The 57671-nt window shown below is 31.1% G+C and carries 51 protein-coding genes, 8 tRNA genes, 2 riboswitches and 1 other annotated feature (1 of these 62 running past the window's edge); of the genes, 48 read left to right on the top strand and 11 right to left on the bottom strand.

Features of this window, described 5'->3' with window-relative positions:
- Both GXK57_RS18300 and GXK57_RS18295 read left to right on the top strand, forming a co-directional pair.
- Positions 1-265 carry the end of a nitrite/sulfite reductase gene (locus GXK57_RS18300; protein WP_160679079.1) on the top strand. 1286 nt of this gene lie to the left of the window's left edge, so 265 of the gene's 1551 nt are visible here — the last part of the coding sequence; the start codon falls outside the window, past its left edge; it ends in the stop codon at positions 263-265.
- A 307-nt stretch (positions 266-572) separates the two neighbouring features.
- Positions 573-1517, top strand: a complete 945-nt coding sequence (locus GXK57_RS18295; RefSeq protein WP_160679077.1) for a DUF5700 domain-containing putative Zn-dependent protease — start codon at positions 573-575, stop codon at positions 1515-1517.
- A gap of 149 nt (positions 1518-1666) precedes the next feature.
- On the opposite strand, the gene GXK57_RS18290 is transcribed toward GXK57_RS18295, so the two are convergent.
- Positions 1667-2875: a macrolide family glycosyltransferase gene (locus tag GXK57_RS18290; protein ID WP_160679075.1), complete on the bottom strand. Its 1209-nt coding sequence runs from the start codon at positions 2873-2875 to the stop codon at positions 1667-1669.
- A gap of 449 nt (positions 2876-3324) precedes the next feature.
- On the opposite strand from GXK57_RS18290, the gene GXK57_RS18285 reads away from it, so the two are divergent.
- The 8 genes from GXK57_RS18285 to GXK57_RS18250 all read left to right on the top strand — a co-directional run bounded on the left by GXK57_RS18285 (position 3325) and on the right by GXK57_RS18250 (position 10745).
- On the top strand, positions 3325-3858 hold the full coding sequence (locus GXK57_RS18285) for a sigma-70 family RNA polymerase sigma factor (protein WP_160679073.1): 534 nt from the start codon (positions 3325-3327) through the stop codon (positions 3856-3858).
- A gap of 6 nt (positions 3859-3864) precedes the next feature.
- Positions 3865-4194: a hypothetical protein gene (locus GXK57_RS18280; protein ID WP_160679071.1), complete on the top strand. Its 330-nt coding sequence runs from the start codon at positions 3865-3867 to the stop codon at positions 4192-4194.
- A complete protein-coding gene (locus tag GXK57_RS18275; RefSeq protein ID WP_160679069.1) occupies positions 4191-4532 on the top strand; it encodes a zinc ribbon domain-containing protein in 342 nt (113 codons plus the stop codon). The genes GXK57_RS18280 and GXK57_RS18275 overlap by 4 nt, the downstream gene beginning before the upstream one ends.
- Before the next feature lie 32 nt (positions 4533-4564).
- Positions 4565-5002, top strand: coding sequence for a hypothetical protein (locus tag GXK57_RS18270; RefSeq protein WP_160679067.1), 438 nt, complete (start codon positions 4565-4567; stop codon positions 5000-5002).
- A gap of 139 nt (positions 5003-5141) precedes the next feature.
- Entirely contained in the window at positions 5142-5828 is a 687-nt protein-coding gene (locus tag GXK57_RS18265) for a response regulator transcription factor (protein WP_160679065.1), read from the top strand.
- Positions 5829-7361 carry a HAMP domain-containing sensor histidine kinase gene (locus tag GXK57_RS18260; RefSeq protein ID WP_160679063.1) on the top strand — a complete coding sequence of 511 codons (1533 nt, stop codon included), beginning with the start codon at positions 5829-5831 and terminating at the stop codon, positions 7359-7361. It begins immediately after the preceding gene.
- A 478-nt stretch (positions 7362-7839) separates the two neighbouring features.
- Complete coding sequence (locus tag GXK57_RS18255) at positions 7840-8895, top strand: FAD:protein FMN transferase (RefSeq protein WP_347709101.1); 1056 nt, start codon at positions 7840-7842, stop codon at positions 8893-8895.
- Between the two features lie 140 nt (positions 8896-9035).
- Positions 9036-10745, top strand: a complete 1710-nt coding sequence (locus GXK57_RS18250; RefSeq protein WP_160679061.1) for an FMN-binding protein — start codon at positions 9036-9038, stop codon at positions 10743-10745.
- A gap of 240 nt (positions 10746-10985) precedes the next feature.
- Here the strand turns inward: GXK57_RS18250 and GXK57_RS18245 are convergent, their stop codons facing one another.
- Positions 10986-11546, bottom strand: a complete 561-nt coding sequence (locus tag GXK57_RS18245) for a DNA-3-methyladenine glycosylase I (RefSeq protein ID WP_160679059.1) — start codon at positions 11544-11546, stop codon at positions 10986-10988.
- Positions 11547-11748: 202 nt separating this feature from the next.
- On the opposite strand from GXK57_RS18245, the gene GXK57_RS18240 reads away from it, so the two are divergent.
- Together GXK57_RS18240 and GXK57_RS18235 are read left to right on the top strand one after the other, a co-directional pair.
- Positions 11749-12576: a class I SAM-dependent methyltransferase gene (locus GXK57_RS18240; protein WP_160679057.1), complete on the top strand. Its 828-nt coding sequence runs from the start codon at positions 11749-11751 to the stop codon at positions 12574-12576.
- Between the two features lie 63 nt (positions 12577-12639).
- A complete protein-coding gene (locus tag GXK57_RS18235; protein WP_160679055.1) occupies positions 12640-13251 on the top strand; it encodes a histidine phosphatase family protein in 612 nt (203 codons plus the stop codon).
- 192 nt (positions 13252-13443) lie between these two features.
- Here GXK57_RS18235 and GXK57_RS18230 read toward each other — a convergent pair whose 3' ends face one another.
- Together GXK57_RS18230 and GXK57_RS18225 are read right to left on the bottom strand one after the other, a co-directional pair.
- Positions 13444-14640, bottom strand: a complete 1197-nt coding sequence (locus GXK57_RS18230) for a M20 family metallopeptidase (protein ID WP_160679053.1) — start codon at positions 14638-14640, stop codon at positions 13444-13446.
- Positions 14641-14793: 153 nt separating this feature from the next.
- On the bottom strand, positions 14794-15255 hold the full coding sequence (locus tag GXK57_RS18225) for a YbaK/EbsC family protein (RefSeq protein WP_160679051.1): 462 nt from the start codon (positions 15253-15255) through the stop codon (positions 14794-14796).
- Between the two features lie 214 nt (positions 15256-15469).
- Positions 15470-15582: riboswitch (SAM riboswitch) on the bottom strand.
- Positions 15583-16005: 423 nt separating this feature from the next.
- A riboswitch (SAM riboswitch) is annotated at positions 16006-16116 on the top strand.
- A gap of 104 nt (positions 16117-16220) precedes the next feature.
- Here GXK57_RS18225 and GXK57_RS18220 point away from each other — a divergent pair.
- The 14 genes from GXK57_RS18220 to GXK57_RS18155 all read left to right on the top strand — a co-directional run bounded on the left by GXK57_RS18220 (position 16221) and on the right by GXK57_RS18155 (position 30507).
- Positions 16221-17279: a methionine ABC transporter ATP-binding protein gene (locus GXK57_RS18220; protein WP_160679165.1), complete on the top strand. Its 1059-nt coding sequence runs from the start codon at positions 16221-16223 to the stop codon at positions 17277-17279.
- Positions 17248-17928, top strand: a complete 681-nt coding sequence (locus GXK57_RS18215; RefSeq protein ID WP_160679049.1) for a methionine ABC transporter permease — start codon at positions 17248-17250, stop codon at positions 17926-17928. The genes GXK57_RS18220 and GXK57_RS18215 overlap by 32 nt, the downstream gene beginning before the upstream one ends.
- A gap of 82 nt (positions 17929-18010) precedes the next feature.
- Complete coding sequence (locus tag GXK57_RS18210) at positions 18011-18838, top strand: MetQ/NlpA family ABC transporter substrate-binding protein (RefSeq protein WP_202127744.1); 828 nt, start codon at positions 18011-18013, stop codon at positions 18836-18838.
- Between the two features lie 132 nt (positions 18839-18970).
- Complete coding sequence (locus GXK57_RS18205) at positions 18971-20152, top strand: pyridoxal phosphate-dependent aminotransferase (protein ID WP_160679047.1); 1182 nt, start codon at positions 18971-18973, stop codon at positions 20150-20152.
- 295 nt (positions 20153-20447) lie between these two features.
- A complete protein-coding gene (locus GXK57_RS18200) occupies positions 20448-20993 on the top strand; it encodes a phosphatase PAP2 family protein (protein WP_160679045.1) in 546 nt (181 codons plus the stop codon).
- A 160-nt stretch (positions 20994-21153) separates the two neighbouring features.
- Positions 21154-22200, top strand: a complete 1047-nt coding sequence (locus GXK57_RS18195; protein ID WP_160679043.1) for a MerR family transcriptional regulator — start codon at positions 21154-21156, stop codon at positions 22198-22200.
- A gap of 74 nt (positions 22201-22274) precedes the next feature.
- On the top strand, positions 22275-23027 hold the full coding sequence (locus GXK57_RS18190; RefSeq protein WP_160679041.1) for an AAA family ATPase: 753 nt from the start codon (positions 22275-22277) through the stop codon (positions 23025-23027).
- 126 nt (positions 23028-23153) lie between these two features.
- Complete coding sequence (locus GXK57_RS18185) at positions 23154-23675, top strand: GNAT family protein (protein WP_160679039.1); 522 nt, start codon at positions 23154-23156, stop codon at positions 23673-23675.
- A gap of 260 nt (positions 23676-23935) precedes the next feature.
- Complete coding sequence (locus GXK57_RS18180) at positions 23936-24283, top strand: hypothetical protein (RefSeq protein WP_160679036.1); 348 nt, start codon at positions 23936-23938, stop codon at positions 24281-24283.
- 3 nt (positions 24284-24286) lie between these two features.
- The gene (locus GXK57_RS18175; protein WP_160679034.1) at positions 24287-24547 is read left to right on the top strand and encodes a GNAT family N-acetyltransferase; all 261 of its coding nucleotides are present in this window, start codon (positions 24287-24289) and stop codon (positions 24545-24547) included.
- A gap of 604 nt (positions 24548-25151) precedes the next feature.
- Positions 25152-27287: a sodium-translocating pyrophosphatase gene (locus GXK57_RS18170; protein ID WP_160679032.1), complete on the top strand. Its 2136-nt coding sequence runs from the start codon at positions 25152-25154 to the stop codon at positions 27285-27287.
- Between the two features lie 263 nt (positions 27288-27550).
- Positions 27551-28294, top strand: coding sequence for a DeoR/GlpR family DNA-binding transcription regulator (locus tag GXK57_RS18165; protein WP_160679030.1), 744 nt, complete (start codon positions 27551-27553; stop codon positions 28292-28294).
- A gap of 41 nt (positions 28295-28335) precedes the next feature.
- Positions 28336-29013 carry a ribose 5-phosphate isomerase A gene (gene rpiA, locus GXK57_RS18160; protein ID WP_160679028.1) on the top strand — a complete coding sequence of 226 codons (678 nt, stop codon included), beginning with the start codon at positions 28336-28338 and terminating at the stop codon, positions 29011-29013.
- A gap of 270 nt (positions 29014-29283) precedes the next feature.
- Positions 29284-30507: an HD domain-containing phosphohydrolase gene (locus tag GXK57_RS18155; RefSeq protein ID WP_160679027.1), complete on the top strand. Its 1224-nt coding sequence runs from the start codon at positions 29284-29286 to the stop codon at positions 30505-30507.
- Between the two features lie 44 nt (positions 30508-30551).
- Here the strand turns inward: GXK57_RS18155 and GXK57_RS18150 are convergent, their stop codons facing one another.
- A complete protein-coding gene (locus GXK57_RS18150) occupies positions 30552-31151 on the bottom strand; it encodes a tyrosine-type recombinase/integrase (RefSeq protein ID WP_160679161.1) in 600 nt (199 codons plus the stop codon).
- A 281-nt stretch (positions 31152-31432) separates the two neighbouring features.
- On the opposite strand from GXK57_RS18150, the gene GXK57_RS18145 reads away from it, so the two are divergent.
- The 5 genes from GXK57_RS18145 to GXK57_RS18125 all read left to right on the top strand — a co-directional run bounded on the left by GXK57_RS18145 (position 31433) and on the right by GXK57_RS18125 (position 36598).
- A complete protein-coding gene (locus tag GXK57_RS18145) occupies positions 31433-32731 on the top strand; it encodes a bifunctional diguanylate cyclase/phosphodiesterase (protein WP_160679025.1) in 1299 nt (432 codons plus the stop codon).
- 14 nt (positions 32732-32745) lie between these two features.
- Complete coding sequence (locus GXK57_RS18140) at positions 32746-33471, top strand: hypothetical protein (protein ID WP_160679023.1); 726 nt, start codon at positions 32746-32748, stop codon at positions 33469-33471.
- Between the two features lie 504 nt (positions 33472-33975).
- On the top strand, positions 33976-34137 hold the full coding sequence (locus GXK57_RS18135; RefSeq protein WP_160679021.1) for a hypothetical protein: 162 nt from the start codon (positions 33976-33978) through the stop codon (positions 34135-34137).
- Positions 34138-34214: 77 nt separating this feature from the next.
- Positions 34215-34778, top strand: a complete 564-nt coding sequence (locus GXK57_RS18130) for a 5-formyltetrahydrofolate cyclo-ligase (protein WP_160679019.1) — start codon at positions 34215-34217, stop codon at positions 34776-34778.
- A 125-nt stretch (positions 34779-34903) separates the two neighbouring features.
- Positions 34904-36598, top strand: a complete 1695-nt coding sequence (locus GXK57_RS18125; RefSeq protein WP_160679017.1) for a M3 family oligoendopeptidase — start codon at positions 34904-34906, stop codon at positions 36596-36598.
- Positions 36599-36708: 110 nt separating this feature from the next.
- Here the strand turns inward: GXK57_RS18125 and thrS are convergent, their stop codons facing one another.
- Entirely contained in the window at positions 36709-38646 is a 1938-nt protein-coding gene (thrS, locus tag GXK57_RS18120) for a threonine--tRNA ligase (RefSeq protein WP_160679015.1), read from the bottom strand.
- A gap of 153 nt (positions 38647-38799) precedes the next feature.
- Positions 38800-39006 (bottom strand) — a binding site (T-box leader).
- A 405-nt stretch (positions 39007-39411) separates the two neighbouring features.
- The gene (locus tag GXK57_RS18115; protein ID WP_160679013.1) at positions 39412-39675 is read right to left on the bottom strand and encodes a hypothetical protein; all 264 of its coding nucleotides are present in this window, start codon (positions 39673-39675) and stop codon (positions 39412-39414) included.
- Between the two features lie 181 nt (positions 39676-39856).
- On the opposite strand from GXK57_RS18115, the gene GXK57_RS18110 reads away from it, so the two are divergent.
- From GXK57_RS18110 to GXK57_RS18100, 3 genes are all read left to right on the top strand, one after another.
- Positions 39857-39931: transfer RNA gene (locus GXK57_RS18110), tRNA-Gly, on the top strand.
- 61 nt (positions 39932-39992) lie between these two features.
- Positions 39993-40076 (top strand) — tRNA-Leu (locus tag GXK57_RS18105).
- 5 nt (positions 40077-40081) lie between these two features.
- Positions 40082-40156 (top strand) — tRNA-Gly (locus GXK57_RS18100).
- 596 nt (positions 40157-40752) lie between these two features.
- Here GXK57_RS18100 and GXK57_RS18095 read toward each other — a convergent pair.
- On the bottom strand, positions 40753-41154 hold the full coding sequence (locus GXK57_RS18095; RefSeq protein WP_160678987.1) for an HNH endonuclease: 402 nt from the start codon (positions 41152-41154) through the stop codon (positions 40753-40755).
- 206 nt (positions 41155-41360) lie between these two features.
- Here GXK57_RS18095 and GXK57_RS18090 point away from each other — a divergent pair, with 206 nt between their 5' ends.
- The 10 genes from GXK57_RS18090 (at position 41361) to GXK57_RS18045 (ending at position 50534) form a co-directional block, all read left to right on the top strand.
- Positions 41361-42035, top strand: coding sequence for a hypothetical protein (locus GXK57_RS18090; protein WP_160678985.1), 675 nt, complete (start codon positions 41361-41363; stop codon positions 42033-42035).
- A 60-nt stretch (positions 42036-42095) separates the two neighbouring features.
- Positions 42096-42172, top strand: a tRNA-Arg gene (locus GXK57_RS18085).
- 5 nt (positions 42173-42177) lie between these two features.
- Positions 42178-42252 (top strand) — tRNA-Gln (locus GXK57_RS18080).
- A 119-nt stretch (positions 42253-42371) separates the two neighbouring features.
- Positions 42372-42446 (top strand) — tRNA-Gln (locus GXK57_RS18075).
- A gap of 56 nt (positions 42447-42502) precedes the next feature.
- Positions 42503-42576, top strand: a tRNA-Gly gene (locus GXK57_RS18070).
- Between the two features lie 5 nt (positions 42577-42581).
- Positions 42582-42657 (top strand) — tRNA-Lys (locus GXK57_RS18065).
- A gap of 633 nt (positions 42658-43290) precedes the next feature.
- Positions 43291-43644 (top strand): hypothetical protein, encoded by a 354-nt coding sequence (locus GXK57_RS18060; protein ID WP_160678983.1) that lies wholly within the window; start codon positions 43291-43293, stop codon positions 43642-43644.
- A 306-nt stretch (positions 43645-43950) separates the two neighbouring features.
- On the top strand, positions 43951-48996 hold the full coding sequence (locus tag GXK57_RS18055) for an alpha-amylase family glycosyl hydrolase (RefSeq protein WP_160678981.1): 5046 nt from the start codon (positions 43951-43953) through the stop codon (positions 48994-48996).
- A gap of 124 nt (positions 48997-49120) precedes the next feature.
- The gene (locus GXK57_RS18050) at positions 49121-50182 is read left to right on the top strand and encodes a HAMP domain-containing sensor histidine kinase (RefSeq protein WP_160678979.1); all 1062 of its coding nucleotides are present in this window, start codon (positions 49121-49123) and stop codon (positions 50180-50182) included.
- Complete coding sequence (locus GXK57_RS18045; RefSeq protein ID WP_202127743.1) at positions 50157-50534, top strand: response regulator; 378 nt, start codon at positions 50157-50159, stop codon at positions 50532-50534. The genes GXK57_RS18050 and GXK57_RS18045 overlap by 26 nt, the downstream gene beginning before the upstream one ends.
- Before the next feature lie 172 nt (positions 50535-50706).
- Here GXK57_RS18045 and ispF read toward each other — a convergent pair whose 3' ends face one another.
- The gene (gene ispF / locus GXK57_RS18040; RefSeq protein ID WP_160678977.1) at positions 50707-51174 is read right to left on the bottom strand and encodes a 2-C-methyl-D-erythritol 2,4-cyclodiphosphate synthase; all 468 of its coding nucleotides are present in this window, start codon (positions 51172-51174) and stop codon (positions 50707-50709) included.
- Between the two features lie 530 nt (positions 51175-51704).
- On the opposite strand from ispF, the gene GXK57_RS18035 reads away from it, so the two are divergent.
- Genes GXK57_RS18035 through rluF form a run of 3 tightly spaced genes read left to right on the top strand, consistent with a single transcriptional unit; the run spans position 51705 to position 54206 of the window.
- On the top strand, positions 51705-52319 hold the full coding sequence (locus tag GXK57_RS18035; RefSeq protein WP_160678975.1) for a class D sortase: 615 nt from the start codon (positions 51705-51707) through the stop codon (positions 52317-52319).
- Between the two features lie 48 nt (positions 52320-52367).
- The gene (locus GXK57_RS18030) at positions 52368-53408 is read left to right on the top strand and encodes a hypothetical protein (protein WP_160678973.1); all 1041 of its coding nucleotides are present in this window, start codon (positions 52368-52370) and stop codon (positions 53406-53408) included.
- Positions 53409-53429: 21 nt separating this feature from the next.
- Positions 53430-54206 carry a 23S rRNA pseudouridine(2604) synthase RluF gene (gene rluF / locus GXK57_RS18025; protein ID WP_160678971.1) on the top strand — a complete coding sequence of 259 codons (777 nt, stop codon included), beginning with the start codon at positions 53430-53432 and terminating at the stop codon, positions 54204-54206.
- A gap of 129 nt (positions 54207-54335) precedes the next feature.
- Here rluF and GXK57_RS18020 read toward each other — a convergent pair whose 3' ends face one another.
- Together GXK57_RS18020 and GXK57_RS18015 are read right to left on the bottom strand one after the other, a co-directional pair.
- Positions 54336-55253: a polysaccharide deacetylase family protein gene (locus GXK57_RS18020; RefSeq protein ID WP_160678969.1), complete on the bottom strand. Its 918-nt coding sequence runs from the start codon at positions 55251-55253 to the stop codon at positions 54336-54338.
- A 139-nt stretch (positions 55254-55392) separates the two neighbouring features.
- Positions 55393-56310, bottom strand: a complete 918-nt coding sequence (locus GXK57_RS18015; RefSeq protein ID WP_160678967.1) for a polysaccharide deacetylase family protein — start codon at positions 56308-56310, stop codon at positions 55393-55395.
- 314 nt (positions 56311-56624) lie between these two features.
- On the opposite strand from GXK57_RS18015, the gene GXK57_RS18010 reads away from it, so the two are divergent.
- Positions 56625-57332, top strand: a complete 708-nt coding sequence (locus tag GXK57_RS18010; protein WP_160678965.1) for a DUF3298 and DUF4163 domain-containing protein — start codon at positions 56625-56627, stop codon at positions 57330-57332.
- Positions 57333-57671 lie beyond the last annotated feature (339 nt).

The following is a 57671-nucleotide window of genomic DNA, read 5'->3' as shown; positions in this document are numbered from 1 at the left end:
TGAAGTTGGAGCTATAGGTTTCTTTGGAAAACTTAAGAGAGTAAACAATGTGTCAAGTAATGTTTTTGAGCTACATGTAAAGGGACAATTAGGTAAAGGTGTTACAAAGCTTGGGGCTTTCTATGGTGATATTCTTCAAGATCAGGTACCTCAATTTTTACTTGAACTAGCAAAAACTATAAGAACTGAAAAGGTTGAGTTTATAGATTGGCTTGAAAGCCATGAAGCAGAGTTTAAGGAACTGGTTGCTAAGTTTGCTGTTTAGAAGCTTAGTGTATATTTAAAAATATATATTATAAAAAGTCATGCATTTTATAAAGATGCATGACTTTTTACTTTTTAAGAGTTTATGATTTTTGTAGGCTGCAGCGCTATTTATAAGTAATCAATGAAAACATGGAAGGAGTTAATTAACTAATGTTGAACTTATATCATTAGCAAATTTAATGATTTTATTATGGGTCCCAACTTCAACTATTAAGTTATGAGTGCCTAAAGTTCATAGGTGTGTGATTTTAAGTCAGGTATAACTTAAGTCTTCGTAATGTGATCCTATAGATTGGAGGATATGTGTGAGTATAAGTTTTGATTATTCAGCATTAAATAGATCCATTGAGCTATTTGATAATATAGAGAAGAATACACTAACAGAAAATCAAATTAATAGATATTTAGAAGAGGAAGGAATTAAATTTCTAAATGAGCATCTTTTCCATTATGGTGGAAGTATGATTGGTAAGGAGTTATTGGTGAAGTTATTTAGTTTGGCAATAGAGAACCCTAAACTAGAAGGTGTTGATAATATAATATTAAAGAGTATTAAACAGGGTTTTTCTAGATTAAGCTGTGTCAAAAAAACTCTTTCAAAATTGGACTTAAATCAAATAATAGACAATTCTGTTAAAATGGCCAATAAGTTTTTACCAATATATATTGATGATGACCTTGATATAAAGGTTTATTTTTTGTATGGAATAAGAGGAACCTCTATAGTGCTTAAAGATAAAATAGCTGTTGATTTATGTGATGAAGTTCTATGGGAGGGAGATAAAATTAATTCAGAATTCTTAACTAGAATAATTGCTCATGAAGTTCATCATATAGGTACAGATAGGAATTTTAAAGCAGTAATAGATGGCTTAAATTCAGCTAGAGAAAAAGGTAAGGTTAGATTATTAAGTGAGCTTCTTTCGGAAGGAAGCGCAATGTATTACTTAAATAATCCAGAAGAATTATCATCTTTCAAAAGTACTCAATGGCAGAATAATGATGAAAACATGGCCTTAATATTAGAAGAGGTAGAGTTAATAATAGATAAAATAATAGCAGGGGGGCTAGAGGTAGATAAAGAAATAGAAGTTCTTTTTGGACAAGAACTTAAGGGGTATTGGGCCGGATACCATATGGTGGAGATTATTGATAGGATTTTTGGATTAAATACTGTACTTGAATGTATTTCAAATATAAATCTGTTCCTAGAATACTATAATACAGCTAAAAAGTCTACAAATACATAGAAGTAGTATTATGCCAAGTGAGAGTATAAAGTTCTATGTAAAGCCTATGGATATAAGATTATTTACTTATATCCATAGGCTTTATAATCAAGCAAAATCTAATATGAAATTCTGTTATTAATGTGAAGCAGTAAAAGCTTACAATAGGGCTATACTGCTAAGTTTTCTTTGAATTTCAGTATTTCTTCTGCTGCTTTTTTATAGCCTCCTGAATGCTCAAAGGATTGACTTATCTTTTTTATATTTTCGTAATAGCTTGGATCAATCAATACCTTATTAACAGCTTGCTTTAAATCTTCTACTGAAAGCTTGTCTGCATCAAGTTTAATTGCTGCACCTAATTCAGCTGCCCTTGATGCCATATAAGGCTGATCTGCTCCAAAGGGAATTGCAACAAAGGGAACATTATTATATATTAAATCGCTAGTGCTATTCATACCAGCGTGGGTTATAGCAACATTAGTATACTTAAGTATTGCAGATTGAGGTACATAGTTTTTTACTATAAAGTTGTCCGGAATAGAAAAACTTGAGGTATCAACATTGTAAGCAGTCATCACTACCACTGCGTCAATATTACCAAAAGCTTCAAAAAATAAATCATATACCTTTAGATCAGCAGCACTAAAAACTGTGCCTAAAGATATATATATAACCTTCTTGCCTTCCAACTTATCAAAAGGAAAATCTAAATCTTCTTTTCTATCATATATAGGAGGTCCTATGAATCTAAAACTATCATCATAGTACTCAGGATGAGCTACAAAGTATTCAGAGGTATAGGCGATATTTAGGTCACCCTTATTAAAGAATAGTTCTATTAATGAAGGAGTTGTTACACCATAGGTATTCTTAAGATTGGTTGCAAGCTTATTGTAAGTGTCCATTACAGGGTGATTTTTTAATAAGTCTTCATTAAACTTATTGCCAGATCCGTATTTAAGCTCTCTTGGGGTAGCAAATATGGCAAAGGAGGATACTGAAGGGATGCCTAGTATTTGTGCTATAATTTTACCATAAGGGAAAGAAGCTCCATACATCATGTAGTCAAAGTGCGTATCACCTATTTCAGCTAAGAAATCTTTTATAAAGTTTTCGCTAGATTGGAGAGTAATATTTATAAAGTTAAGCATTTGTTCCATGCTAGAGTGTTTATTAGTTACACCAGTTTGAGGCCGTTTAAACACATCAGCTTTTAATTCTTTATAAGTAGCTCCGGTTTTCTCTATTCTTTCTTTGAATTCATCATAAGAATAATAGATAACCTCTTCTCCTCTCTTTACTAATTCTGATACCAAACCTAAGGTAGGGTTTACGTGTCCGTGTCCACGAACATTTAAAAATAGTACTTTTGACATTTTATCACTTCCTACAAATTAATTTTAATTAATGTTATATATTTATCTTTTATGAATTTTAATAAAAGTACTTTTTTAAGAGTTCCTATATGGAAACTTAATTTATGATTGTTCCACAATCCAAACTTTTAGGGATTGTCGGGCAGGTATAAATTAATAGTTCATTTAGGAATTTTATAATTGTACCTCTTAATTTCGAAGTTATTTCTTATAGTTCCTATGGGGGTCTAAGGAAAAGCTAAAGATTTAAATTCAACAATTTAAGAGGTACGTTTATATATTTCTTAAGAATAGTTTACTACTTTTTTTATAAATGTCAATTAGTTGAAATAAATGAAACTTATAGAAGGTTGTTAAGTTAATATGAATTTTAACCTTAAAATAAAAAAATAATGAACTTATTTTTATTTCAATTGTCTTATTTGTATAGGGGTTAGGGGGGAGTAGATTTGGAGGAGTTAGAACTTATCAATAAGGCTAAAGCTGGCAATGACAGTGCCTTAAACCTTTTATTTCAGCAAAACTATAAAAAACTCTATGGATTTTTGATAAAGCTAACTGGAGATGTTTATTTATCAGAAGATCTACTTCAAGAGACTCTTATGAAGGCTATAAACAATATAAAAGACTTCAGAGGAGAAAGTAAGTTTTTAAGCTGGCTTATAAGGATTGCCTTAAACATATATAAAAATTATTTAAAAAGACAAAAAATTATAGAGTTTAGTTCTATTGAAAACTACTCAATTGTATCAGATACAAAAGAAATGGATGAGAGGGTATATGAAAAAATACAGGTTGAGAACGCACTTAAGGAACTTCAAAAGCTGAGCTATGAAAAAAGGGTTTCATTTATATTAAAGCATTATTACGGATACAGCTTAGAAGAGATAAGCAATATTATGAATTGTGCAGAAGGAACTGTAAAGTCTAGAATTCATAACACAATCAAAACTTTAAAGAGTTTATTAGGTGAAAAGGAGTGATTAGGTATGAGTGATATAGATAAAAGTTCAAGAGAAAAAAGTATTCAGAAAGTTAGTTTTTTGGAAGATGACTACTTGGAACAGATAGGACTGATAAAAGAAGTAGATACTTTGACTTTAATAACAAATGTAAAGTATAAAAAGCACTCCAGCAACTGGTGGCAGGACGTATTATATATTATTATGGTTCCTGCAATAGCTATTGCTCAAATCCTAATGGGAATTAAGTTTGGTTTGGTCAATGTAATAATTCTTAACAGTATATTATCTGCGCCTATAGCATTACTGGCTTTATTAGTACTATACAAAAATAATAGGAGGGGAGTGAGAGTATGAATTCAGTAGATATTCTTATAATGTTTGGCATATTTATATCTATAATTATATGGGCAGGTCAATCTTTGTGGATATATCTTGATGCAAGAATGAGAAGAGATAGGTTTGCAATCCTTTGGGCACTACTTGCCATGTGTAGTATGCCTATAACCCTTATAGTATATTTAATAGTTACTAGAAGCACTGAAATAAGATGTAAATCATGTGGAGCAATTGTGGAAAAAGGAACGGAAATTTGTACTAACTGTGGAAAAACTTTAGGGAAACATTGCAAGAGTTGTGGAGGTTTTATGGAGGACAATTGGAACTATTGCCCTAACTGTAAAGCTAAGTACTAAAATAAATTTTCTTGAAAGGGGAAAAAGATATTATGGAGGTTTTTAGAAAGTATAAAAAGGTTTGGATTATTTTTATTATAATAGCTATGCTTATAGCTTTGGGAGTAACTTTCCTAGTGAAGATTATCATAGGTAAGGCTGGAACGTTTGATTCCTTTAGTGAGAGAGCAGCTTTGGAATATAGTACAGGCAACAAGTGGAACGAAAGTTATAGTTATCTTAATGGAACTAAGAGTAATAAGATTAAATTAAAAAAAGACCAAACATTAAATATAGAGTATTCTTCATCGGTAAAAGAAGGGGCTTTGAAGATACTTTTACAAGATGCTGATGGTAATAATATAGCTAATCTATTAGACGACCCAAGTGGTTTATTTAAATATAAGGCAGATAAAGATGGACGATATATTATTAAAATAGTAGGAGATAAAACAAAGGGAGAATTTAATCTAAAGTGGGAAATAAAATAAACAGTAAAATCTTATATACTTCTGATTTATATTGTTTAGCATAGTTAGGTTATGTATAATAATAGCTAATAACAAAAATAAACTGCGCTTGAGACTTGTCTTAGGCGTATTTATCCTATTTGAAAGGAAGAGAAGCTAAATGTGCCCAATTACTAAGGAGCAGATAAATATTCTTGTTGTAGATGATGAAGTAAGTATTATAAATTTCATAAAGATGGGGTTGGAAGCAGAAGGCTATAAGGTATATGAGGCTTATGACGGTAACGAAGCCATAGATTTAGCACAGAAAATAAATCCACATATAGTAATACTTGATGTTATGCTACCAGGAATGGATGGTTATGAGGTATGTACTAGAATAAAAAAGATAGTAAAAACCTCTATCATAATGTTAACTGCTAAGGATGAAGTTGATGATCTTGTAAAGGGGTTAGATCTAGGGGCAGATGATTACATGTCTAAGCCTTTTAGTTTTAAAGAACTATTGGCGCGAATCAATGCTAGAGTAAGAAACAGTTTTCCAGAATTAAGTGAGGTCATAAATATAGGTGACTTTAAAGTAGACGATGGAGCCCATGAGATAACTTATAACAATAAATTATTGGATTTACCTCCAACACAATATAATTTATTAAGATTCTTGCTTGTAAACAATGGGTTAGTGCTGAGTAAGTCTCAAATATTAGAGAAGGTTTGGGGGTACGACTTTAATGGTGATGAAAATATCGTTGAAGTATATATAAGGTACCTTAGAGATAAAATCGAGGATAAAGAACATAATATAATAAAAACTGTACGTGGAGTAGGATATAAGGTGGTAGTCTAAATGAAGGTTTTTAAGAAAGCTAAAAAGACAAGAGGACTTCAGTGGCAGATATTCTCCAGGTTCTTTATTTTATTAATAGTTCTCTTATTTATAATGGGGTTGTCACAGTATTTTAGTATGAGAGAATATCTATGTAGAAGTAAAGGACAGGTATTGCAGGATAAGTTTCATAATATAGACTTTAAGGTATTAAGTCAGATTGAAAAAGTAGATGGAAGCAATGCTGAACTTCACAATATAACTAACAATTTGGTAGACAGAGCTACAAATGCGATTATCATAGATAAGTCAGGTAATGTGGTTTACAAGGTTGAAAAGAAGGAAGAGGAACCGCAGGCTTCAGATGATTCCACACTAAAGCTTGTAAAGGAGAAGGAAAAACATAAATTTACTTTTATTAATCCTAATTTATCAACAAACGAATATAAAGATTTACTCAGAAAGTCTGGAAATTTAGAAAAAGATTATAAACTTGTGAAGACTGATGAAGGTACTTTATTACTTATGGTATGGAGAAAGATTGGAGATATGAATCAGCCATCTGGGCTAATTCAATTGTGTACACCAATAAATGATGTGGGAGAAATACTAGAGAGACAGCTTTCCATATATATAGGAGGAGCTTTTTGCATACTAATACTTGGAGGAATACTTGGAAGTACTATCTTTAGACAAACTTTAGTTCCACTTCATAATATGACCAATACTGTTGAGCAAATAGATGTAAAAGAACTTCATACTAGAATTCCTGAAGATAACGGAATGCTGGAGATAGATAGACTATCACATTCTTTTAATAATATGATTGAAAGAATTGAAGTATCCTTTGAACAAGAGCAGTATATAAAGGAGAAAATGAGACAGTTTGTTTCAGATGCTTCCCATGAATTAAGAACTCCATTAACTTCTATTCATGGATTTGTAGAGATCCTCTTAAGAGGTGCGGCAAAGAATGAACAGCAGCTTAATTTGGCTTTGAATAGTATATTACTTGAAAGCGATAGACTCACTAAACTGGTCAATGATCTGTTGATGTTAAGCAAGCTAGATCAAAACATCAAGGTTGAAATGAATAACGAAGATTTAAAAGTTGTTGTAGAGGAGATTTATCCTCAGCTTCAGGTTTTAAGTGGAGATAGAAGTTTAAGTTTGGAGCTGGCTAAAGATTTAATAGTGAATATAAACAGAAATCAGATTAAGCAGGTAATATATAATCTAACTCAAAATGCAGTACTTCATACTGATAAGCATAATGGTGAAATTACCATAGCCTCCTCTATAGAAAAAGTAAATGGAGAAGACTTTGCGGTTTTAAAAATTGTTGATAATGGAACTGGTATAGAAAAGGAGCACTTAAGTAAGATTTATGATAGGTTCTTTAGAAGTGATCCCCATAGGTCTAGAGAACAAGGTGGATATGGACTAGGACTTTCTATAGTTAAAGGTATAATAGACTCTCATAATGGTAACATAGAAGTGGAAAGTGAAGTTGGTGTTGGATCAACCTTTAGTGTCTATATTAAGTTAGTATAGATGTGATTTTTTAATTAAAATATAACTATTAAATATGTACCGTTTCAATCCCAGATCTATTATTAGTAACTCTGTAATATGCCTTTAGAGAATATACAATTTATATAGCTTTAAGATAAAGAGGGAGCATCGCTGATGATTATTATTCAATCATGAGCGATGCTCCCTTTCTGTTTAAGGAAATTAACTTTTACTATAAGGCTATTCTTAAGAATAGTATTGAAATTAAATGAGTATGAGGGAGAGGCTATATGGCTGTTGATTATAATTAAAGCATGCTTAGTAATTGTTAAATTTTAAATTAGTTAACGGATTTCTCAGCAAATTCTCAGTTTATATTAATGTTATACTCAGTTTCAGTTATTATAATTCTAATATAAGCTAAGAGATCACTTAGATATTAGATTTAGCTTTTACGTTACACTGATAATACTTGAAATTGATATTTAACAAACAATACTTTAAATAAAAAGGTGAGGTGATTATTATAGGTGGACTTATAAATTTATTAGGTGTACTTACTATATTAATAGTGTTTGGATCGATAATAGTTATATTTGTAACAGGCGAAAGGAATAAAGCACCTATGATAAGAAATAGTTTTGGATTAGGTACACTCATACACCTGAGAGTTTATGGAGGGAAAAGTGAGATAGCAATAGAAGAGGCAATTAGGATAATAGGTGATATAGATAACAAGATGTCGGCTTTTAAAGCTTCCAGTGATATATGTAGGATAAACTCTAAGGCAGGGATAGAACATGAAAAGATAAGTAAAGAAACTTTTTATGTTTTAGAGGAAGCTAAAAAATACAGTAAATTAACTGAAGGTACATTTGATCCAACTATAAGACCTCTAGTTGAGCTATGGAACTTAACTGGAAAGCAAGGTGTTATACCTAGTAAGGAAGATATTGAAGAGAAATTAAAACTTGTAAATTATAACGATATAATACTTGATAAAGAAAAAGTATCAGTCAAGCTTAAAAACAATAATCAAAAGTTAGATCTTGGAGGTATAGCAAAAGGCTATGCAGCAGATATGGTTAGAGCTGTATTAAAAAAATATAAGGTTAAAAGTGGACTAATCGATTTAGGTGGTAACATTTATGTTTTGGGAAATAAAGAAAGCGGAGAAAAGTGGAATATAGGAATACAGAACCCCTTTAAGGAACGAGGCCAGTATGTTGGCATACTAAGCCTATCCAATAAATCTGTAGTTACTTCTGGTAACTATGAGAAGTACTTTATTTCTGAAGGTAAGAGATATCACCATATATTAGATGTGAAAACTGGCTTCCCATCTGAAAGCGAAATTATAAGTGCAACAATTGTTTCCGATAATTCAATAGATGGAGATGGACTATCAACAGGTATTTACATCCTAGGTGTGGAAAAGGCATTGAAAATTTTAGAAGCTGTGGATGGAATTGATGGAGTTCTTATAACCAAAGATAAAAAGGTATATGTTACTTCAGGTATGAAAAAAGCTTTAGTTTTAACAGATCAAGAGTTTGAATATGAAGAAATCTAAGGTTTGCCCAGATATTAGATTTGTGAAAATAAAAAACTATTAAACATTGGTATTGAGATTAAGTGGTTAATTATCCGATATCTTAATGTGGTTAGTCAAAGAATCAATAAGATTTTGTTAACTTAGGAGGAGTCACAAAGATGGTTAAAAAGATTCAAATTGCAAGACATATAGTACAATTGATAATGTTTATACTTTTGCCTGGTCTTTATACTTTGACCTTTAGTGAGGTCAAAAATGTATATAAGATGATAACCAGTGGAAATTTTCATTTTATTAGAGCTATTCCAGCTCTAAGTGAATTTATCATAGTAATGCTTCTTACAGTTCTTATGGGAAGATTCTTTTGTGGATGGTTTTGTGCTTTTGGAACTTATAATGACTGGATTCATTTAATATCAAAGCATGTTTTTAAGATAAAGTTTAAGGTTAATGAAAAAGTAGATTCAGTACTTAAATATGTAAAATATATTATTTTATTAATGCTGTTAATAGTTACCTGTACACTAGGAAGTAATATATTAGAAGGGACAAGTCCTTGGGATGCTTTTGCGCAGATAACTGATTTCAAAACTGTTATATCGACTTTGATTATAGGACTTATTTTACTAGTACTAATAACAATAGGAGCATTGTTTGTAGAAAGATTTTTCTGTAGATATTTATGTCCTTTGGGGGCAGTATTCTCTATAATTTCAAAAATAAGCATTTTAAAGATAAACAAACCTACTGAAAAGTGTGGAAAATGTAGAGCTTGCACTAGCGTATGTTCTATGGGGATACCTCTATACAAGAAGGAAAGTGTTAAAGGCGGGGAGTGCATAGAATGTTTAAAATGCATAGAAATATGTCCAAGAAAGAATACAGCAGTAAATATAACAGGCGAAGACTTAAATCCAGCTTTAGCTAGTTCTGTAGCTATAGCTACCTTTGCAGGAGTTTATGGTATAACCAATCTTACAAGTGCAGTTCTAACTAAGGCTGGAATATCATCAGCTAGCAATATAACAAGTGGAACAAATGTGAACTCTACAAAGTATAAGGATGGAACTTACACAGGTAGTGGTACTGGCTTTAGAGGAGGTACTACAACAATTTCTGTAACAATAAAAAATGGACAAATAAATAATATAGAAACTGTTTCATCAGAAGATACTCCTAATTTTTATAATAGAGCCTCAGGTACTGTTATAAATAACATAATAGCTTCTCAATCAACAAGTGTTGATACTGTATCAGGTGCAACCTTTTCAAGTAATGGCATAATAAGCGCTGTTCAAGATGCTTTAAATCAAGCTCAAGGAACTTCAGGTTCTTCAAATGAAAATAGCCAGAGCAGTGGTGCTGAAAATTCAGCTAATCAGAACTCAAGCAGCAAAGCTGATTCATCCAATAGTTCGTCTAATTCTAATAATCAAAGTGCTGCTGATACAAAGCAGGATTCACAAGATAAAAGTAGTGAAGATGAAAGCTCTCAGGCTACACAAAATGGTGAAGCTAATAAGGGCACAGCAAATAGTTCAAGTAGTAACCCTGGTAACTCTAACAATGGAAGTTCTTCATCAAATACAACTTCCGTGAAATATAAAGATGGAACTTATACAGGAACTGGAACAGGATTTAGAAGAGGGATTACTGAAATGTCTGTTACTATAAAAGATGGAAGGATAACTAAGGTAGAAACTGTATCCTCTCAAGATACACCTAACTACTATAATTATGCAGAAAGTACCATAACTAGTGAAATAGTTTCAGCACAATCAACAAGTGTTGATACAGTTTCAGGAGCAACTTTTAGTAGTAGAGGAATTATTGAGGCGGTTCAGAATGCATTAAGCAAGGCAAAATAATGTTAAAGTCAAACCGATAGATCGTTATAGCATCTATCCTATACCAAAAAAATTAGTATACCTTTAAAAATGAAGATGTGAAAAAAGAGTCTGCTGCACTAATTACTTAGTGCAGCAGACCCTTTAATTTTAGGCTATGTTTATAAGTGGCCATGAAGGATATGCTATGTACACAAGCTCATCAAAGCATCGAAGAACTGATCACTTGATTTCAACACAATACTTTAACAGAGCCTAATCTTATATAGAGTTTGTTCTTTTAAAACAACTATCTATGTGATCGTCGATTATTCCTACAGCTTGCAGGTAAGAGTAAACTATTGTTGTGCCTAAGAACTTAAAGCCTCTCTTTTTTAGGTCTTTACTTATCTTATCAGAAAGTTCAGTGCTGGCAGGAACTTGTGATAGCTCTTTCCAATTATTTATTAGCTGCTTATTGTCAACAAAGCTCCATATGTAGCTATCAAAGCTTCCATATTCTGATTGAAGTTTTAGAAATTCCTTAGCGTTTCCTATAGAAGCGTCAATCTTTCTTCTATTTCTTACTATACCAGCATTAGCTAATAAGTTTTTGATTTTTTCTTCATCATATTGAGAGATTTTAACTGGATCAAAATTATCATAAGCCTCTCTATAGTTTTCTCTTTTTCTAAGTATAGTAATCCAACTTAAACCAGCCTGAGCAGATTCAAGAACTAAGAATTCAAAATGTTTTCTGTCATCATGAACCGGAACACCCCATTCTTCATCATGATATTTTATGTATAGTTCATCATTTCCACACCAAGGACATCTATTCATATAAACACTTCCTGTAATTTATTAAATATCATCGATGTACCAATTTGTAATGATAGTTATATTTTCAAATTCTCATCTCAGAAACCTGAAGAGTTTCGAGAATGGATTTAGTATCGAAGTGGCACATCATAATTATTGTATCATATTTATTCTTTACATAACTAATGATATAATCTGATGTGAAAATTAAGCCTTAAGATATTTGGAGGATTTTAGATTGGAAGAGAATTTTAACATAATAGATATTGATAAAAAGGTAGTTATAGATAGCAATGAGGAAATATGGAATAAAGAAACCTATGATGCATGGGTAAATAGGTTTGGTACACCAGAAGAAGCAGCAGCTAGAATAAAAAGAAATCCAGAAGCAGTTCTTTCAATATTATACACTAAGTTTGGAGATGTAAAAGATAAGAAGATAATGAATCTAATGGGGTCAAATGGCAACAAAGCAGTAGCTTTGGCATTGCTTGGAGCAGAGGTTACAGTAGTTGATTTTTCAGAAGGCAATAAAAACTATGCCTTGGAGCTAGCAAAAGCTGCTGGTGTAAAGCTTAATTACATAGTATCAGATGTATTAAAACTACCGAAGAAAGATGTAAGTGGAGACTATGATATAGTATTTGCTGAAATGGGGATAATTCATTACTTTACAGACTTAGCTCCCTTCATGAAACTGATGTACGAAGTACTTTCTAATAAAGGTATTGCTTTAATAAGAGATTTTCATCCAGTTTCAACAAAACTTATAAGCTCTAGAGGCTCCACCGCAAAAGTGAGAAAGCATAAGGTGACAGGAGATTATTTTGATACTTCTTTAGAAGAAAAGGATGTTTCATACTTTAAGTATTCAGAAGATGATACTCCAAAGAAGGTATTCCTTAGAAGATGGACTCTGGGAGAGGTAGTTACCAGTGTTGCAAAATCAGGATTAGTTATAAAGAGCTTAGATGAAGAGCCTAACTTATCCTCTGAGGTTTTTGACAAGGGGATTCCTAAAACCTTCACAGTAGTAGCTGAAAAGTTGTAAGGGACAGGGGAACTGAGCTTCTGCGTAGTAGTCCTAAAAATAATTATGGTAGGTGTTAGGTTTATGATAGATTTAGTTATGATAAGGCATGGTCAGTCTGAGGCAGATTTAGAGAACAAACACGAAGGAAGAGCAGATTTTAAGTTAACAGCATTAGGAGTGCAGCAAGCAGAGAAAGCAGCTATATGGTTGAAAAATAAAACAACTTTTGACTATATATTTAGTAGTCCACTAAAAAGAGCTTCAGTAACTGCTGAAATAATTGCTCAGAGGTTTGATATAAAAGTGCTTTACGATGATTTGCTTATGGAATATAACAATGGGGTTTTGGCTGGGTTAGATAGAGAAGATGCTCAAAGATTATATCCTTTGCCTAAGGGTGGAAGAAAGTACTATGACAGAATAGAAATGGGAGAGTCAGCAATAGAGCTTAGAGCAAGAGCTGAAGAATTTCTAGCTAGATTAATAGATGCTTTGTCAGAAACGGAAGAAGATAAAAGAGTTCTCATAGTAGCTCATGGTGGAATAATAAATATGCTGTTCAATAGCTTTCTAAATCTTCCTATAAACAGTAACGTTATAGTCAATACTGGAGATACTGGAATACACTTTTGGAGGATAAGAGGAAATGAAAGAATAATCCTAAAATCAAATACTCAAGATCACTTGTTGTAGCTAAAGGATAATAAACTAAAGCTTTAAAATTTAAGGCTCTGTTAAAGTATCTTAAACAGAGCTAGATTTTAAAAATAATATATTATTTTAATGAAAGATGAATGACTAAATTAAAGATTTTTAAGAAATTGAGGGGTCAGCTCTAATTTTTTAATTACTCAGTAACTTTAGTCATTTCATCTTTATTTTACATTAAGCTTCTTTATTTCTATGGAAATCCTCTTTTATTGACTTCAAATTATTATCATCTGTAAATAAGGCAAGGGCAGTAATGGCTAAAGCTTTTGAACCTAGTATAAGGGCATCATCGCCGGCTTTTGAAGCAGCTGCTTCTCTAAAATCTACAGTATGTCCAACCAGATTTTCTGGACCAATCTTTACATGAGGGTGTATAGTTGGAACTACTTGGCTTATGTTACCTACATCAGTGGAACCAAAACCTTTAGGTTGTTCTGTGGATATTTCAAGTCCTAGTAAAGAAGATTTTTCAATAAATAAACTATCAAAAGTTTTATTTAATAATATATTATCAACTTTGTTTTGGAAGGCGATTACATTAACTTTAGCTCCAGTGGATAATGCTGAACCTTTGGCTATGTTTTTAATCTTTTCAGTGACTTCATCGCAGGTTTTTCTTGTGGCTGCTCTTATAAAGAATCTAGCTTTTGCATATTCAGGAATAATGTTTGGGGCGTCACCACCGTGAGTTATTATTCCGTGAATGCGGACATCTGATGTAACATGCTGTCTCAATGCGTTTATCCCATTAAAAAGAGCTATTACTGCATCTAGAGCATTTATTCCTTCATGAGGAGATGCTGCAGCATGAGCAGGTTTTCCTATAAATTCGAAGTCTAGTGGATCCACTGCCAGAGAAGGGCCTGTAGCATAGTTGTTATTACCTGGGTGTATTATTAAGCTTGCATCTACATCCACAAGCAACTTATGCTTTACAAAGCTGCCCTTAGCACTTCCATTTTCTCCACCCTCTTCAGCAGGAGTTCCCAGAACTCTAATTTCTCCACCTATTTCCTCTAAAACTTTTGATAGTGCAATAGCAGAAGCTGTGCTTAGAGTACCTATTATGTTGTGACCGCAGGCATGACCTAGGCCAGGAAGAGCATCATACTCTGCTAAAAATGCAATTGTTGGACCAGCTTTGACGCTTTTCTTTCTTGCAATAAATGCAGTCTCGTGCCCAGCAACTCCGTTTTCCACCTCAAAGCCCTCTTTAGCTAAAGTATCAGAAAGTAAGGTAGAAGCAAAGAACTCTTTGTTTCCTAGTTCTGGTTTACTGTGGATACTATGACTTATTTCTATATATTTATCTTTACTTTTATCTATTTCCTCTATAACTCTTAATTCTAAATAATTTAATTTATTACTCAATTAATTTGCCCCCTTTTTATATCTAAGTCTTACAATATTTAGAGTAACTCATATGGATATACCACTTTATAATAAAAATCTATTTTGAAGCTTTTCTAAAGAATCAGAGTAGCTTTAAAAACATTGTGTTTAAGGGTATATCTTTAATAAGTTCTATATTTGACATATGTCAACCCATTGAGCAGTAGTGAGGATCTCCATATCCTTTGGAGTTATTTTTAATGCGGTTATTTGAGAACCAGCGGCAGGGTATACATGTTCAAAATTCTTTATTGAAATATCTAAGTATACTTCTAAGTTATTTTTTAATCCAAACGGACATACGCCCCCAACTGGATGTCCTGTTACGTCTAAAACCTCATCATGGCTTAGCATTTTAGCTTTTATCCTGAAGTGTTCCTTATATTTTTTATTATCTATCTTGGCATCTCCTCTTGTAACTACAAGGATTTCCCTGTCTTTAAGCTTAAAGGCTAAAGTCTTAGCTATATATTGAGGTTCTATACCTAGAGTTTGGGATGCAAGCTCTACAGTAGCTCCACTAGTTTTTAGTTCAAATACAGGATCTTCTAAGCCTTTTTCTAAAAAATAATTCCGTACACTTTCAACACTCATTTTTTACACCTCATTTCTTATTTTTTCAGTAGTACAACCGTATCTTTGTTCCAATACATCAAAGAGTGGGATGAACAACTGCCTAATCTCAGTATTATCCAAATATAGTTTTAGCTTTAATATATATGATAAACAATAAAAAAATCTCCTTCCGTGAGTGGAAGAAGATTTAAAATGCAGCTCTATAAAAGCCTATATCTCAAAACATAATCTTCCCTCATCTATCAGAAGTACAACTTCTGTTGGAATTAGCACCGTGCATGCAAATGAAACATGTTGGTTGCTGAGGCATCTTAGGGCCATTCCCTCCGCCTCTCTTGATAAGGATCTTTATACAATATCTAATTTTACTCTTTAATAACCAATGCTAAAACTAATTTTTACTTATATAGCATAAAGATTGGTTTTCATTAAAATATCTTATTAATTTTCCAAATTTATCATGATAATCTTGATTAAATAGAATTATAAGCATAATTATTTTATATGTCAATATATTTAATTAAACATATTTGATTACTATGAAAAAAGTATGTTTTTTGGAATTGATTTTGACTTATATGCATATAAATGCTTATATACGTGTACCACTTCAATCCCAAATCTATATTTAAATATTAAGTGGTACATCTATAGATAGTGATGTTTATAAAAAAAATTCATAAAATAAAAATAAAAAATCACTGTTGACAAATAAAAAAACAGTAACTATAATGAGTTTCAAGCAGAAGTTGTAAAAAAGAATAACGATCCTTATCTAGAGAAACTGAGGGACTGGCCCGATGAAGTTTCAGCAACCGGCGTGTGTTCATTTGCTCGCAAGGTGCTAATTCCTGCAGACTAAGGTCTGGAAGATGAGGAAAGGTGATACTTGTAATTTACCCGTTTATGGGTTTTTATCGAGTCCTCTTTCCTTATTGGAAAGAGGACTTTTTTAATTTTACTGTTTAAAGGGGGCGATTAAGATTATTCATTTAAAAGGTGTTGGGAAGACCTATTATGCAAAAGATCATGAATTAGAGGCAGTAAAAGGGGTAAATCTGCATATAGAAAAAGGAAAAATAGTTGGCATAATAGGATACAGTGGTGCTGGGAAAAGTACTTTGATTAGATGTATAAACTTGCTTGAAAGACCTACTACTGGGGAGGTTGTTGTTAATGGTAAAGACTTAACCAAGTTATCAGCAAAAGAACTGAGAAAGAGTAGAGAGAAGATTGGAATGATATTTCAACATTTTAATCTTATGAGAAGTAGGACTGTATTTAAAAATGTTACGTATCCTCTTAAAGGCAATGCTTTAAATAAACAGGAAATAAAAACTAAGGTGGAAGGTTTATTAGATTTAGTAGGCTTGAGCGATAAGTTAAAGGCTTACCCATCTCAGCTAAGTGGGGGACAAAAGCAGAGAGTAGCAATAGCAAGAGCACTTGCCAATGATCCACAAGTTCTTTTATGTGATGAGGCCACTTCTGCTCTTGATCCAGAAACAACTCAATCGATTTTAGCGTTGTTAAAAGAAATAAATGAAAAGCTAGGACTTACCATAGTTATAATAACTCATCAGATGGAAGTAGTTAAAGAGATATGCCATGAAGTAGCAGTAATGGATAAAGGGGAAATAGTGGAGCAAGGAGATATAGTTCAGATATTCTCAAAGCCAAAGGCTCAAATGACCAAAAACTTTGTATCTACAATCTTTAAGTATGACAAGATTTATGAACTTTTAGATAAGAATTCATTTATTGGAAATCTTACAGAAGAGGAGATAATAGCAAAGATTTCTTTTGTGGGGCAGAACACAGGGCAAGCCTTTATTTCTAAGGTGTCAAGAAAATTTAAGGTAGATGCCAGTATACTATTTGGCAATATAGAGATTATTCAAGAAGTTCCGGTGGGCAATTTAATAGTAAAGTTTAATGGGGGAAGAGACAGTATTGTAGAAGCCTTTAAGTATTTGGAGGACAAAAATGTAGAGGTGGAGGTGATAAGAGATGCTTCAGTTCTTTCAGAATCTTATGCCTAATGTGATAGATTTATTTCCTGATATGATGAAGGCTTTAGGAGAAACCTTGCTAATGGTACTTATAGCCGGTAGCATATCAACGATTATTGGACTTCCTATAGGTGTTACCTTAGTTGTTACAAGACCAGGAAATATACTAGAAAACAAGGTGATATATAGTATTTTAGGTAAGATAGTAAATATATTTAGGTCAATACCTTTTGTAATATTGCTGGCGGCTATCATACCATTTACTCGGTTTGTAGTTGGAACTACCATAGGGCTTAGGGGCGCAATCGTTCCTTTGGTATTAGGTTCTGTACCATTTGTAGCAAGACAGATAGAATCTGCTTTGCTAGATATTGATGGAGGAGTGATTGAAGCAGCTCAAGCTATGGGATCTAGTTCTTTTGAGATAATTTATAGGGTATTTCTAAAAGAAGGACTTCCAGGCATAATTTATGCACTTACAATAACTACTGTCAGTCTTATAAGCTTTTCAGCAGTGGCAGGAACTGTTGGAGGGGGAGGGCTTGGAGACTTTGCAATAAGATATGGCTACCAGTATTTTAAAACAGATATAATGGTTGCCACTATAATAATTTTGCTTGTTTTAGTAAATGGGATACAAAGCTTGGGGGAGCTTTTATTGAGAAGACTAAAGCATTAGATATATTGTTATAAATAAAATGGAAAATTACTATTTATCATGGGGTTAAATTTAAATATATAAATAAAGTGGGGGCGTTCAAATGAATATAAAAAGAATATTAGCAGTTACATTGGTATTAACAATTGGGGCAACAGCATTAGTTGGATGTGGGGCAAAATCTTCTAGTGCAGATAATAAAAAAGAAGTAATAAAACTAGGAGTAACTGGAGATGATCATAGAGTTTGGGATAATGTTAAAGAAAGATTGGCAAAACAGAATATAGAGCTTAAAATAGTTACCTTTAGCGATTATATAAGACCAAATCAAGCTCTAAGTGATGGAGATATTGACGCAAATGCCTTTCAAACCGTAGCTTATTTTGAGCAGTTTAAAAAAGATCATAATTTAGATCTTACTTCTATAGGAAATACGGTCTTAGCCCCAATGGGAATCTATTCGAAGAAAATAAAAGATATAAAAACCTTAAAGGATGGAGCTAAGGTAGCGGTTCCCAATGATGCTACAAATGAAGGAAGAGCACTTTTGTTACTACAAGATGCAGGTTTAATTAAACTTAAAGATGGCGTAGGTATTAAACCTACAGTTAAGGATATCATTGAAAATACTAAGAAGCTTAGTATAGCAGAGCTTGTTGCAACTCAAATTCCAAGATCAATAGAAGATGTTGATATAGCGGTTATAAACAATGGAGTGGCAGTGGATGCAGGTTATGCACCACTTAAGGACTCCATATATATTGAAGACACAAAAAAGGAAAGTGCTAAAAATTACTTTAATATAATAGCTGTTAGGACAAAGGATAAGGACAAGGCTATTCTTAAAAAGCTAGTTGAGGTTTATCAAACAGATGAAACCAAAAAGGTAATAGACGAAACAACAAAAGGCTCATCAATACCAGTATTCTAAGGGACAGGGGGACGGAGCTTCTGTCCCTATTAAAGCTACTTAAAATACAAAATAGTTTTCCTATAAAATCCATTGATAGCGTAGTATAATAGATGTAATTAACTATTTTATTCTACAAAAGGGGGCTTTTATGTGTTTTCGGAAAAAATTATAACTAATTTAAGTAATTCATCTTGGATAAGATTGATGTTTGAAGAGGGAGAAAGATTATCTAAGATATACGGGGCAGATAATGTATATGACTATAGTATAGGAAATCCTTATGCGGAACCTCCTAAGGAAGTTACTGATTCACTTAAAAAACATATTTTAGGTGAGGAAAAAGGAATTCATAGATACATGAGTAATGCAGGCTATACGGATGTAAGACAAAAGGTTGCTGAAGCTTTACAAGAGGAAAGTGGAGTTGAGCTTTCATTTAATAATATAGTTATGACAGTAGGTGCTGCAGGAGGACTAAATGTTGTTTTAAAGTCATTGCTAAACCCAGGAGAAGAAGTCATAGTATTTGCTCCATATTTTGTTGAGTATAGCGCTTATGCTGATAACAATGGTGGAAAAACTGTTGTAGTGCCTCCAGATACTAGTACTTTCGAACCTAATCTTGAAGCGTTTGATAAAAGTATAACTAATAAAACTAAAGCTATTATTATAAATAATCCTAATAATCCAACAGGGGTAGTATATAGTGAGGAAACTCTAAGAAAAATAGATGAGATATTAGATAAAAAAGAAAAAGAGTATGGAACAACAGTATATGTTATTTCAGACGAACCTTATAAAGAAATCGTATATGAAAATATAAAAGTTCCTAGCTTATTAGCTATATTTAGAAATGCAATAATAGTTAATTCTTTTAGTAAATCTTTAGGGCTTGCTGGTGAAAGAATAGGATACATAGCTGCTAGCAGTAAGATAGATCAAGTTGATTTACTTATGAATGCATTAAGTTATTGCAATAGAGTTCTTGGTTTTGTAAATGCTCCTGCATTATTTCAAAAGGTTATAGCAGATTCTTTGAAGGCAAAGGTAGATATAAGCGAATATGAAAGAAGAAGGGATTTCTTATATGAGAAAATAACTTCTTTAGGTTTTGAGTGTGTAAAGCCACAAGGTGCTTTTTACTTATTCCCTAAAGCTTTAATCGAAGATGATGTTGAGTTTGTAAGAATAGCTATGAAATATAACCTTCTTTTGGTGCCAGGAAGCGGATTTGGATGTCCGGGGTACTTTAGAATGTCTTACTGTGTTAAGTTTGACATGATTGAAAGATCAATTGAGGCTTTTGAGAAATTGGTAAAAGAGTTTAAATAAATATAATGTTTCTTAAGCTATCTAGGTGTATTTATCTAGATAGCTTTTATTTTTACTGTTTAGAGAATTCCTCTGGCTTCCGAGAGGAGAGTTTTAAGATCTAAGTTTTATTGTGAAGTAATAAAGAATAAATTTATAAAAAGTTTAAAATATAAAGTAAATATATATGATAAAATGAACTTTATTACTGAAACCATTGATATCTTATATAAATATATGAAATTGATTGTCTATAAGATAGCAAGTAAATAAAACAGTTATAATAAATTACAGGCATACAAAGGAGGTTGAAAGTATGATTACAGCAATGTGTAATATAGATACTTCAATTTTAGAATTTATTCGTAATAATCTTCATACGCCTATTTTAGATAGGTTGATGATATTTTTTACTAATATAGGTGAATCAGGCTCGGTTTGGTTATTAATAGCTCTAGGTCTCATTATAAGTAAAAAGTATAGAAAAGTTGGCTTAATGATGATAGTTGCATTATTAATAGGTTATTTGCTGGGGGAAGGGATATTAAAACATATATTTAGAAGGGAAAGACCTTTCACTCATGTTCCAGGTATTGAACTGTTGGCTAAAAGACCAAAGTCTTATTCATTTCCGTCGGGACATACAACTTCGTCCTTTGCAGCTGCAGGAATACTAGCTTATTCTTTTAAGAAATATGCTCCTGGATTTTATCTGCTTGCTGGACTTATAGCTTTTTCAAGGCTTTATTTGTATATGCATTATCCTTCAGATGTTTTAGGGGGAATAATCCTAGGAACTTTAAGCTGTATAGTTACAATTTATATATTTAAGAAGTTCATTAAGAAAAAAATAAATGCTTAAATTATCAATAATAGGTATTGACCCTGCCCCTCGGGCAGGGTTTATATTTTTACTGTAAGAAGTTTATTAAGCCAATTAAAGCATCGGATAATTACTAAATTTCAACAGAATACTTTAACCGATCTTAAAATGAAAGCTGATTTAATAGAGGAGATAATTTATGAATACTAAAACTGTATCGGAAATTTTGGATATATCATTAAAGACTTTAAGGCTATATGAGCAGCATGGAATAATTAAAATAAAGAGAGATTCTAATAACTATAGAAATTATACTGAAGAGGATATTAAAAGATTAAGACAAGTTAAACTTCTTAGAGAGTTAGGCATACCACTTAAGAATATTAATGACATATTTGAAAAGTCTTTTGAAGATAACAAAGTAGTGAGAGAGCTTACCATACAGCTTAAGGCAGTGGATAATAGAATATCAGAGTTAGAAAGTATAAGAAACACTTTGGTGCAAAGTGTTAATGATGCACTTTTGACCTCAGAGGACAATTCTAACATCTATTTTGAGAACATAAGTAAATGTTTGGACGAGAATTTAGAAAATAGAAGGAAGTGGGTGGACAGATGGAATTTTGATAGCTGGTCAAAAAGTTATGATATTTCAGTAAGGAGAAATATTAATGATGATTTAAAATTGTTTGAAGGATATGACTATGTGCTAGAGAGCTTAGTAGAAAAAGTGAAAGAAAGTAATAGTACAAGAATCCTTGATATAGGTTGTGGTACTTGTAATATATATGAGAAATTAGATGAAAATGTAGAGTTTACAGGTATTGATCAGAGTATAGAAATGCTTTTAGTTGCTAAAAGAAAATATGGAGATATTTCTTTAAGATTAGGAAGCTTTTTAGATAAACCTTTTTTAGAAAATCATTATGATATTATAGTATCAACCTATGCATTTCACCATCTTAATGATTTGGAGAAGGAAACTGCTGTAAATTATATGTTGAAATACTTGAAGCCAAATGGGAAAATATTAATAGGAGATCTTATGTTTGAAAGCCAAGAAGAAAGACTGAAGAAGAGAGATGATTTCTTAAGTAATGGAAGAGTGGACTTATGGGACATTATTGAAGATGAATATTATACAAATATTAAGAAACTGAAAAGTTATAGTGAGCTTCTAGGTTGCAGTTTTAATTATAAGCATCTTGTTAATTTTACTTGGCTCATAGAGATAATAAAGCCTTAAAATTACTATCCTAAAGAGAGGAGGTTTCTAGTGACCAAATACTAGAGAGTAGATATGTTCGCTGGAGAAAAATAATGAATACATCTGAGCTTAATCAATATTTACGAAGTATTGAACTAAAAAGAGATAAGATCGAAAGCTTTTATGAATATCCGTATTGTTTAGAAGCGGTAAAAGGTATGGGAACATTAAGCTTTCATCCAAAGGTTACTTTTTTTGTTGGAGAAAATGGTTCAGGTAAGTCTACTATATTAGAGGCTATTGCAACAGCCTATGGTTTTAATCCAGAAGGTGGTACAATTAATTTTAATTTTTCCACAAATGATACTCACTCAAAGTTATATGAGAATATCAAACTTGTAAAAGGAATAAAGAAACCCAAAGATGGATTTTTTCTAAGAGCAGAAAGTTTTTATAATCTTGCTACAAATATTGAAGAGTTGAACAAGGAGGTTCCAGGACTTTTTAGTTCTTATGGCGGGAAGTCCTTACACAAACAATCACATGGTGAATCTTTCTTTTCTGTATTTATGAATCGCTTTGGAGGAAATGGAATTTATATATTAGACGAGCCTGAAGCGGCGCTTTCTCCAGCAAGACAGCTGTCTATGATAGCTAGAATGCATCAACTATTAGAACAAAATTCACAGTTTATTATAGCTACTCATTCACCAATCTTAATGGCTTATCCTAATTCATTGATATACGAAATAAAGGACGGAATTCAGTTAGTAAATTATAAAGAAACTGAACATTATAGCATAACTAAAGCCTTTTTAACTAATCCCGAGAAAATGCTTAAGATACTTATAGAAGAAAGTGATTGATGATAGTCTATAAAATAGCATGATATTATAGGCAGAAAGAAATTTAAGTATTTGTAAAGAAGTGTAACAAAGCTTCATATTAATAAATTTTGATGTTTAATTTAATATAAAAAGGGGAGATATATTATGTATTATGGGGAAAAGGTATGTTTAAGAGCTTATAAGGAAGATGATATACCTGTAGCTGTAGAGATGATAAACGATAGAGAGTTAAAGAAGCTTTTAGTTACAGATATACCATTTCCTTTTACTTCATGGGAAGAAGAGGAATGGATAAAGTCTCAAAAATCTTCAAGCACTGGAGAGTATAATTTTGCAATAGAAGATATTGAAAGCAAAAAATATATAGGTGGCTGTGGCATTCAGAAGGTCAATTGGTTAGCTCGTACAGCTACTGTTGGTATAATGATAGGTGATAAAGATTATTGGGGTAAAGGTTATGGCACTGATGCTATGAAGGTGCTTTTGGACTTTATCTTTAACAATATGAATATAAACAAAGTAAAACTAAGCGTATTTTCTTTTAATACAAGGGCGCAAAAAAGTTATGAAAAGTGTGGTTTTGTAGTAGAGGGGATTCTTAAAGAAGAACTGTTTAAGGATGGCAAGTATTATGATGAGATAGTTATGGCAGCATTTAGAAAATAAGCAACAATAATTTTGAGATAGGATTATAGTAGAATGCCATACTGCAATTATTCTATACTTTGCTTATGATAGCTGTCACATATAGTATCTTCTGCATAGATATTTAATTTAAAATTAGGATTGAACATAGCTAAAAAGAAAAGAACCTAACAATATAAGAAGTTAAGAATGAAAAAAGTTAAGAATATAAGAATTTATAAAGTTAAGAAGTTAAGAATTTATTGGAAAAATCAGCGTTACAGAATGATAGGGTGAATTTTATGATAGGTGAAAATGATATTTTGCATAAGTTAAATATAAAGGTTTATACTTGCGAGGATTATAAATTACTTACTAAAGAAGAGTTAAATGAATTTACTTCTATATACGAAGAAAGCCTCGATGGCATAGCTAAATGCGAACTTAAGCAAAAAGGAAAACACAATTATACCGATGAAGAATATAAACAGCAGCTAGAGCAGTCTAGACAGGGATTCAATAATTTCTGGTCAGAGTTTTTTACAAAAAGTGATTATGAAGAGAAGTTCGCTGTTGTAGCTATGAGTGATGATAATAAAAAATTAAGTGCTGCTAGGTTTATAAAAAATAAATTCACAGAGTGGCAGTAGCTTGTGGAAGCAGTAGAAACTCATCCAAGCTTTAGAAGGCTAGGCATAAGCAAGAAAGTTATAAAAGAAGGTATTAGTTATATAAAGCATAATTATAGAGATGCTTGTATTGTGATTTCAAATATATATAATTTAAATACAGAATCTATAAAATTACACCAGAGCATAGGATTTAGAGTATCAAGTGATAAACCTACAGATAGCTATGGAGAATTTGACGATAGAGATATAAGATACCAACTGAATATTCAAAGGAAATCCTAAGATTAAAAGAAATAACATAGATTTATATAAAGGTGTACCACTTCATAATGAATGTTATGTTTTCAAATATCATCTCAGAAACCAGAGGATATCTGAAAATATATTTGGCATTGAAGTGGTACATCTTTATTTCATATAAAAGCAAATTAAAAACTAAACAAAAATGAACCATCTACACAATAAAAGCATATTTTATTGTGTAGAGAGGTCTAGAAGGACTTTTTTTGACTAAATCAAATGAAATTAGAATTTTTTGAAAATTGCCAAAATAAGTAAGAAGATTTATAATGTGAAAGTAGATTAAAGTTTATCCACTTTCATTAGTAAAGGATAAAGTAATCATTCTTTTATCAAGGAGGCTGATAACATAAGAATATCATTTAAACGTTTTTATTGATATTTTTAACTATTAACCACATTATATATGTATTAAAGGTCACATAAGTTCAATAAAAAATCTCTTAAATCAATGTATTTATTATATGAACATATGAAATTATGTTTATTATTATGAACATATGATGAGTTGCACTTACTTTTGTGAGGGTAATGATATTTACGCTATCATAGGTTAAATAATACAATTAAGAGGGAGATGTTATTTGTGACAGCATATTTTTGCATAATTTATGGGGTTGTTTTGATTTCAGCTTTGGTAATATTTTATCTTGCAAAATACATATTTAAGCAGGATAAAGGCAATAAAAAAATGCAGGAAATCTCAGGGGCTATAAAAGAAGGCGCTATGGCTTTCTTAAAAAGACAGTATAAAACTATAACTATTATAGCTGTAGTTGTACTTGTTATAATTACCGGAGCGGATTATTTTGCTAACAGATCTAAAGAAGGTGTAGATGCAGTTAGTATAGCGTGGCATACTGGAATAGCATTTATAACTGGAGCATTTTGTTCAGCCATATCTGGATATATTGGAATGTACATGACAGTAAATTGTAATGTAAGAACTGCTGAAGGCGCTAGAAAAGGCTTAAATAAAGCTCTTCAAATAGCATTTAGAGGCGGTACTATAACTGGTCTTGCAGTCACATCTTTATCACTTTTAGGAGTATCAACATTGTTTTTAATATTTGGAGGAGCATCGGGAAATGATTCTCTAATAAAAGAAGCACCATCACTTATAGTAGGTTTTGGATTTGGTGCATCTCTAGTTGCGCTCTTTGCACAGTTAGGTGGAGGAATTTATACAAAAGCTGCTGATGTTGGAGCAGACTTAGTTGGTAAGGTTGAAGCTGGTATACCAGAAGACGATCCAAGAAATCCTGCAGTAATAGCTGATTTAGTTGGAGATAACGTTGGAGACTGTGCAGGAAGAGGCGCTGATTTATTTGAATCAACAGCTGCCGAAAATATAGGAGCTATGATACTTGGAGTAGCATTGTATCCTGTATTCGGAGTAAAGGGAATATTATTCCCACTAGTTGCTAGAGCTTTAGGAATTATAGCTTCAATTGTAGGGGTTTTCTTTGTAAACGTTAAGGATGAAAGTAAAGACCCAATGAATGAACTTAATAAAGGTTATGGAATAACCACAATTATAGCATTAATACTTCTATTATTTAATGTTAAGTACATGCTAGGAGGAAAGCTTCCAAATGGTAATGATATAAATTATTGGTTACTTTATGGCTGTGCTGTAACAGGAATAGTATTAGGATTTGCATTTGTAATTATAACTAATTACTATACTTCCTGTGATCATAGACCTGTAAAAGAAATAGCAAAGTCCTGTGAAACTGGACCAGCTACTAATATAATTACTGGGGTTTCTATAGGTATGGAATCTACAGCTTTACCAGTAATACTTATTTCTCTAGCTATATTTATATCTTATAAATTAGGTGAATCTGCTCTTGGTGGAATAGCTAATTCAGGCCTTTATGGTACTGCAATAGCTACTATGGGTATGCTTTCTACTTGTGCCTTCGTATTAGCTATGGATACTTTTGGACCAATAACTGATAATGCCGGTGGAATAGCAGAGATGTCTGGTGCACCTGAAAAGGTTAGAACTATAACTGATAGGCTTGACGCTTGTGGAAACACTACAAAGGCTCTTACAAAAGGATATGCAGTTGGATCAGCAGCTCTTGCTTCTTTCCTATTGTTCTCAGCTTATCTGGATGAAGTAAAGAAAATATTAGGTAAACCTTTAGACTCTTGGTTTAGTGTAGACATTGGAAAACCTGAAGTATTTATCGCTGGTTTTGTAGGCATTATGTTGGTTTATTTATTTAGCTCAACAGCTATAAGAGCAGTAGGAAGAGCTGCTCAATATATAATAGTAGAAGTAAGAAGACAATTTAAAGAAATACCTGGCATAATGGAAGGCAAGGCAAAGCCTGACTATGCTAGCTGTGTTGATATAGTAACTAAGGGTGCTTTGAAAGAAATGATAGTACCAGGTCTTATAGTAATTATAACTCCTATACTAGTTGGTGTTCTGCTAGGTAAAGAAGCTGCTGCAGGGTTCTTGATGATAAGTACCATTGCAGGTGTAGTAATGGCATTATTCTTGAACAATAGTGGTGGAGCTTGGGACAATGCTAAGAAGTTTATAGAACTTGGCAACCTAGGAGGAAAGAATTCAGAGGCTCACAAAGCTGGTGTTGTAGGAGATACAGTTGGAGATCCATTTAAGGATACAGCAGGACCATCTTTACATGTACTAATTAAGCTTATAAGTACAATAACCTTAGTGTTTGTAGCTCTATTTAGCTAGATTAAGATGATTTTTAACATTGGAAGCAGTAGTTTGTTATAACTGCTTCCTTTTTTAAGTCCTTGATAGTTGTGCTATTTTCATATAGAGGATTTAATATATTTATTGAGGTAAAGTTTTAAATATATAGTGCTTTAACAAGAACTAATATTATGAGATTATACAGTATTGTTTCAATTGAAAGCTAATTGATTTCATTCAAAAGTAATGGTATATTGAAAATATAGTGTAATATTACTTTTAAGATAGAAGGTGATTTAATTTTGAATGAAAGACAGATGAAGATATTCGAAATCCTTTCTAAAAGTCCCGCAGTTAGTGTAAAAGAACTTTCTATACAATTAAATGTCTCAGAGGTAACAATAAGAAAAGATTTATCTTCTTTAGAAAATGAAGGTTTGCTTAAAAGAACCCATGGCGGAGCAGTGCAGATGTCATCTGATTCTATAGAGAAAAGAATTATGTTCAAATATGAAGAAAAGCTTAAAATAGCCAAGCAAGCTGCTAAGCTAGTAAAGGAAGGAGAAACGGTACTTATTGAAGCTGGATCCACTAATGCTTTACTAGCTAAGGAACTATCAAATAAAGATAGAGTTCACATTATAACAAACTCACTTTATATTGCTAATACTCTGAAAAGTAATAGAAACGTAAAGGTTACTTTATTAGGAGGAGAATTACAAGAAGAAGCTGAAACTATGGTAGGTCCTTTAACTAAGTTGTGCTTAAGTATGTTGGCGGTAAATAAGGCTTTTATTGGAATGGACGGGTTTTCAGAAAAGTTAGGATTTACCTGTGGAGATTTCTTGAGAGCTGAAGTAGCTAAGGAAATGTGCTACAGAGCTGAAAATATTATAATTTTAGCAGAAGCATCAAAGTTTAATAATGTTGGTATGACTTCTGTAGTAGACTTATCGAAAGTGAGCATTGTTATAACCAATGATGGTATAGACGAGAGTAAAACTAATATTTTAGAAAAAAATAATATAAAAACTATCATAGTTTAGAACACTTATAATAAATACTTAATTTAAGTGAGGAAGATTTTATGAATACAGAAGATTTAAAAAAGGTATCTGCACAAGAAGCTTTAAAATTAATTTCATGTGGAAATATAGTAGGTCTTGGAGGTGGTAGGAGTATAGCCTACCTAATAGAAATGTTAAGTGAAAAACCTGACCTTAAGGTAAGAATAGTAACTCCATCAATAAAAACTAAGCTTCTATGCATAAAGCATGGGCTTGAGGTTCTACCAACTTACTCAATTGATAGGGTAGATGTTGCTTTTGATGGATGTGATCAGGTAGATAGAGCTCTAAATGCTCTTAAGAGTGGTGGTGCTATACATACTAGGGAGAAGCTTATAGCATCTATGGCTAAAGACTATATTCTTCTTGTAGACAAGGATAAGGTAGTTGAGAAGCTTGAGTTCAAGCATCCTGTGGCAATTGAAGTTTTACTGGAAGCATTAGGTTATGTGGAAAGAGTTTTAAAAGAAATCGGGTCAAATCCAATAGTAAGAGTATCTAGTAATAAGGATGGCTTTTTAATAAGTGATGATGGGAATATTATAATAGATGCTTTCTTCGAAAAAGTGGAGGATATAGCACAATTAGATAAAAAGCTTAATTCTATTTTTGGTGTAATTGGAACATCTTTATTTGTTCAAAAGGTTACTAAGGTTATAGTAGCAAGTGAAGAAGGAATTGAGATTATAAAGAGATAATTAAAAACAGCAACATTTTTAAAACAGCTACTAATTAAAACAGAATTAGTAGCTGTTTTACTTTAAATCTTACTATTTTGTCTGCTCAATTTCCTGCATATCCAGTCAGAAGGGCAGGTGCGTTAAAAATTGGCCTCAGTGAGCTTTTTAAGAATTTCATAGTAAGACTTACATGTAAGTAAAATATATACAGTGCAAAAAAAGATACAAGTGATAAAATAAAATTAATATACCTGACGTATAATTATTTGCATGGAGGGGTAAAGATAAATGCTATTTTATATGAATGAATTTTTAGAAGCTGTTTCATTTGCATTAGACTTTATCGAGATGGATATTTCTGGGGTTAGCTCAAATCATGGAAAAAGAACTGCTTACATATCATTGAGAATTGGTATGGCGATGGGACTTACCTTTGAAGAGCTTCATGATATAGTAGCCCTCGGGATTCTGCACGATAATGGAGCTGTAGAGAAAGAACTAGTTTATAAATTAGAGAAGGAAAATAACTATAGTATTAGAATTGCTGAAAATACAATGGCTCACTGTACTATTGGAGAAAGAAATATAAAGATATATCCATTTCTAACGGACGTAACTAATATAATAAAATATCATCATGAGAGATATGATGGGACAGGCTATTTTAATCTTAAGAGTGATGAAATACCCATAATGTCACAGATAATTTCTATGGCAGATCAAATTGAAATTAATTTCGATTTAATAAATAATGATTTTCTCATGAGAAAAAAGATATATGAGTTTGTGAAAAATAATGAGAAAGTTATTTTTTCTACAGAAGTAGTTAAAGGTTTTGAAAGAGTAGCTAAGCATACTAGTTTTTGGATTGATATTAAAGATAATTTTATATCAGCAGCTCTAAAAAATATAGAACCTAAATACTCAAAGGAGCTTTCTTTTAAAGAAATAAGGTCTATCACTCAAGTACTTTCTAAGATAATAGACTCAAAGTCTGAGTATACTCAAAGACATTCTAAAGAGTTATCAGAAAAGGTTGAGATAATGGCTCGATATTACAATTATACTGAAGAAGAAAAGTATAAACTAATGATAGCAGCTGATTTGCATGATTTAGGGAAATTGGCTATTTCTAATAATATACTAGACAACCCAGGTAAGCTTAATGAAGAAGAATTTGCATCGATAAAAGAACATACATATTATACACGAGTTGCATTAGAACAAATAAGTGGATTTACTGATATTACAGAGTGGGCATCTAATCACCATGAGAAACTTGATGGAAGTGGATATCCTTTTGGAAAAACAAGTGAACAGTTAGATTTCAATTCCAGGTTAATGGGATGTCTTGACATATATCAAGCTCTTACTGAGAAAAGGCCATACAGGGAATCGTTGACGCATTCGGATGCTATGGATATATTATGTGGTATGTATAAGAATGGTCTCATAGATAAAGGTATATGTAAGGATATAGATTATGTTTTTAATAATTTAGATTTTATTTAAAAATATAAAAACAAAACTCTCACTAGTTAGTGAGAGTTTTGTTTTTATACCATTTCACTTTTTTCATTTAATTTACTGTACATTCTTTCTTGTTGTCTTGTTGTAAATTGAAAGTAGATTTCTGTATTTGATACAACCTTGTGACCTAACCACCACTGAAGCTCTTTTATATCCATGTCTGATTCTGCGAGATGAACTGCGGTAGTATGCTTTATTGAATGAAAATGATGTTTGCTTTTATCTTCTATATTGGCTAAAGCACAATATTTCTTTATTAAGTAATCTAAGGTTTGTCTAGAAATAGGATTCATTTCTTGGCTTCTAAATATAAATTCTGAATCTAGAAGTATATGTTCCTGTTCGATGTACTTGTCTAATATCTCCTTAGATTTTAAATCAAGTCTAATAGTATTATTCTTACTCCCCTTTAATCTTTGACAATATATTTCACCTTTATTAGAGTTATAATCCTCTTTTTTTATCAAACCTATCTCAGATGCTCTTAATCCACAACGATACGCGACTCTAAATATTACAAGGTCTCTTAACGAATGTTTACTATGTGAATCTTCAATTGCATGGAAAATACGTTTCATCTCATTTTGAGTAAAATATTTGATTTTTGAGCTTTGATTTCTCACCAGAATCCTCCTTATGGAATAAGTTATACAAAATAAATATTTTGTCCAAAATATTATAACATAATATGACTATATAACCAATTTTTTAGGGGCAATTTTAATGATGAGATGAAATTAATTTAAAAAAATATGAAAAATATAAAGAAATTTAGTTCGAATTTGGAAAAACAGATGAAGTGATAAGAATAAACTCTAAAAATACACCGTATTTTTAGACAAAATATTTATTTTGTAATAGTAATATAAATTATTATCAACTAGAAGTCAATTAAGGAGTGAAATATGTGAATATTAGTAAAGAAAAAGAGATTTTTAGGCTTAACTTTTATAATTTAAGTTACTCTTTTAAAGAAATAAATATGATACTTGAAGATTATATTAGAAATTATAGGAATGTAAGGGTGGCAATTATTAATATTGATGACTTTAAATCTATAAATATGGTTTATGGATATGACTTTGGGGATTTATTATTAAATAGAGTTATGAGCATAATAAAAAACACATCTTCTAGTTATGATATGATTTTTAGATTTTGTGGGGATAGATTTATATACATAAGCTGCGAGAATTCATCCGAAGATGAGTTTAGCTTTGTATTAACAAGGTTGATTAATAAGCTTAGGGAGATACTAGTTATAGATGGTAAACAAATTTACATTACAGTTAGTATAGGAGCTGTTCCTAATGCGGATAAGCTTATAGATAACAATCAAATACTGAGATATTGTGAGAGTGCTTTAGAAGAGGCTAAGCTTAAAGGTGGAAACTGTTATTGTGTTTTTAATAAAACTCAATATGATGAAATGCTTTTAAGAAAGTCATTATATATTGATTTAAGGAAGGCTTTTCACATGAACAAGTTTAGATTATATTTTCAACCGCAAGTAAATGTAATCAATGATAGTATTGATTCTGCGGAAGTATTAGTGAGGTGGGAGCATGAAACTAATGGATTACTTATGCCTAACCAGTTTATAAATGCTTTAGAGAATAGTAATTTAAGTAATGAGTTTGACTACTGGATATTAAAAGAAGCTTGCAAGCAGAATAAGTTATGGCAAGAAAGTGGCTATAAGCCCATTGCACTATCAGTAAATATTTCCCATAGGCAGTTTTATGATGAGAATTTTATACCTAATTTGACTAGTATACTAGATGATACCCAGTTAGAACCTAAGTACTTGCAGATAGAAATTACTGAAAGGATATTTATGGAGCCTCATGAGAAAGCTGTAGACATAGTTAATAAGATGAGGGAATTAGGAATATTGGTTGTGTTGGATGACTTTGGAATAGGATACTCTTCGGTACTAAGTTTTATTGAGATTCCTTTTGATATCGTAAAATTAGACAAGTCTTTCGTAAATTCTATAGGCTATAGTGAAGAGAAAAGAAAGAGTATAGATAAGTTTTTTAAGTTTATACATCAATTTAATAAAAAAGTTATCATTGAAGGTGTAGAAAATAATGAACAACTAGAGTTCATAAGAAATGCTGGTTTTTATCACGTTCAAGGTTTCTTGTTTAGCCCCCCTGTAGACAAAGTTATTTTTGAAAGCATGTTCAATTTGTATAAGTAAAGAGGGGGAGGGCGATGAAAATAATAAATGAACTCATAAAAAGTATTATAGTAGATATAAATAATAATTATAAATCTGTATATGAGGATAAGATTTTAGCTAAAAAAATAGATTCCCTATATAGTTATTGCGATAATGTGAAAAAAACATCTAAGCTGTTGATAGAAAAGATAATCAAGCTAGATGATTGTTTAACTAGTCATAAGCAATACTATATAGAAGGTTATTCAAAGAATTCAATAATAGTAGAGACTATTTTGGAGTGTGATATATCAAAAGATATTTATAGTATACTACTCCAGATAAGTAAAGCCTGTTGTAAGATGAATGAATTGAAGAATAATAGCGATAAAGATACATATCATAGCATTATTGATTTTAAAATGACTAAGTTGAATAGGAAGAACTTTTATCATGTAAGAAATAAAAAATTATATGATCAACTTAATGATTTTATTAAACTAGTAAATGATAAATACATAGAGATATCTAAAAAAGCATATTATTTTAATAACTATATAAATAATTACATTAGAAATGAAAGAACTATTATAGAAGCTATGGCTGAAGTAAGCGACTTTGATATAACTGAATATTTAAATAAAGTAGATGCATGTATAATAGATATTTTGGATGATATTAATAGTTTTTTAAAACAGAATAGCAAATATATTAATTCATTTAAGACTAATTTTATTTTAAAAGATGATAAAGATGTTGCTAAAATTTATAAAAACTAATTGACATTAAAATAATATATTTGGGTTTGTGGTAATAAAAAAATATATTATTGGCGTAAAACTTAATAAAGTGAAAAAAGGTATTGACAAGTATTGATAAAGTGATTATTATATAGATATAAAGCAAAGGCGCTTTTACTATAAAGTAAAAGTGCCTTTATTTTTTTTCTCTATTTAAAACAATATTGATGATCTGTAAAAAGTTTAATACGCTATTTCTTAATAATCATAATAAAACATATATAAAACCTTACTTTTCCCTTTCATGTGTGATAGAGCAATCTATCACTTTTTTTTCTGTTAAGACCAGTTGTATAAAAAGAGTTGCTATTTAAATCTAACAATATTAAGGTATCAGAACAGCTGGTTAAGATAAAAAGCGAATATAAATATAATTCACTGTCAAAAATGCCCTTAATACTAATTTTTAAAATCGTGTATAAAAATTAGTAATTTAATGCAAAATAAATCCATAATATCCCTAATAGAATGGAGAGAGTAAAAATGGGGCTTTTTAAATATTTTTTTAATAAAAAATATAGACAGAGATATTATGATGATAGTATTCATAATATTACATATAACATTGATGAAGAAGATAAAATGTACCTTGAAATAAATACTCCGCATAAAGATATTGTTGTTACTAAAAAGCATAGTGGATAAAGGTTGAAATCCTATTGCAATATAGAATATATATATTTAATATGTTTATATAGTATCTATATTGATTGGAGATAAATATGAATAAAAAGGACTATAGGAATCTAATAAAGAATAAAAGAAGCCTTTTGGATAAAGAGGTTAAATTAAGCTCAGATAATACAATTAAAGATAGACTATTAAATATGAGTGAATATAAAAAAGCAAGAGCTTTGTTTATTTATGTATCTATGGAAGAAGAAATAGATACCCATGAAATAATAAATATATCTATTGATTTAGGTAAAAAGGTATTTGTTCCTAAAGTAGATAAGGTATCGAAGACTATGAAACCTGTTCAAATAAAGTCTATAAATGAATTAATAAAAGTTCCTCCATTTGGTATCTTGGAGCCTGAATTTAGTAGTATAGCGGATCAAGCTGATGAAATAGATTTAGCAGTAACTCCTGGTTTAGCTTTTTCTAGAACTGGAGACAGATTAGGGTATGGAGCTGGTTATTATGACAAGTTTTTTAAAGAAAATAAGAATATAGTTAAGGTTGCTCTTGCTTATGATTTTCAAATTTTAGACTTTATACCTACTGAGAACCATGATGAAAAAATTGATTATATAATATCTGAAAATGAGTTAATAATAACTTAATTAAAAAAATTTATTATTAAAAATTATTTTTATATATTATAATATTAGTAAAGTTACTAAATTTAACCTTTAAGCTTTTAGGTTCAAATTAGTGATTAATAATATAATTAAAAGGGGGCAAAAGAATGAAGTTTAAAGATTTCAAATATGAAAGACCAAACTATGAAGAGGTTAAAGAGTTGTTTATTTCCATTGTAGCTGAGCTAAAGGGCGCTAATAACTCAGAAAAACAATATCAATGTATTAAAGAAATAAATAAGATAAGAAACCATATCCAAACAATGGGAACATTAGTTGAAATAAGACATACTATTGATACTACAGATACTTATTATGACGAGGAACAAAATTACTGGGATGAGTACTCACCGCTATATAATGAATTGGATTCAATTTTCTACAAAGAAATTGTTAATTCAAAGTTTAGAGCAAGTCTTGAAGAAAAACTAGGTAAGCAGTTTTTTACTCTTGCAGAGTTTTCTTTGAAAGCATTTTCTTCAGAAATAATAGAAGACTTACAACTTGAGAATAAATTAAGTTCAGAATATACAAAACTTATTGCATCGGCAAAAATTCCTTTTGAAGGAGAAGAAAGAAATCTTTCAGGGTTAGTTCCTTTTATTCAAAACAAAGATAGAGATGTAAGGAAGAAAGCATCTGATGCAAAGTATAACTTTTTTGTGGAGAATGAAGCTGAGATAGATAGAATATATGATGATTTGGTAAAGGTAAGAACTAAGATAGCAAAAAAATTAGGATTTAACAACTTTGTAGAGTTGGGATATGTAAGAATGATGAGAAGTGATTATAATCCTGAAATGGTTGCTAACTTCAGAAAACAGGTTAAAGAATATATTGTCCCAGCTGCTTCAAAGTTATACGATAGACAAGCTGAAAGGCTAAATTTAAAAGACTTAACTTACTATGATGAAAAGTTCGAATTTATTAGTGGTAATGCAGTTCCAAAAGGAACTTCAGAATGGATATTGGACAATGGTGTAAAGATGTACTCTGAATTGTCTCCAGAAACAAAAGAATTTTTCGACTTTATGGTTGAAGGAGAGCTTTTGGACTTGGTTACAAAGAAGGGAAAAGCTGGCGGTGGATACTGTACCTACATACCTGAATATAAGTCTCCATTTATTTTCTCTAACTTCAACGGTACTTCAGGTGATGTAGATGTATTAACCCATGAAGCAGGGCATGCATTCCAAGTCTATTCTTCTAGATGGATTGAGATTCCAGAATGTAATTTCCCAACCTATGAAAGCTGCGAAATTCATTCTATGAGTATGGAATTCTTCACTTGGCCTTGGATGAATTTATTTTTCCAAGAGGATACAGATAAATATAAGTTTATCCATTTAGGAAGTGCTATAAAGTTTATTCCTTATGGTATAACTGTTGATGAATTCCAGCACTTCATATATGAAAATCCGGATGTAACTCCTGCTGAAAGAAAGAAAGCTTGGAGAGATATAGAAAAGAAGTATTTACCTCATAAGAATTATGAAGGCTGCGATTTCTTGGAAAGAGGAGGATGGTGGTTCCAACAAGGACATATATTTGAATCACCTTTCTATTATATTGATTATACCTTAGCCCAAATTTGTGCTCTTCAATTTTGGAAGAGAGCAAATGAAAACAGAGAAGAGGCTTGGAAGGACTATGTTAAATTGTGTCAGGTTGGAGGAACAAAATCTTTCTTAGATTTAGTTCAATATGCAAATTTAAAGTCTCCTTTTGAGGATGGATGTGTTGAATCAATTATAACTTCAATAGAGCAGTGGCTAGACTCAGTAGAGGATAAGAAACTGTAATATAAACTGAATATAGAATAGTATATTTAATTAAAAAAGTAGAACTGGATAAAAAATGTACCCTATATAATAGACACTCATAAAAGATAGTCTATTATATAGGGCCTTTTTTAATGTTCTTTAGTAGCTATTTCGTTAACTAATCTATCTACTAATACAGTCAAGTCTAATGAACCTTCGTCACCAGCTTTTCTGCTTCTAACAGATACTGAATTGATTTCAGCTTCTTTTTCACCAACAATTAGTATATAAGGAGTTTTATCAACAGATGCTTCTCTTATCTTGTAACCTATTTTCTCAGCTCTGTAATCACCTTCAACTCTTACACCTTTAAGTCTTAATGCCTTAACTACTGATTCTGCATAGTCATTGTACTTGTCAGATATAGGAAGTACTTTAGCTTGAACTGGAGCTAACCAAGTTGGTAGAGCACCAGCATACTTTTCAATAAGCATTGCAAGTGTTCTTTCATAGCAGCCTATAGAGCTTCTATGAATTACATATGGAAGCTTCTTTTCTCCATTCTTATCTATATAAGCCATGTTAAATCTTCCAGCTAGAGCAAAGTCTATTTGAACTGTTATTATAGTATCTTCCTTACCATGAACATTTCTTGCTTGTATATCAAGCTTAGGACCGTAGAAAGCTGCTTCGCCATCTGCTTCTACATAGTCTATATTAAGGTGGTTAAGAATTTCTCTCATTAGGTTTTGAGTATCTTCCCAAGCCTGAGGATTATCTATATACTTTTCTTTATCATTAGGATCCCATTTTGAGAATCTATATGATATATCATCTTGTATACCTAAAGTAGTCATAACATATTTAATTAAATCTACTACATCTTTGAATTCTTGTTCAACTTGTTCTGGAGTACAAACAATATGACCATCAGCCAAAGTGAACTGTCTAACTCTTGTAAGACCATGCATTTCACCAGAAGCTTCGTTTCTGAATAATGTAGAAGTTTCAGCATATCTTAAAGGTAAATCTCTATAACTATGCTGTTCTGCATTATATATTGAGAACTGGAATGGGCATGTCATTGGTCTTAAACCAAATACTTCACTATCATGTTCTTCATCGCCTAGAACGAACATTCCATCTTTATAATGTTGCCAGTGGCCTGATATCTTATATAAGTCACTTTTAGCCATAAAAGGAGTTTTAGTAAGAAGGTAACCTCTTCTTTCTTCTTCGTCTTCAATCCATCTTTGAAGTACTTGAATAACCTTAGCTCCTTTAGGCATTAGTAGTGGAAGCCCTTGACCTATAGTTTCGTTAGTAGTAAATAGGTTAAGTTCTCTTCCAAGTTTGTTATGATCTCTTTGCCTAGCTTCTTCTAATGCTGCTAAATGTTCCTCTAAATCAGATTTCTTTGTGAATGCAGTACCATATATTCTAGTAAGCATTTTGTTTTTTTCATTACCTCTCCAATATGCACCAGCACTTCTAAGCAACTTAACAGCTTTTATTACTTTTACTGACATAAGATGTGGACCGGCACATAGATCAACAAAATCACCAAGCTTGTAGAATGAAATAATTTCGTCTTCTGGTAAATCGTTTATAAGCTCAACCTTATAAGGTTCATTTTTTTCTTCCATTAGTTTTAGAGCTTCTTGTCTTGGAAGTTCAAATCTCTCTATTTCAGGTTCTTCCTTTATGATTTTTCTCATTTCGTCTTCAAGTTTTACAAGATCTGCAGCTGAGAATGAATTTTCCTTATCAAAATCATAATAGAATCCATTAGTAATAGATGGTCCTATAGCAAGTTTTGTTTCAGGGAAAAGTCTTTTTACTGCATATGCTAGTATGTGGGAAGTTGTGTGTCTAAAAGCATCTTTTCCTTCTTGCGAATCAAATGTGCAAATGCTTAAATTGCAATCTTCCTCTACTTTGAATCTTAAGTCAACAACTTTATCGTTAACTATTCCGCAGCAAGCAACCCTTGCCAAGCCTTCACTTATTCCTTTAGCGATTTCATATACTGATAAACCAGCTTCAAATTCCTTTACTGATCCATCTTTAAGAGTAATTTTTAACATATGTGAATCTCCCTTCGTAATAAAATGTTTTTTATATCTAAATTAAAGTTGCCACAATTTATGATGTATTATCCAAACTTTAACTATAAGTTTGGATTTAGAAAGTACTTTAATATAGAATTGGATAAAAATAAAAAACTCCCGTCCCTATATGTAAGGGACGGGAGAATAATATACCCGTGGTTCCACCCAAATTACTTGAAAAAACAAGTCTCTTTAGTAATCTTAACGCGATTTGACGAACTTTATTAAAGTTACTCAGAGGTGGTTTTCAGCTAATTTCATTTAAAAATACTTACACCAAATGTATTTTCTCTCTGCAAATGTACCAAAGCTTACTCTTCTCTTCATAGAATTAAACTAACTATTTTTTATAAATTATAAATTTATTTTATTTTAATGTCAAGTGGTTAGAAGTTTAATAATTAATATATGACAGTAAAATAAAATAATCACAAATATTAAGTGAATATACATAATTTCTTCTTTAAAGCTAAAAACTTAGTATTTGGGTGGAGATACGGTTATATCAATTTGTTTAGAATTAGAGTAGCATTTTTATAAATAGATTATATATTACATTTAAATAACCTTACTTACATAATATATTTTAATTATGTAAATTCATTGTTAACTTATATTTTCCGTTCCAAGATCTAGAATGGGTATTAAAAATGAAAATATAATCCTTTTGTTTATTTATGATGACAATATAATTTTTAATAACTTATAGACGAAATAGGTATAAAGTAGATAATCGATAAACTATCTAAATCTCCATACAGCTGTTTGTGAGTTGTATTCATTACCATAAGAACTTTCATAATTTAAGAATTCTAATCCTAATTCATTTTGATAGTTACTTATAAAGCTAGTTAATCCTATATTGTTGGTGCTGTAGGAAGGTGTGTATGGAGAACCAGTAATTTTCTCTATAATGCCAATGGTGGTTATTTGGGAATAATCATTGTATAGCTCTGATATAGCTTTTTTTACCTCTTCTAATAAAATTTCGTCTAAATTTTTCATTTATAAGTTCCTCCGATTTATATTTCTTATGAATTATATTAAGTAAAATTATATAATATTACTACTTATTGAAAAATAACCTATGATAGCTCAATTTAATTATTTATTAGAATATTAATAAATTAAACTTAACACATTTACATAATACGATATAAATGGTAAAATGTTACTTGAAAGTTGAGCGGCAATAACTCAACGGCAGAGTGCCACCTTCCCAAGGTGGAGGCTGCGGGTTCAAATCCCGTTTGCCGCTCCAAAATATAAAAAAAGGTGTTGACTTTATTTTTATATAGTGTATAATATTTTTTGTGAGCAATGCAGATGTGGCGGAATTGGCAGACGCACTAGACTTAGGATCTAGCGCCTACGGCGTGGGGGTTCGACTCCCTTCATCTGCACCAATCTTGCGGAAGTGACTCAATGGTAGAGTGTCACCTTGCCAAGGTGAAGGTCGCGGGTTCGAGTCCCGTCTTCCGCTCCAAAAAAGATAGTTAATAACTTAACTATCTTTTTTTGTTTTTATAAAATATCTAAACTACGGTTAATTTCAATAAGGCACATTAACAGAATATATAATTATAGAAACTTAAATTAATACGCTTTTTAATCTAATAGTATATTTAAATGTTAGGTTATGTTCAAGAATATTTTTGAAATTAAGTGGTTATGAAGGAGATGCTATATGAGCGAGCAATTAGAATTAAATGATTTTTAAAGCATCTGCCTTTTCTGAACGTATGTGAAGAAATTCTGGCAGGCGACATACCTTTTTACTCTTTACTCTTTGTAATCAAGACATTTTATGTTATTTTTATTTGAATTAAAGTAAAGAAATTATAGAAGTTATGATTATTTAAAGAGTAAAACTGTACTGTTCGAACGTAGTGAGTTTACAGTTTTAGCCATGGAATATGAGAAAATCATATTAATTCTTTGCGTAAGCTCATCTAAGCATCGGATGACTAACTGCTTAATTTCAACACATCACTTTAACAAACCCAATAATAAAATAAGCAGGATCATTTAGTAAATGATCCTGCTTATTTTATTATATATCTTAACTAGGTATAAATTATTTTAATAGTTAGATAGCATTTTCTCTAATAAGCAATCTTCTATCATCTCTGAATTATATGCTTTTTTACCCATTATATTAAAGATAATATCTTCAGTTTTATAGCCTTCTTTAAATAGCTTTATATTCCTAACAAGCTTTTTAAGACAATTAGTATTTATATTTAACACCTTAATAAGTTCATTAAAGGTGTAATAATCTTTATATAGAATAGAACATAATTTTTCTTGCATTTCGACTTTGTATTTAAGGTTAATTATATTATTTCGGTGGGGGCCATCTTTTCCTCGATGATGATTATGACATAAATATTTATAGTTTAGATTTATGTCAAGTCCACCTTCACTCTTGTAGATTATATGATGAATATCTGCTGGTTTACCACATACTTCGCAGCAATACATAGAGTTCCTCCTATATGTTTTATAATTATAAAATATCATGAACTATAATTACAATCAAGCACATAATTGTTGAAAATTTGTCTTACTATAGCATAGGTGGAAAATAAAAAAATATTAACTAATTTTTTTAAAACATTGCATTAAAAAGTGCTGTGGAATATAATAAAATTAGAAAAGGTTTACAAATAAATAGAGGGAGTGATTAAATGATTGTAACTTATAATTCAATAGATTATTGGGATAAGTTAATAAGAAGTAATAAGACTCTAAAGTCTAGAATATTTGAGGATGAACCGATAACAGAGAAAACTGTATATATGCATTATGTTATTTTTACTAGAAAGTCAGGCATCCAAAGCGTTTGGACTCCTATACCTAAAGTTAAGATGTTGTTAGGATATATACAATATTGTTTATTACCAGAAGCATTTTATAAATGGATAGAAGGAAAATATAAAAATATTTCTGAATTTTCTCAATTAAATGTTATGAAGATTATATCAGAGGGAGTAGTTAGTGGTAAGCTGACTCAAGAAGAAGCAAATGTTATGAAAAAGCAGGTAGATTTCGTAAGAAGTTTGTGGGATGTACCGAGCACTAATATAATGAAAGAACTAAAGAAGTTTGCTAGAGAATTCAATATGAGCTGGTTAGGTGATATAGATACATTTTTATATATGAAGGTATTTTCATCAGCATCCGAACTAGGAGAATTTGTTATTAATACTAATCTCCAAACTGATAGTGAAGATGACTTTGAAAAAAAGATAGGTATGAATGAGTCTAGTTGGCTTAGTCTGTGCAATGAAGTGCACAAAGATATGGAAAAAGCAGAAAGATTTAAATTGATATTAACTAGAGATTTAACAGAAATAGTTTAATTTGAATATTATATGTTGACAGTTGGCATAATATATAATATAATAGTTTTTGTTTGAAATGCGTCTTTAGCTCAGCTGGATAGAGCAACGCCCTTCTAAGGCGTGGGCCAGGGGTTCGAATCCCTTAAGACGCACCATACTTTGGGATGTCGCCAAGCGGTAAGGCAATGGACTTTGACTCCATCATGCGTAGGTTCAAATCCTGCCATCCCAGCCAAAGCACGCTATGCCGTGCTGTTTGTTTTTATTTATTAATAAGAACAATTTTAGATATAAGTAATTCAAGTAATATATTTACAAATATATAATAAAGTGATAATATGAATATGTATTTGTTGGGGTGTCGCCAAGTGGTAAGGCAGTGGACTCTGACTCCGCCAGTCGTAGGTTCGAATCCTGCCACCCCAGCCATTTAAAATTTTGTTGACAAGTTATTTGAAATTAGATATAATAATTTTAGTAAATATGCGGGTATCGTATATCGGTAATACTCCAGCCTTCCAAGCTGAAAAGGTGGGTTCGACTCCCACTACCCGCTCCATATAAGCACCATTAGCTCAGTTGGTAGAGCACCTGACTCTTAATCAGGGTGCCCTGGGTTCGAGTCCCTGATGGTGCACCAAAAATCATAATCGTAGATTATGATTTTTTTGTTTTATAGGCGTTTATATAGTTTTTTTACTGTGTAGCAATTACCTGTGCAATCTAAAGCAATGGCAAAAGCATAATGAAAAAGCTTGTTTTTTCGTAGAAAAGTATAAGATTAAATTGTAATTATATTCATATTATGGCATTGTATTGCAAAGTGATGAATTGGGGTATAAATATGTTTATATATATAAATTTAATTTTATTAATTTTATTATTTTCTTTTTTTGTATATAGAATTAAATCTAGATATAGTTCTAGAAAAAGTAAGGTTAACTTTTTTATGAGAGAATTGGTATACTTTATTATTTTGATAGTTCTACTATATGGAGAAACTCTATTTTTTACTGTAAGGTAAAGTCTGTAACTTTAAGAGAGTATCTTAACACTACCTTTAAAATAACACAAAGAATATAAATTGGCTAGCGATTCTTATTAAGGTTAAAATGAATAAACCATGAATTTATTTATAAGTATTATTGAGTAGGTTATACATAAAATATATCTAGTGAAAGGTTTCTTTATACATCTTTTTTGATATATTTGAGAAACCAATTCAATTATCAACAAGCATAGATTTTGAAAATCTTGTAAGGAGGTAATACTTATGGATGATGGAAGAAGACATGAAATAGAAAATAGAATAAATCAAATAGTTGATACAGTAGAAAAGTATACAAGAACAGAAAGGCATCTAGAACAAAATTTAGATATAATCTCTGAAGATCAATTAGAACATACAGAAAAGATACAAAATGCTAGAAAAAGAGAGATAGATACATTGAAAGATAAAATTGTTTACGGCGACAATTATAAAGAAGACGAAGAGCAAAATATAATTGATAATATGATAAATAGTGCAGGCTATATAAAGAATAATGCTGATAATATGCCTAAAAAGAATCTAGAAAACTTGCTAGAAAAGCAGGAGAATAGAAAAGATCATTTAGAAACCTTTTAAGTTTTAGTGAATAAAAAGTTAAAGGCGGTACATTTTTATGTGCCGCCTTTAATTTCTTATTAGTTGTAACATCGTGGTGAGATTAAGTTAATGTTTATAATATGCTTTAGTAGCAAACTGCGGATATAGAGAGAGGATTTAAAATGTAGCATTAAAGGAATGAATTGTAATAAGTCACAAAAGCTATGCATATAATTCAGTAAAAGCCATAAATGAATTATTTTTATTAAGCTGTATAATATAAATTGTAATGCAAACGATTTCGTTAAAAATGCAATCGGTTGCATAAATATAAGGGGGGATAGTATGAGGAAAAAGTATTACAAAGTTCTAAGCTTTTTTGCTTGTCTTACAGTATTTGTTACTATGTTTAGCAATATTTACGTAAAGCCGGCAATAGCTGAGGATAAGGTTAGTGTAACGGCTGATGCAATGGCTACAATTGTTGGTGACTTTTTCGGTGATAAATCGCCAGATAATTGGAATCCATCTAATCTTAAGGGATTAATGAAGGAGTATAAAAGTGGTATATATGAGACTTCATTAGATCTTAAGGCAGGAAGTTATGAGTACAAAGTAGCAATGAATAGAGCTTTTGATGAGAACTATGGTAAAGATGGTGCTCAGGGCGGCAGTAATGTAAAGCTACAGTTGGACAAAGATACTAAAGTGTACTTTAGACTTGATTACAAACAAAAGAAATTATACGATTCTATAAATAACGCAGATCAGTTTAAGGCTAAAGCTATACTTACAGGTAATATAGACAATCTTTTAGAAAATGGTAAGTCATGGGATCCTACTGATGACAACTTTAAGCTTGATTATATAGGTGGAGGAGTTTATAAGAAAACCTTTAATATAAAGGAATCTGCTAAGGCTAATGAATATAATCTTGAGTACAAAGTGGCTTACAATGGGGCGTGGAGCAACGGTGAAGTTAGTGACAATGTAAAGGTAACTATACCTAAAGGTACAAATCAAATAACGATTATAGCAGATTATTTACAAGGATATGTTAGTAATGATGTTCTTGTTAAAGAGTCTTCAAAAAACCCATCTATTATAGGAACAATAAGAAATGGTGGAGAAGCTGTAAACTGGAAGGTTGATGCAACAGGATGGGAGTTACAACCTTTAAGCAAAGATGGTTTATTTGTATTTTCTGGATATTTTGCTACTGCAGGAGACTATCAATACAAGATAGTCAATAATTACTCTTGGGATGATGGTGGACTACCTGCATCAGGGAATGTGTCTGTCAATATACCTAGTTCAGGAAAATACGTAGTATTTGTTGCTGATGAAAAGAATAAAACAGTTTATGACTCAATAAGCAATTATTCAAAGGTTGCTGAGTTACTAGGGCTTCAAGATGCACCTAAGCCACCAGTGAAGCTTAGTGGTCCTGTATTAAATGATAATGGTACAGTTAAGTTTCAATATCAAGGTTCTGATGCAAAAGAGGTTTACTTAGTAGGAAGTATAACTAATTGGCAAAATAATAAAATCAAGATGACTAAAGATGATGATGGTATTTGGTCAACCTCTGTAAGAGTAGGGGATCAGGCTAAAGATATAGAATATAAGTTTATTGTTGATGGAAACTTGGTTCAAGATCCTAGCAACACAGAAGTTAAAGATGATAATTCACTTTATAAGTTCCCAGGCTTTTCAGGAAGAAAAGTGGTTATAGCAGGAACTATCCAGACTGCTGCAGGTGAGTCTGCTTGGACACCAGGATCAGATAAAACAAAGATGGATTATGTAGGAAATGGTAAGTATAAGCTTACAGTAAAGGATGTGCCTTCAGGCAGCTATGAGTATAAGGTAGCTATGGGAAGCTGGACAGAAAACTATGGACAGAAGGCTGTAAAGGATGGTTCTAATATTCCTTTAACTGTATCTAAAGCAGGAGATGTTACTTTCTACTACAATGATGATAGTCATTTTGTAGTGGATTCTACTAACTATACTGTGGTAGATGCATATATAAGCGGACCAGAACTTACAGAAAAAGTTAAGCTTGAAGACAATGACTATAAGGGAATATATTCTGCGGTGATTAACCTAAAGAAAGGTGTTCATGATAAGTTAGTAGTTGAATGTTCAGGAAAGACATATAATGTTAATACAATAAATCTTGCTGAAGATAAGCTAGTAACTATTAACTTTGATCCAATAACTGAAACTGTATTTAATGATGCGGCTTCAGTAAAGATTAATGAAGATGAGGTTTCTTTTGACTCAAAGGATTCTAGCTATAAGCTTCCTTTTGGTGCAGTAAAAGAAGGGGAAGATTTGACCTTTAATTTAAAAGCTGCAAAAGATGATTTGACAGAAGCTAAACTTATATTAAAAGGTCCAGATGGAATAAATAAATATGAAATGACTAAGAAGGGTGCTTTTGATGAAAAGCACGATAAATGGACAATAAAGCTGAATTTAAAGACAATAGGTCAATATACTTATTATTTCGTTATATCAAATGGATCTGATGTAAAGACTTATAGTGATGATGATGGTTATTTTGGTTTAGGAAAAGTAGGAGATTTATCTTCAGTTCTAGAATATGGTTTAAATGTATATAAGAAAGATTTTAAAACTCCAGATTGGATGAAAAACGGTGTTGTATATCAAATCTTCCCAGATAGATTCTTCAATGGAGATAACAGTAACGACTTCCTACAGAAGATTTCAAGGGGAATGACTCCATATGAATTCTATACGAATTGGTATAATACTACTGAAGATCCTGAGCTAGAGTATCTAAAGGATAAGGATGGAAACGTAATAAAAGATGAAAACGGAAATCCTAAGATAAATCCTGAATATAAAGGTACAGTAGGTGATGGTAATTGGAGTAATGAAATGTATGGCGGAGATCTTCAAGGTGTAGAAAAGAAACTTGATTATCTAAAAGCTTTAGGTGTTACTATACTTTACTTCAACCCGGTAGGCCAATCTATTTCAAGTCATAGATATGATACAACAGATTATTCAAAGGTAGACCCATTACTTGGTAATATGCAAGATTTTGCTAACCTTACTAAAGCAGCAAGTGAAAAAGGCATGCATGTGGTTTTAGATGGAGTATTTAATCATGTATCTGATGACTCCGTATATTTTGATAGATATGACAAGTATATGACTAAGAATAAACCTATAGGAGCATATCAATATTGGTCAAGAGTATATGACCTTATGAATTCTAAGAATATTACTCAACAAGACGCAGAGAAGCAGGTAACTGAAGATTTGGCTGCTATGGGTATAACTGACTTACACTATAAAGATTGGTTTAAAATTGATAATAGCAAGGTAGATGTGGGCTTGCCAACTGAGCATTATAACTATGAAGGCTGGTGGGGTTATGATTCAATGCCAGTTATACAAGCTTTAAATGGTTCAGAATATCAAGTTAAATCTTGGGCTAATGAGATAATTGATGGTCAAGATGCTATATCTAGAATGTGGTTAAGACAAGGTTCTAATGGATGGAGACTTGATGTTGCTAATGAAGTTTCAGATGAAACTTGGAGACATTTTAGAGGGGCAGTTAAGTCAGAGGGAGATAACGTTATAATAGGCGAAATCTGGACAGATGCTTCAAGATACTTGCTTGGAGATATGTACGATTCCGTAATGAACTATAGATTTAGAGGAGCAGTCCTAGACTTTGCCAAGGGAACAAAGGATGATAACAAGACTGTTACTTCAGCAGCTGATTCTGTAAAGGAATTGGAAAAGATGAGAGAACAGTATCCAAGTGAAGCTTTTGAAGCTATGCTAAATTTAGTTGATTCTCATGATACTCAAAGAGTGCTTTCTGCTTTAGATGGATGGCAAAAAGGACAAAGAGGAATAGCTGGAGAAGCAACAGCTCAAGCTAAACAAAAACTAAGACTTGTACCATTCTTACAGATGACTTACCCAGGAGCTCCATGTATTTACTATGGTGACGAAGCTGGAATGGTTGGTGCTGATGACCCAGATAATAGAAGAGGAATGATTTGGGGAAAAGGTGACAAGGATATAGTAGAATGGTATGCTACTTTAGCTAATGTAAGAAATGCCTACAGTGTTCTTAGAACCGGTGATATAAACTCAATCAATGTAGATAAAACTAATGCAGATGATATAATAGCATTTACTAGAACAAATGCTGATAATAAAGCTTTAGTAGTTGCAAATAGAAAAACAGCAGCAGTAGAGCTTACATTAGATGCTAAAGGAATAAAGGACGGAACTAAGTTAACAAACATCTTAAATAAACAAGAAGTTTATACAGTAGTTGATGGTAAGGTTACAGTAAAAGTGCCAGCTATAGGTGGTGTAATTCTTGTTGATGAAGTTAAGAATGTGGTGATTAACGAAGATGCATTAAAAGATGCATATGATCCTAGTTTTATAGTACAGGAGAAAAAGGTACCTTCAAGTGATAAAGAAGTAGTTGCAGAACTATCAAAAGAAAACAATTCTGGAAAAGAAGTAGTTGTATCTAATCAGGTAGAAGAAGTAACTAGAGCTATATTTGATGCAGCAGCTAAAAATAAGGTTAAACCTATTATTCAAAGAGGAGATACTTCATTAACTATTGAAGATCCAAGTAAGATTAAAGATTTGCTTATTGCTTCTGGCCTTACTGGATTGATATTTGAAAGATATCCTAATATACAAAATCAAGCGGCTTTAAAGAATATAAAAGCTAAGTACTCACCAGAATTGGCACTTGAACTAAGAATAGACAATAATTTGCCTGATGGTAAGTTCCAGAGTAATGTAACTATTAAGCAAAAGATTGATAGCAAGTACAATGATAAAAATGTTTTTGTATATTATATAGATAAGGATGGTAACTTAGTCCTTATAAGTGAAAGTACTGTTAAAGATGGATATGTTTCTTTCCAGACAACACATTGCAGTGACTACCTAATTACAGATAAGAAGCTTGTAGATACAAGCACAGATAACAATGGAAATAGCGGTAATAGTGGTAATGGTAGTAGCAATACAGGCAGTGGAAACAATAATACTGGAAGCAATAGTGGAAATGGAAGTAACAACACTGGAACTACTGGAAGTGAAACAGGAAGTGGTAACAGCTCAAATGCTGGTAGTGCAGTAAGTGGTAATTCCTCTAATACTACTCAAGGAAATAATTCTAGCAGCTCAAATAGCAGTACAAATTCTAATTCAAATAACAACAATAAGCCTTCAACAAGCGCTGGAGTAAGTCAAATAAGTAAACTTGGAGGAGTTTCAAGTCTTTCTATGATAATACTAGCTATAGTTGTTATAGCTATAGGTGCGTTAATGGTAACGAGAAGAAAAAATCAATTGAATAAGTAGCTTATATGAGTTAAAATTACATTATAGGAAAAATGAAGGGGGCATGTCATTAAGACTGCCCCTTTTCATGTCAATAGGTGTATAAATATAGTTTATTTACTTATTATGACTTATGGAGGTATTTATGAGCGACAACAAAAAAAATAGGCTTAAATTAATATCTTTAATAGTAGTTTCACAAGTAATTTTAATTGGAGTTATTTATTTGTATATAAATAGAATTAACAATCATTTGATTAAGGATATATTGTTTTGTTATATATTAATTGGTTCAATAATAATATTTATAGTTAATTATCATTCGAAAAGAAAAGCCATTAAGAAGTTAGAAGGCATAATAAGTGAACAAGAGGAAACCATTAATAAATTGCTTGTGTTTAAGCAAACTGAAGAAAATCATTTTGAATTATTATCAGATGTTTCACATGAGTTGAGAACTCCTTTAACATCTATTATAGGATTTGCAAAAATAATAAGTAGAAGACTAAATAAGATAGTTATTCCATACATAAATAGAAATGATTCTAATAATGAAAGCAATGCTGGAGAGATAGATAAAGTTATTTCAGGGATAAGCAAGATAAGCGAAAATATAGAAATAATAATATCTGAGAGTGAACGATTGACATCGCTTATAAATAATTTACTGGATTTTTCAAAGCTTAGGTCAGATAAGGTTGATTGGAATATAGAAAAAACAGATTTGAGAGAATTAATAAGTAAGGGGATATTGATCTCATATTCTCTTATAGAAAATAAAGATATTGAACTAAATGATGAAATTAATAATAATGTTCCTTTAGTATATATTGATAAGAATAAGATATTGCAGGTAATAATTAATTTGCTATCCAATGCTATAAAGTTTACCGAGCAAGGTAAGATAGTTTGTAGAGCTTCACTATACAATGAAAATGAAGTTTTAGTAAGTGTTGAGGATACTGGAAAAGGTATAGAAGAACAGTATTACGAAAAGATTTTTAGGAGATTTGAGCAAATTCCTAGTGGTTCTGAAAAGCCACAGGGATCTGGTTTAGGATTGGTGATATGTAAAGCAATTGTTGAAAAACATGGAGGTAAGATATGGGTAGATAGTGAGATTTATAAGGGAAGTACTTTTTATTTTACTATTCCTATAAATAAATTTGAGGGTGAATATTATGAAAAAGTTGTTAATAGTAGATGATGATAATAATATAAGGTTATTGATAAAGCAAACTCTTGAGGAGTTGGAGGATATTGAGATATATGAGGCTGGAGATGCAGAGTCAGCTTTGGAATTCATAGAGAGAGTTCCAGTAGATTTGATACTATTAGATATAAGTCTACCAAATATGGATGGATACGAATTGCTAAGAAGATTAGGTTCCGTGGGATGTCAAAAGCACACTAAAACATTTATTATAACAGCAAAAGCCCAAGAAAAAGAAGTAAATGTAGGGATTGAGTTAGGTGCAGATATGTATATAACCAAGCCTTTTGACCCAGAATACTTACTTATAAAAACCTGTGAATATTTGGACATAAGTATAGAATAGAAAAATCTATAAGGCAGCATAAGTTTTATTTTGTATTCTTTCTCATATACATGCATTTAGCCATCTACACATACTTATATAAAAATTTATCTAAAAGCTAATTTCCTAAAGAATAAAAAATAAATCCCTACGATAATGATATACAAAATCCATTAGGGATTTATGTGATAGACTAATCAACAATACATACTGCCTGAGCAGAAATGCCTTCAAGTCTTCCAGTGAAGCCCAGGCCTTCTTCGGTGGTAGCCTTTATATTTATTTGGTCTAAAGAAATACCTAATACGGAAGCTATATTTTGTCTCATTTCATAAATAAATGATGCTAACTTAGGTTTTTGAGCAATTATAGTTGAATCTATATTTATTATTTTATAGTTCTGTTTTTCTAGTAAAAGTTTTACTTCTGCAAGTAACTTTAGGCTAGAAGCCCCTTTAAAGCGTATATCTGTATCAGGAAAGTGCTTACCTATATCACCAAGTGCTGCAGATCCTAATAGTGCATCCATAATTGCATGAAGCAGTACATCAGCATCTGAATGACCAAGCAGTCCTAAATCAAACGGAATTTTTACTCCACCAATTATAAGTTCTCTTCCTTCTACAAGCTTATGCACATCATAACCTGTGCCTATTCTCATATTTATCACCTCATATTCGTTTATGAATAGTATTTTATCACAAAAGCTGTTATAAGGTAATAAGCTTAAAATATTAGCTTGCTAATAATTATTCCTACATCGGTAAGACAAGTTTTCAGCTATAAGTTAATATCTAGAGTTACAGATAGTATAAACGTTTACAAAAACGCTATTATAAAATGTTATTTGTTTTATATACAGCAGATACATATTTTTTTGAATTAGATTTTCCAGAAAATATCCGTTTAAGTCCTAGGTGTATCTTGTGAAAAAATGATATTTTACACTCTTCTGAGGTAATGACTTTCTTTTTTAGGACGAAATCAACATATATTATATTATTTTTCATGGTATCACCTCACTAGAATATTTTATAATATTATTATAGCATAAAATTGAAAGAATATTAAGAAAAATTAAATTAAATAAAATCCTATATTAATTAGCTATATATGGCATTAAAATTAGAAGTAACTCTATGTTATAATATATTATATGATTTACTTATAAAAATGATTAGGGGGAAGTGTATGAAAAAGAAAATTATTAATATAGTTGCAGTGCTTTTAATAATTTGTGGAATATCGTTAATAGGGGCAACTATTTATATGAAGTATACAGCTCATAAAAGACAAGCTGAGCTTAGGGCATCATTTGAAAGTATGGTCGATAGTAATACTGATAAAGATACTAAGTCTGAGGATAAGTCTTCTGCCCCTAAAGATTCTAGTGCTCAAAAAGACCCTGAGGTAAGCAAAGTTAAGCCAATAGCTATACTTATAATTCCTAAAATAGATATAAATGTTGCTGTGGGAGAGGGCACCGGAAATGATTTATTAAGGTATGCTGTTGGACATTTTGAGAATACAGCTTTACCAGGAGAAAAGGGTAATTTATGTTTGGCTGGTCATAGAAACTTTACATATGCGGAATATTTTAAAGATTTGGATAAGCTTCAAAAGAATGATGAAATAATTGTAAAAACCAAAGATAAAGAGTTTACTTATTTAGTGACAAAAAGTTTTATTGTAAATCCTGATGAAGTAGATGTATTAAGCCCAACAAAGGATGAAACTATAACGTTAGTTACTTGTACTGTTGGAGCGAAGCAAAGGTTAATTGTAAAAGGTGCTTTGAAGAAATAGAGTATAAGATTAATACACTTAAGCTGTGAAGTTGGAGGAATATAAGGTATGAATCCTTTTTACAAAGATAAATATACGTTTTTATCCATTCCTAAAATAAAAGTAATTAGAGAAAATAAAGTTCTTTATGGAAAGCAAGTGGCATTGTTTATTAGAGAATTGAGACTGTATAGAGTTACCAATAAAAGCTTAGTAAGCAAGACACCAAAGTATGAGGTAAGAAATTACTTGTTAAATGTAGCTTTCTTTATTGTGCAAAATGGAGAGATACTGCAAGAAGTAGTATCTAAAAGAGAGCTTCCAATTTCAAAACTTACTAAATATATAGGTGCATCTAGAAGCACTTTAGAAAACTGGAGAGACTATTTAATAGGCTATGTATTATTACTTTCTAATCCAAATTATTTAGAGTTGAAAAAATATTTGAATATACAAGAAAGAAAAGATGAAATTAATAGCTTATCTATAGTTAATAAATCAAAGTACACTAGTAAAGAGTATATTGGAATATCATTAAAGAGTAGCAAAAACTATTCTGACATAGTAACTTCTACGGGAGAGTTTAAGCGAATTAAGAACAATGAATCAGATAAGAAAATAGGACAAGAACTAAGTGGATATGAGAAAAGAGGGTTTAAATACTATAAAAAAATCATAGCTGCAGTAGTTTTCTTTATGGTGCTTATTGGATCAACTGCTTTCTATATATATAATGAAAATTACACAACCTTAGTAGTTAACTCCAATTCTAAGCTGATTTTAGAAATAAATAGATTTAAGAAGATAAGCGACGCTTATTCTCAAAATGATAACAATCAAAAAATTCTTGATTCCTTAAATATTCAGTACGACAGTATAGACGATGGAATTGCTAAGCTTTTTCAGTATCTGAATGAACAGAAATTTTTATCAAATAAAGATATATTAATAGTGATTTCTGGACATAAATTAGATGATACGGATCTTCAGAAGTTAGAGCAATATATAGAAGATAATAATAAAGACAAAAAGAATGACAAAATTAATGTAACCGTAAATAATATGGGCGATGAAAAGAAAATAGAATACTCTAAGGAAAAGGTTCAATAGTATTTTTGAAAGGAATTTGTAATGAAGCAGGACTTAAGAAAAAAAAATCAGATTATCCATCATGAGAAAAAAGAAGATATAAGGATAAATAAATATATAAGTGAAACAGGAATATGCTCTAGAAGAGACGCGGATAAGTTAATAGAGCAAGGTCGTGTTACCATTGACGGCCAAAAAGCTACAACTGGAACCAAGGTAAGTGTTGGGCAAAAGGTGTTAATTGATGGGAAACCGATAAAAAAAGAAAATGATTTAGTGTATATAGCATTAAATAAACCTGTAGGAATAACCTGCACTACTGAAAAGAAAGTGAAAGGAAATATTGTGGATTTTGTAAAGCATGAAAAAAGAATATTTCCAATAGGAAGGTTGGATAAGGATTCTCAAGGTTTAATTCTGCTTACCAATGATGGTGATATAGTTAATAAGATTTTGAGAGCTGGAAATAATCATGAGAAGGAATATATTGTCACTGTAAATAAGACTATAAATGATGAATTTATATCTAACATGTCAAGAGGAGTTCCGATTTTAGGGATAGTGACAAAAAAGTGCTATGTAAAGAGAGAGGGAAAGAATGTATTTAGGATAATACTTACACAAGGATTGAACAGGCAGATCAGAAGGATGTGTGAGTACTTTGGATATAAAGTTACCAAGTTAGAAAGAATAAGAATAATGAATATTAACCTTGGTGGATTAAAGATAGGACAGTGGAGAAACTTAACCTCAAAAGAGATTTCTGGTATAAATAAACTAATATCTGAATCTATAAAGACTGAGGAAGCCTCTCTATAGTTAAAATGTATTCAGAATCTACAGATTTTTGTAAAAGTAAAGGCCCTGCATAAAGAGGTTTTGCCACCTCTTTATGCAGGGTCTTTATTAATAAGATTTTATGAATAGATTATTTTCAAAGTGGTTGTACTATTTCTTTTTTGAATTTAAGATATTAGTAAAGTCATTTAATGTGGTTTTACTGCCTACATAAAATCTATCTAGGTTATATAAGTTATCTTTTTTATCTGCTAATAGATTTTGCAGGTTAAAGGCCATTTTAAATCCTGCCTGCTCAGCAGCTTTTTTAGTATTTGGGCTAGGGCTGCTATATCCAAATGAAATATAATTTGTACCTTTATTTATAAGCCCTTCTAGAGATTGCTTTGACTGCTTCAAAGTAGATAGTTGTTTGTCTAGGCTTAATTTTGAAATATTAGAATCATCACCAATATGAACAGCAATATCTAAACCATAGTTTGAAAGTTCTTTTATTTGGTCAGTAGATAAGTAATTAGCAGTATTTACTGAATCATTAAGTACAAATATAGTAGCTTTAAAGTTAAGTTCTTTTAGAATTGGAAATACATTACTATAATTGCTTGAATAGCCGTTATCAAAAGTAAGGACTACAGACTTTTCAGGTATCTCTTTACCATCCTTTATATAGCTGTAGAATTCATCCATGGTCAAGGTGAAATAGCCATTATCTTTAAGATATTTCATCTCAGCCTTAAAAGCATCTGTATCTAAAGATAAATCTGAGCTTTTGTTACTATTTATATCATGATAACATAATACTGGAATGCCATTATCAGCATTAGTTAGTTTTAGGCCATCAAATCTATTCTTTGGTTCCACTGGAGCGTTATTTGTTTTATTACCATCATCGTTTTTTACTGGAGTACTAGGTTCTTTAGTAGAATTAGTAGCTTGTTCGCTTTTTTTTGTTTTTGAAGAATCTGAAACTGTTGATTTTCTCTTAGATTCTCCAAGAAATACAACGAAAATTATGGCAATAGTTAGAAGTAAGCATATTACCCATAAAAAAGTATTCTTTTTATTCATATAATCCGTCCCTCATTTATAGTGGTATTATGTAAGTTTTATATTTCTTTAAGATTAAAATATAAGTATAGAAGTAAATATAAATTTACTTGGCAGGTATATTATAACATAATATGCTTAATTATAACAAACATCAATATTATCTACTTTTGGTAGATAATATTTTAATAAAATAGTCTATTGAGTAGTTATTGCTTATGTAAAATCTATCTAAATTATATATGTTATCTTTTTTGTCGGTTAGCGCTCCATGTAAACTGAAGCCCATCTTATAACCAGCAGCAGCTGCTGCCTTTCTTGTATACATATTATATTTACCATAAGGATAAGCAAGATAATCAACAGGTTTATTTATTAAATCCTCAAGTTTTTCCTTAGAACTTTTTAAATTATCAGTTTGAGCTTTTAAATCCATCTTTGAAAGATCACAATGATTTGTTGTGTGGCTTTCTATATCTATACCATAGGACGTCATTTCCTTAATTTGCCCAGATGTCATGTAAGGTCCTAGATCTATGCAATCACTTATAATAAATATTGTAGCATTAAATCCAAATTCCTTAAGTACTGGAAAGGCATAAGTGTAATTTCCTACATATCCATCGTCAAAGGTTATTACTACCGGCTTTTCTGGAAGCGGACCATCTTCTTTTAAAAATGAATAGAGTTGATCCATGCTTAATGTGCTATATCCATTATCTTTTAGGTATTGCATCTGTTTTTTAAACTTATTAGGATCAAGTAAAAGTGGATTTCCTGGAGTAGGGTTTACATCATGATAGCATAAAACTGGTATTCCATAATTAATTTGTGGTTTTGATAACTCTTTTTCTACAGAGCCATAATTAGAAGATAAGTTGGTTCTATGAGTAACACTTTTTTCAATTATAGGACTATTTGTCATTTTTGTATTCTTAACTGATCTAAAAGCGTTAAAGTTAAATAAAGACAACGGGTTATAGCTAGGCTTTTGTAAGAGCGATAATGATTTTATTAAGATTAGTGGAATAATTAGTATTATAGCTAATCTAACAATTACACTCCTTTTATTATTCATAATTAGTCACCTTCTTTAATATTGGATATTTTAGAGTATCAACTATACTTAAAAATGCTGTTAAGTATAGACTAAATAAAAAAGTATATGTTTTTATTTACACAGTGTTTTTGGCAATATGTGATTAATAAATGATATTATTCCAAGAAACTTTAATAATATTCTCTAAAATACATATAATGGAAATTATGCACACTATCCACATTTGCCTGTGGATAAGTTGTTTAAATTTTGTGGGTTTTATGTTTACAACTGCTTATACTTATTGATGATGTGGATAAAATATTGTCAAAGGTATAAGGAGGAGTGAACTTATGATAAAGAAGGCAGGAAAATCAGTTATTATTGTATTATTATGCATACTTATGGCAGGAATGACTATTGTAGAAAGCGGGTATAAGTTTTCTGAGAGAGATATTAATGAAAACAAGTCTTACGGTACTATAAATATTAAGCTCCCTTTCATTAGTAATAATAGTAGTAATAATGTTAAGGAGTTTAATAGTATTGTAGAGGGAGATATAACTGATTGGGAGAAGGATTTAATCGAGCTTGCAAAGCAAGATGAAGCAGAGTCGAAGAGTAAGGGAGTTGATTTTAGGCCTTATTCTTTAGATACAACTTATAAGGTTCCATATAATACTAAAGATTTTGTGAGCTTAGTAGTTGATTATTATCAGTTTACAGGAGGAGCTCATGGGTTAACTACAAGAAATACATATAATTATGACTTTGTTAAAGGTAAAAGATTAAGACTCTTCGAATTGTTTAAAGATGGCTATGATTATCAAACTAAGATAAACAGCATAATTAAACAAGAAATTTCTAAAAATCCTGAAGAATACTTTCAAGATCAAGGTGGGTTTAAGGGAATAAAGAATAAACAAGACTTCTATATAGATAATGATGGGATAGTTATAGTGTTTCAATTATATGAAATTGCTCCATATGTAGCTGGTATAAGAGAGTTCCATATACCATTTTCTCAGCTTCAAGATGGATTATTATATAAGTTTCAATAATTGGTATTGAAATGTATAGAATCTCCTTAATAAAAACTTAATTTCAACAATATTATTAAACATAGGCTAATTATAATATAATACTTAAATAATATTGTTGAAGCAAGTTGCAATAGATAATATAATATGAGTATGGCAAAATATGTATGAGTTATATGCCGCTTCATAAATTAAGCTGTTGTCATGTGAAGTGGCATATTTTGTTCTTTAGTAAATTGTATTTCAGATAAAGTTGTGGATAAGTATATAAATACGGCTTAAATGTAGAAATAGAAGAAAGAATAAAAATTATGTCGCCTGCCAGAATTTCTTCACATACGTTCAGAAAAGGCAGATGCG

The sequence above is a fragment of the Clostridium sp. C8-1-8 genome (assembly GCF_009928445.1).
In the GTDB taxonomy this organism is placed as follows: Bacteria; Bacillota; Clostridia; order Clostridiales; family Clostridiaceae; genus Clostridium_AR.
This window is presented reverse-complemented; position numbering and strand designations above follow the sequence as displayed.

Bases quoted from the DNA above. Each gene is read 5' to 3' on its own strand.
- GXK57_RS18125 (WP_160679017.1), top strand. From the start codon at position 34,904: ATGAAGTTTAAAGATTTCAAATATGAAAGACCAAACTATGAAGAGGTT.
- GXK57_RS18095 (WP_160678987.1), bottom strand. From the start codon at position 41,154: ATGTATTGCTGCGAAGTATGTGGTAAACCAGCAGATATTCATCATATA.
- GXK57_RS18020 (WP_160678969.1), bottom strand. From the start codon at position 55,253: ATGAATAAAAAGAATACTTTTTTATGGGTAATATGCTTACTTCTAACT.
- GXK57_RS18265 (WP_160679065.1), top strand. From the start codon at position 5,142: ATGTGCCCAATTACTAAGGAGCAGATAAATATTCTTGTTGTAGATGAT.
- GXK57_RS18235 (WP_160679055.1), top strand. From the start codon at position 12,640: ATGATAGATTTAGTTATGATAAGGCATGGTCAGTCTGAGGCAGATTTA.
- GXK57_RS18275 (WP_160679069.1), top strand. From the start codon at position 4,191: ATGAATTCAGTAGATATTCTTATAATGTTTGGCATATTTATATCTATA.
- rpiA (WP_160679028.1), top strand. From the start codon at position 28,336: ATGAATACAGAAGATTTAAAAAAGGTATCTGCACAAGAAGCTTTAAAA.
- GXK57_RS18140 (WP_160679023.1), top strand. From the start codon at position 32,746: ATGAAAATAATAAATGAACTCATAAAAAGTATTATAGTAGATATAAAT.
- GXK57_RS18225 (WP_160679051.1), bottom strand. From the start codon at position 15,255: ATGAGTGTTGAAAGTGTACGGAATTATTTTTTAGAAAAAGGCTTAGAA.
- GXK57_RS18115 (WP_160679013.1), bottom strand. From the start codon at position 39,675: ATGAAAAATTTAGACGAAATTTTATTAGAAGAGGTAAAAAAAGCTATA.
- GXK57_RS18060 (WP_160678983.1), top strand. From the start codon at position 43,291: ATGGATGATGGAAGAAGACATGAAATAGAAAATAGAATAAATCAAATA.
- GXK57_RS18190 (WP_160679041.1), top strand. From the start codon at position 22,275: ATGAATACATCTGAGCTTAATCAATATTTACGAAGTATTGAACTAAAA.
- ispF (WP_160678977.1), bottom strand. From the start codon at position 51,174: ATGAGAATAGGCACAGGTTATGATGTGCATAAGCTTGTAGAAGGAAGA.
- GXK57_RS18195 (WP_160679043.1), top strand. From the start codon at position 21,154: ATGAATACTAAAACTGTATCGGAAATTTTGGATATATCATTAAAGACT.
- GXK57_RS18185 (WP_160679039.1), top strand. From the start codon at position 23,154: ATGTATTATGGGGAAAAGGTATGTTTAAGAGCTTATAAGGAAGATGAT.
- GXK57_RS18130 (WP_160679019.1), top strand. From the start codon at position 34,215: ATGAATAAAAAGGACTATAGGAATCTAATAAAGAATAAAAGAAGCCTT.
- GXK57_RS18215 (WP_160679049.1), top strand. From the start codon at position 17,248: ATGCTTCAGTTCTTTCAGAATCTTATGCCTAATGTGATAGATTTATTT.
- GXK57_RS18035 (WP_160678975.1), top strand. From the start codon at position 51,705: ATGAAAAAGAAAATTATTAATATAGTTGCAGTGCTTTTAATAATTTGT.
- GXK57_RS18050 (WP_160678979.1), top strand. From the start codon at position 49,121: ATGAGCGACAACAAAAAAAATAGGCTTAAATTAATATCTTTAATAGTA.
- GXK57_RS18290 (WP_160679075.1), bottom strand. From the start codon at position 2,875: ATGTCAAAAGTACTATTTTTAAATGTTCGTGGACACGGACACGTAAAC.
- GXK57_RS18030 (WP_160678973.1), top strand. From the start codon at position 52,368: ATGAATCCTTTTTACAAAGATAAATATACGTTTTTATCCATTCCTAAA.
- GXK57_RS18055 (WP_160678981.1), top strand. From the start codon at position 43,951: ATGAGGAAAAAGTATTACAAAGTTCTAAGCTTTTTTGCTTGTCTTACA.
- GXK57_RS18210 (WP_202127744.1), top strand. From the start codon at position 18,011: ATGAATATAAAAAGAATATTAGCAGTTACATTGGTATTAACAATTGGG.
- GXK57_RS18090 (WP_160678985.1), top strand. From the start codon at position 41,361: ATGATTGTAACTTATAATTCAATAGATTATTGGGATAAGTTAATAAGA.
- GXK57_RS18250 (WP_160679061.1), top strand. From the start codon at position 9,036: ATGGTTAAAAAGATTCAAATTGCAAGACATATAGTACAATTGATAATG.
- GXK57_RS18180 (WP_160679036.1), top strand. From the start codon at position 23,936: ATGATAGGTGAAAATGATATTTTGCATAAGTTAAATATAAAGGTTTAT.
- GXK57_RS18245 (WP_160679059.1), bottom strand. From the start codon at position 11,546: ATGAATAGATGTCCTTGGTGTGGAAATGATGAACTATACATAAAATAT.
- GXK57_RS18010 (WP_160678965.1), top strand. From the start codon at position 56,625: ATGATAAAGAAGGCAGGAAAATCAGTTATTATTGTATTATTATGCATA.
- GXK57_RS18200 (WP_160679045.1), top strand. From the start codon at position 20,448: ATGATTACAGCAATGTGTAATATAGATACTTCAATTTTAGAATTTATT.
- GXK57_RS18045 (WP_202127743.1), top strand. From the start codon at position 50,157: ATGAAAAAGTTGTTAATAGTAGATGATGATAATAATATAAGGTTATTG.
- GXK57_RS18135 (WP_160679021.1), top strand. From the start codon at position 33,976: ATGGGGCTTTTTAAATATTTTTTTAATAAAAAATATAGACAGAGATAT.
- rluF (WP_160678971.1), top strand. From the start codon at position 53,430: ATGAAGCAGGACTTAAGAAAAAAAAATCAGATTATCCATCATGAGAAA.
- GXK57_RS18015 (WP_160678967.1), bottom strand. From the start codon at position 56,310: ATGAATAATAAAAGGAGTGTAATTGTTAGATTAGCTATAATACTAATT.
- GXK57_RS18155 (WP_160679027.1), top strand. From the start codon at position 29,284: ATGCTATTTTATATGAATGAATTTTTAGAAGCTGTTTCATTTGCATTA.
- thrS (WP_160679015.1), bottom strand. From the start codon at position 38,646: ATGTTAAAAATTACTCTTAAAGATGGATCAGTAAAGGAATTTGAAGCT.
- GXK57_RS18280 (WP_160679071.1), top strand. From the start codon at position 3,865: ATGAGTGATATAGATAAAAGTTCAAGAGAAAAAAGTATTCAGAAAGTT.
- GXK57_RS18260 (WP_160679063.1), top strand. From the start codon at position 5,829: ATGAAGGTTTTTAAGAAAGCTAAAAAGACAAGAGGACTTCAGTGGCAG.
- GXK57_RS18270 (WP_160679067.1), top strand. From the start codon at position 4,565: ATGGAGGTTTTTAGAAAGTATAAAAAGGTTTGGATTATTTTTATTATA.